Genomic DNA, 57,671 nt, shown 5'->3' on the forward strand with positions numbered 1-57,671 from the left:
ACCTGACCCGTGACCAATATGAATTAATCAGCGACCTGATTCCAGAGCCTAAACCTGGAGGACGCAAGCGTGAAGTCAATACGTGGGAAGTCCTAAACGCGATTTTTTATATCTTGGTAGAAGGAGTGAGATGGAGAGCATGTTAAAGCTTTATTAATCGAAAAGTATTGGTATGAGACATTAACTTAACAGATGGAAGTTCGCTAAACGACCCGGCAATGAACGCGGTACTGAAGAAAAGCAAGGTATGGACAAGTGCTAGATTGTTGGGCATTTTGGCTCTACATTTTGAGAAAAATGTTTGCTAAAAGACTTGTTTTTTAGTAAAAACTATGAAATACTCTTAGAATACTACTAAAAGTTGACCGATAAACCGTAGTTAATGTTGACCTCTGGTATTTTGCCAGTCAAAAGAATATAACTCGTAGAAGAGAAGCAATTTCACTTCTATCTTTGGCTTTGTCATTCAAATTGCAATTTTTGTAATTAGGGGATGTGGAATAAATGTAAAACCTAGACAAATCAAAGGATTGAGGCGAAAAATAGAACAATGAGGTACAAGGTTTTTCAAGATAGGAGTAGCAAAATTGAAAATAGTGAGCGTGAAATAGGGAAAAATTTGTTGCCAACAGATAGCCCAAACTCTTGTCTTTTGCCTGTCTATACGAGAATACTTTTATGGCTTAGGCCACGCTCTGCTATCAGCAAGCCCTAATTAACTAAAAAATCAAACAAATCCCAATCAAGGAAAGGACTAAATGAGTACATTACAACTGTATTTTGCTAAAGCCTCTACTTTTTCCCAAAGAACCCGTGTAGTGTTGCTGGAAAAAGGAATTGATTTTACACCGATTGAAATTGACTTACAGAATAAACCAGAAGCTTTTACCCAAGTTTCTCGCTATGGAAAAGTTCCAGCCATCAAACATGGTGATGTGGAAATATATGAATCCGCAATTATCAATGAATATTTAGAAGAAGTATTTCCCGAACCAGCTTTATTACCTCATGATCCTGCTCAAAAAGCGGTTGCAAGAATTTGGATAGATTACGCTAATACCCGTTTAGTTCCAGCTTTTAATAAATTCCTGCGTGGTAAAGATACCCAAGAACAAGAACAGGGAAAGAGAGAGTTTTTAGAGTCTCTTTTGTATATTGAAGAAGAAGGATTAGGCAAACTTTCTGGTAATGGTCCCTACTTCTTAGGCGAACATTTGAGTTTAGTTGATATCAGCTTCTATCCTTGGTTTGAAAGATTACCAGTTTTAGAAAAATTCCGTAATTTTACATTGCCCACAGAAACATATAAATTACAGGAATGGTGGGAGAATTTACGTCAACGGGAATCTATTCAACAAGTTGCTAATCCTACAGAATTTTATGTAGAAAGATTCGCTAAAATTCTTGGTTTAACGGTAACAACGGCGTAGAATGCGGTTTTTGAGATTACTTTAACATTCCTGTTAATTAAAGTAATTTCACTAAGTAATGAAGATTTTGATGAAATAGAAATAAAGGTGAAAATGATGTTTAAAAGTTTTTATTTAAAGAATTTGAAAAAACCTAAGTTATTTGCTCTGGTGACAGTGTTTTTTGCATTTTTAGTAAGTATTCCCTTATTACCTTTGCCAGTATTATCAGCTAATTCTCGCGCCAATATTCAGTTTGTTTCGCCAAATTGGGTAGCTGAAAACGCCAAAGATCCTAACCTTAGAATTTTAGATGTACGTAATTTTCCTCTCGACTATATAGAAGGACATCTTCCTAATGCTGTCAACATTGCTGATACAGCTTTTAGGGGTCCAAAAGAAGGATTACCGGTACAATATTGGGAAAATCAAAAATTAGGAGAAATATTTGCTAATTCTGGTGTAACAAATAATAGTCGTGTTCTTGTATATTCAGATGGTAGAGATGTTTTAGGTGCAACAATGGTTGCTTATTTACTAGAACGTTCTGGATTGAAAGATATTGCTGTATTAGATGGTGGTTATGCTGGTTATAAAACCGATCAAGCTGTCACAAAAGAATTTCCTAAATACTCAGTCGGTAAATTCACAGTTAAAGATAACCCTTCAGTGCGTGTGAATTTAAGTGATGTGAAAAAACTGATTGGTAAATCAGGAGTTGTTTTTATTGATCCTAGACCAGAAAAATTGTTCCGGGGTGAGGAAAATATTTGGATACGCAATGGACATATTCCTGGTGCGCGGAATATTCCTTGGGTAACGTTTACAGATGCTCAAAATCCTCACAAATTAAAGTCATTAGATGAGATTAAGAAAATTCTGGCAGATAAAAAGATTACTCCTGAAAATGACATTATTGTTTCTTGTAGTACAGGACGAGAAGCTACATTACAATATGTGGTTTTAAAGCATCTACTTAATTATCCCAAAGTTAGAATTTATGAAGGTTCTTGGACAGAATATAGCACTCACAAAGATTTACCAGTGGCTACTGGAGAGGAGAAACTAACTTAGAAAAGAGAAGAGGTGAAAAATAAATCCATGAAATATGCAATTTTGTTAATTACTGCTGCAATTTTCATCTTGATTCCAGTATATGTATTGACTGCCAATAATCTCAATCAAGATAACTTGGTCAGTTGCAGAAGTGGTAAAGAAGAACCTCCCAGTGATTCTACAAGCGATCGCTCAGGAGCTTAATACAACGTAAAATGCGGTTTTTAATATTGCTACTCATTCAAGTAGTTGCACTGATATCGCTATTTACTAATTCACCAGCATTTGCCGTTAACCCCTGTCCTCCAGGAATGGTAATGATTTCTGGAGGTACATTCAAAATGGGAGCAGATGATTCTGGTTTTGTGGAAGAGCAAACAGCAGAAAATGTCACAGTTACATCCTTTTGCATAGATAAATACGAAGTGACAAACGCTCAGTTCGCTGAATTTGTCAAAGCCACCAACTATGTAACAGTTGCAGAACGACCTTTATCAAAAGAACAGTTTCCCGACTTACTAGATGAGCAGAGATTACCAGGATCAATGGTCTTTCAAATGCCAAAACAAGGTGTGAAGGAAGTTCAAATTCTCAGTTGGTGGCATTGGACACCCAGTGCTAATTGGCAGCATCCCTTTGGTAGTGATAGCACTATTGTAGGGAAAGAAAACTACCCAGTTGTTCATATTGCATATCAAGACGCTGTAGCCTACGCCCAATGGTCAGGAAAATCATTACCAACAGAAGCACAGTGGGAATATGCTGCTCGCGGTGGGTTGGATGGAGCAACTTATACCTGGGGGAATCAATATTCAGTGAAAAAAGCCAACACCTGGCAGGGAATCTTCCCCTTTTTCAATACTAAAACTGATGGTTATGTAGGAACAGCAAAAGTAGGCTCTTTCCCCGCCAATGGTTATGGACTATACGACATGACCGGCAATGTGTGGGAATGGACTTCCGACTTATTCAACGATAGATCCCCGACTTCTTTGAGAAGTGGGGGATCTGTTAACCAAAGTTTTGATCCTAAAAAACCTACAGAAACTGACCTTCATGTCATCAAAGGTGGTTCTTACCTATGTGCGCCAAACTATTGTAGCCGTTATCGTCCAGCCGCACGGGAATCAGAATCTACTGATACGGGAACAACCCATATCGGGTTTCGTTTGGTGAAGAATTTACAAGACTAACGCAAAATCTCTCTCTAACATTCTTAATCTTCGTGTCCTTTGTGTCCTTCGTGGTTCGTTAAAAGATTAAGCCTCACGCAAAGACGCAAAGACGCAAAGTTGCAGATTTATTATACAAGGATATTGTATGTTACATTCAATTTTGCGGGTGCTGTCTCTATCTTTTCTCATCACATTGTTGATGGTAACAAGCCCCGCCTTAGCTGCGACATCAAAGGTTTTACCAGTACGTCCACCGTCTTTTGATGGTGAAATTGGCTTAACTTACAAAGATTCAAAACCAGATTTTCCCGCACCCATTAAAGCCCCGGAAAAAGCCCCGAATGTATTATTAGTATTATTGGATGATGTGGGTTTTGGGCAAGCGAGTACATTTGGTGGACTCGTAGATACCCCGAATTTAACTCGTTTAGCTGAAAAAGGATTACGTTACAACCAATTCCACACTACAGCCCTTTGTTCACCTACCAGAGCAGCTTTATTAACTGGGCGCAATCATCATTCAGTGGGTACAGGAGTAGTTGCAGAATTAGCATCTGGCTATCCAGGTTACACGACAATTTTACCCAAGAGTGCGGCTACTGTAGCGGAAGTATTACGGCAGAACGGTTATAATACTGCTGCTTTCGGTAAATGGCACAACACACCAGATTATGAAACCAGTGCGGCTGGACCCTTTGATCGCTGGCCGACAGGATTAGGATTTGAGTATTTTTACGGTTTTTTGGGTGGTGATACTAACCAATGGAGTCCGGCTTTGGTAGAAAATACTAAGCGAGTTGCACCACCAACCAATAACCCTGATTACCATTTGACTCCTGATTTAGTAGATCATGCCATTAACTGGATTCATTCTCAACAGTCTATAGCCCCTGACAAGCCCTTTTTTACCTATTTGGCTACCGGTGCTACCCATGCACCTCATCACGCCCCCAAAGCCTGGATAGACAAGTATAAGGGCAAGTTTGATCAAGGCTGGGATAAATTACGAGAAGAAACCTTTGCTCGTCAAAAACAACTGGGTGTAATTCCTGCTAATGCCGAACTTACCCCCCGTCCGGTAGAATTGCCAGCATGGGATTCCTTATCTCCAGATGATCAAAAAATCTATGCCCATGAAATGGAAGTATTTGCCGGATTTTTGGCACATACGGACTATGAAGTGGGAAGATTAATTGATGCCATTGACCAAATTGGTGAATTAGACAACACCTTAGTTTTCTACATCGTTGGTGATAATGGTGCTAGTGCCGAAGGTGGTTTAGCAGGTAGCGTCAATGAATTAAAAGTTTTCAATAAAGTACCGGAAAGTCGAGAACAACTCCTAGCTTCTTTGAATGACTTAGGTAGTCCCAAAACCTTTAATCATTATCATGCAGCTTGGGCATGGGCTGGTACAACACCCTTTCAATGGACAAAACAAATAGCGTCTCACTTTGGTGGAACTCGTAACCCCTTGATTATTGCTTGGGGCGATCGCATCAAAGATCAAGGCGGACTTCGTAGCCAATTTCATCATGTTATTGATATTACGCCAACTATTTTTGAAGCTGCGGGAATTACTGCACCTACTCAAGTTAACGGGGTAAAACAACAGAAAATCGAAGGTACTAGCTTAGTTTACACTTTTGATGATCCTGAAGCTGCTTCTAAACATGAAACTCAGTATTTTGAGATGTTTGGCAACCGGGCGATTTATGATGATGGATGGATAGCTGCGGCGCGTCATCCCCGATTACCTTGGCAGGGTACAATTAATGCAGACTTCGAGAAAGATCCTTGGGAACTATACAACATTGAGAAAGATTTTAGCGAAGCTAATAACCTAGCATCTGAAAATCCAGAGAAATTAGAAAAACTGCAAAAGTTGTTTTTATCAGAAGCTCGTAAACACAAAGTTTTACCATTAGATGATCGCGTTTCTGAAAGATTTGATGTCAAAAGTCGTCCTTCCCCTGCCGCAGGACGCACAACTTTTACTTACTATTCTGGTGGAGTTAGCATTCCTGAAGGTAGCGCCCCAAGTTTAAAAAATAGATCCTTTAGTATTACTGTTGATGTAGACATTCCTGAAAATGGTGCAGAAGGTGTTTTATTAACTCAAGGTGGACGTTTTGCGGGTTGGGGATTTTTCCTAGAAGATAGTAAACCAACCTACGTTTACAACTTTGCTAATGCCGAACGGTACACTATTCAATCTCCTGCAAAATTAGCACCTGGTAAATCAACAATTAAATTTAATTTTGATTATGACGGTGGTGGAGTTGGTGCAGGTGGAATTGGCAAGTTATTCATTAATGATCAACAGGTAGCTGAGGGTAGAATTGAAAAAACTTTACCCTACCGTTTGGCATTAAATGAAACTTTTGATGTCGGTCAAGATACAGGTACTCCTATTGTGGAAACCTATCAAGTACCCTTTGCATTCACAGGTAATTTACAGAAGGTTACTTTAAATTTGAATTAAAAATGTAGCAAATATAGGTTGGATTAAATAACGAAACCCAATAGGCTAAGAGATTATACAGCAGTTTCCGTTATTATGAAGTACAGATATTAATGATAAAACCCTTGTGGGACAGGCATACTTCGACATAGTTCGACTCCGCACTTCGACTTAGCTCAGTATAAGCTCACTAACCGCTCAGTACAAGTCTTGCCTGTTCATAGTGTACCTCATGTACATGGAATATGCTGTATATGTTGGGTTTCACTTTGTTCAACCCAACCTACAGATTTGTTGAAAGTGAAATAAGTGAAATAAGAAATTTATGAATGAAGTTATCCCCATTCTTGACAAAATAGCATTCCTTTGTTTTGTTGTTGCTACTATGTTTGGTACAGGTTTAAAGTTAACTGTACAACAAATTTGGCAGCCTCTTCGTAATATCCGTTTAGTTGTTTTATCGCTACTAGTAAATTTTGTTTTAGTGCCAGTTTTTGTCTATTTACTGCTGCTAGTAATACCTGTTAATGAACCTGTGAAAGATGGGTTTATCATTATGGCATTAGCATCAGGTCCGCCAGCTTTACCTAAACTTGCGCAAATAGTGAAGGGGAATTTAGCTTTTTCTACAGGGTTGATGATGATGTTAATGTTAGGTACTGTTTTTTATATGCCGATTGTATTACCTTTGGTTTTGCAAGGTGTACAAGTCAACTCTTGGGATATTGCTAAACCTTTAATATTGATGATGATAATACCGTTAGGAATTGGGTTATTAATTAAGTCCAAATCTGAAAATATATCCCTTAGCTTACAAGCAATTACCGCCAAATTATCTAGTTTTGGATTGCTTTTAGGTTTAGTGGTCAGATTGATAGTTCACTTTAGTGAAATTACTGTTTTATTGACAAATGGTGTGATATTTGTATGTGCTATTTTTATTGTATTTTCTTTTACTGTAGGTTATTTATTGGGAGGACCTGGTATTGATACTCAAAGAGTTTTAGGAGTAGGAACTGCACAACGCAATTTTGCTGCTGCTTTGTTAATAGGTACAAGCAATTTTGATGATCCGAATGTGATCAGCGTGATTATGGTAACGAGTTTATTAATGATGGTTTCAGTTTTGATTTTAGGGAAAAATTTACCAGAATTAGATCAAGAACAGAATGCGGAAGTAAAGCAGTTGGAAGTTTTACGATAACATTAAATAGATTGTAATAGCCAGCAATACCACTGCTCTTACTGCTGCTGGAGCGAAGATAGTTTTTAATGATAGATATGCGGCAGCTTTTTCAACTACTTTAGCTATTGGAAAGCAAAAATTATGGGAAAGCATTTCACCAATTCCATTTTCACCTGCCGCTATATATACATAGCAAAGTAATCATTGTATATTTCTGTATTTGCCATAACGGTTAGTTCTATTTGTTCTTGTTCTTCTTTTGCTAAAGTTGTGGACTGATTTAAGCTATCTTGGAGAATGAAATCACCACAGTATTCATTTGCCGGTACTGCTGCATTCATCTTTTGGGGATAACTCAATTTGAGATTATTCATAATGGTGATGAATTGACTACGGGTACGGCCACTAAATCTGGGGTTGAGACGTTTTTCTTCCCCAATGGTGGAAACTGTACGCCCTTTGTAGTCATGGGCAGGATATACTAAGGTATCATCTGGTAAGGTAAATAGGCGTTGTGTCACCACATCATAGAGAGTTCCCGCATCACCACCCTGAAAATCTGTACGTCCACAACCACGAATAAATAAAGCATCACCGGTTAACAAGTGAGTTTTATTCACCAAATAGGTTATGTGACTGGCAGTATGTCCAGGTGTAGAAATTGCTTCAATAGTTACTGAACCCAGTTCTATAATTTCCCCACCTACAAAAGAGCGATCTGCTTTTGTTACCGCAGGATTTTCAGGAACGATGATCTGACAGCCTGTTTGTTGTCTGAGTTTTCCTGCTCCTGTAATATGGTCAGCGTGGAGATGGGTTTCCAAGCAATAGCGTAGTTTTAATCCTAGTTCTTCTAATGATTGCAAATCCCGGTCAACTTGTTCTAATACAGGATCAACTAAAATCCCATCTCCTAACTGTTGATCCGCAATAAGGTAGGTATAGCTACTGGTTTCAGGGTCGAAAAATTGGCGAAATAGAAAGGTTGGCTGTGGTATTCCTGTACTGGTATTGCTCAAAGCTATGGCAGGAAGGGGACGCACACGCAATGGTAGAGACTGCAACAACTCCTGGGATAATGCCTGTGCTTGTCCTCGTAGCTCTGGAACAGCTATAGTTTCCCACAGATCGCCTTTGCGGGGTGTTCCCAAGGTATAAAGTAGGGAAGAAATTGTACCATCTGCTTGATATAAAGCACCCTGGGAGTTAGTATCTAGTCCTAAACCCAGGACATTCGGACGAATTAATCCTTGGCTTCGCAAATTAGTAACCAGAGGATGATTTGAATGCCGATAATCTCCTGCTACTCCGGTACAATTCACTATTCGACGCACTGGCAAAATCTGATTAGTCTGGGTTTTGCGTTCAGATATGGTGACAGCTACACCACCAGGAACAGCTTGATATTCTCTAATTCTGCCAGCAGAAATAGTTAGTTGACCAGAATTGAGTATTTCTGTGATTACATCTCCCACTTGTGGGGCAATGCGGTGACGATGGATGTCCCAATAAGGTGTTAAATGACGTAGAAATCGCCGTTGTTCCTCTTTTGGTAGTTTTTGCCAAATTTTCTGAGTGTGGGGACGTAGAGAGTCAATGAGCGATCGCCAACCATAACCTTGAGATGTGGCAACTTCTACCTCAGTCCGCAACCAATGTAACCAACCCCGTACTGTTGTGGGGAAAGTATCTGGAGTTAAAGAATTAGCATAAGGTTGAGCCGGTTGATGTTTTTGGGGAGACAGTCCCCGACGAGACACAGCATAAATTTTACCCCGGTGTTGGCGACTGTGCAGAGATAACACCATATCTACCATTGTTAATCCCGTACCAATCAGTAGTATAGGGGCATCAGGATCAAGATCATCTAGGGCATCGGCTGACCAAGCATTGCGGAGATAATTACTATCTGTATTCTCAATTTCTGAAGGTGTAGAAAGGGAATTTCCCAAAGCCAAGACAACTTTATCGGCATTAAAATAGCGGCCACTACGGAGAGCAATAGCTGCCCTTTTTGCTTCCGGTTGTATCCCCACCACCTCATCAGTCACCCTTTCCAGACGCACATCACTGGGTGCTGTGGCTTCTGCTTCTGCTAAAACTGACTGAATGTACAAACCATAAACTTTGCGGGGAATGAAGGTACTAGCATTGACTTCTTCGGAAAAAAATGATTCTAACTCGCTGCGGTTGTACTGAAGCCAACGTAACAGATGTCCCGGGTCATGAGGAAACGCGCTCATGTTACCTGCTGAGACATTGAGTAAATGACAGTTAGTCTCCGTACTATAAGCAATTCCCTTGCCAATTTGACGACTGCGCTCAATCAACTTAATGATCAGGGGTTGACTAGCAGTTTTTAATAGATGGGTAGCCACTAGAGTACCACTAAAGCCTCCGCCAACTATAGTGATCGTAGTTGGAGTGTGAGTAGTCAAAAAACTAGAAGTCATGGCATTGTCAGTTAAAATCACTAGTAACGCTGATTTAATCAACAGAACTTACCCATAGGCTAGGAAAATTCAGAGTTTTGATTCATAGATGCCTTTAGTTGCTATATGCTAATTCTTTAACATCAGGGTGAAATTTATTAACAGCTTGCACAAATTCTATTAAAACTTCTTGCAGACGTTGATCAATTTCTTCATCCAACTGCAAACTTCCATCAGCTTGAATTTGAATTTGCTTATCTACTGCGTAAACTGTACTTAAAATATGCCTTGCACCTAATTCACCTAAAACTGGTTTTAAGGCATATTCTATTGATAATAAATGGGCAATTGTACCACCGGTGGCTAAAGGTAATATAACCTTATCTTTTAAGGCTTTTTGTGGTAATAAATCTAAGAAAGATTTGAGTACCCCAGTATAAGCGGCTTTGTAAATTGGAGTGGCAATAATTACGCCACTTGCTTTTTCTAACAATGCTTTTGGTTTTTCTAAAGCAGGGCTATTATAACGTCCAAAAACTAAATCTTCCGCAGGTAAATCTCGCACAGAAATAATATCTGTTTCTAAGCCTTGTTGGGAAACAATTTGAGTCGCATATTCTAAAATTCCGTAGGTTCTGGAAGGATGAGAAGGACTACCAGCGATCGCTAAAATATTAGTCATGTGATCTAAACCTCTTGATTTAATTAATTTTTAACTAATCTACAGTTGCTACTGTTGTTTCTCTAAGTTGTTCTTGAAGCTGCTGGGGAAATTCCCGGTTAGCAACAATCTCACCAAAAGGACTCAATAACTGCGGTTCTACTGTTGGTAAATTATTCAAAGGTAAACGAGGAAAAAGTAATTCTGCTACCCGATAAGCTTCTTCTAAATGGGGATAACCAGAGAAGATAAAAGTATCAATTCCTAAATCTGCATACTCTTGCATTCTTAGAGCAACAGTATCAGGATCGCCTACTAATGCAGTTCCAGCACCACCACGCACTAAACCAATTCCTGCCCATAAATTGGGGCTAATTTCTAATGCTTCCCGACTACCATTATGTAATTCCTTCATCAACTGTTGTCCAACTGAATCCATGCGAGAGTAGGCTTGTTGGGCTTTGTTAATAGCCTCATCATCTACATAACGAATCAAATCATTAGCCGCATCCCAAGCCTGACTTTCAGTTTCTCTAACAATGACATGAAGACGAATCCCAAACTGTAAGGTTCTACCTTGTGCTTCTGCTAAACGTTTTACAGAAGCGATTTTTTCTGCTACTTTTTCAGGTGGTTCACCCCAAGTTAAATATACATCAACGTGCTTGGCAGCAATTTCTTGGGCAATCGCAGAAGAACCACCAAACCACAAAGGTGGATAAGGTTTCTGCACATTAGGAAATAGTATTTTCCCTTCTTTAATATTGAGATAATCACCTTCAAAGTTAGAAGTTTCACCACCTGCTATTTGTCGCCAAACTGTTAAAAATTCATCTGTCAGTTTATAGCGATCATCATGACTAAGATGCAAACCATCACCAGCTAATTCAACAGGATCACCACCAGTAACGACATTAATTAATAGTCGTCCGCCAGAAATTCTATCAAAAGTTGCTGCCATTCTTGCCGCTACCCCTGGTGACATCAATCCTGGACGGATTGCTACTAAAAATCGCATTTTTTTAGTGTGACTTACCAAAGTTGAAGCTAAAATCCAGGCATCTTCACAGGAACGACCTGTAGGTAATAAAGCTCCTGTAAATCCTAATTGATCAACTGCTTGGGCAATTTGTCGCCAATAATCAAAGTTGACTGAACGACCACCTATAGCAGTTCCTAGATAGCGTCCATCGCCATGTGTGGGAATAAACCAAAGAACTTGCATGATGTTTAAGTGTAAAACTTTGTAATCAAAAACTCAATCAATAACTACGGTAATTCTATCGATGAACCGTACTATTGAGGTAATGTTTAAGAGTATTGCACAAATGAATCAAGAAAAGCAATACTTTTACAAAAAAACACTGTAACTTTATCGAGTATTAGTAGATTAACCCTTTAAATAACTGGGATTCCACTGCAACCAGTAGTTTTCCAAAGCTTTAGCAACTATATCAGCCAGCTTGCCGAACAAGGCATAGATTAGAATGCTTAACACAACAACATCCGTTTGCATAAATTCTCTAGCATTTGTTGCCATATATCCAATTCCAGAATCAGCAGCAATTGTTTCTGCCACAATAAGTGTTAACCACATAATCCCCAAAGAAAACCGCACACCAACTAAAATTGAAGACATTGCTCCTGGGAGAATAATTCGCCAAAATAAACCCCAAGTATTTAAACCATAAATTTTACCCATTTCAATCAATCCATGATCAACACTACGAATCCCATGAAAAGTGTTTAAATAAATGGGAAACATTACACCCAAAGATACTAGAAATAATCTCGCTTCATCACCAATGCCAAACCATAAAATTACTAGAGGAATTAATGCTAAATTAGGAATATTCCGCAACATTTGCAGTGATGTATCTAGTAATTTTTCCGCAATCCGAGAAACACCATTAAGTAAACCTAAACTAAATCCAATACTTCCCCCAATTAAAAACCCGGATATCGCTCGTAAGGCACTAATACCAATATTTCTGAAAAGTTCACCTGTCTGAGCTAATTTAATAGCAGCAATAAGAACTGCCAAAGGTGCGGGTAATATTCTTGTAGGAATAACACCAATAGAGGATAACAACTGCCACACTACAATTATTGTAATTGGTACAACCCAGGGTATAAATGATTGAAAATAGCGGTTTTTCAGAAATTTAAAATAGAACTTATTTTTTCTTGTTGAATACTTTGATGAAAAATCAGTAGAAGAAAGTTTCATGACCATTTATTTATTAAGTGATGATGAGAATGATTACAAGCAGAGTTTATTTGTTCCTAGACACAAATATTCACACAAATATTCTGACTCCTGAATTCTTACCAACCAATTATGATTTGTTCTCAGAAATCAGGAATCTCAATTAGTAGTTATTTTCTACTAATTCTTCGCGGTGTAATAGCTGCATACTGCTGAGAAGTGAGAACTGAATCTTTGATAGCAATTCGCCTAGGAATCACTTTTTCGTTGTAGAATAGATCCGCAATGCGTTGTTGCTCGGCAATCAGAGATGAGTTAATTGGACGTAAACGAAATGTACGTCTACGAACTACCACAGATAAAAGCGCTGGATCAAGTTTCAATTCAGGAGCAAGAATTTTCACAACTTCATTAGGATTAGATTCTGCCCATTCCCCTAACTTATCCACTTCTTCTAAAACTATACGCACAACTTCTGGATTTTCAACGGCAAAACTACGTCTAGCCATATAAAAACCACCTTGGTTAGCAATTCCTGAAGCATTTCTCAAAACACGAGCATTAGCATTTTTCTGGACAAAAGCAATAAAAGGATCCCAAGCTACCCAAGCATCAATCTTTTTTTGAATAAAGGCATCACGGGCTTCAGCAGGAGTTAAACTCACTGCTTGAATATCACTAATTTTTAACCCGACTTCACCTAATGCTCTAAGCAGTAAATAATGTGCAGCAGATCCTTTTTGAAAAACAACTTTTTTACCTTTAAGATCCTTAACTGTTTTAATAGGAGAATTTTGTTGAACAACAATAGCACTACCTTCACCCTTACTGGGTTTACGTCCAGCAATATAGGCAAGTTGAGCGCCAGCAGCTTGAGCAAATATAGGTGGTGTTTCTCCCACAGAACCAATATCAACTCTGTTAGCATTCATCGCTTCCATAAGTTGGGGTCCAGCAGGAAATGGAGACCATTCTACTTTGATACCCAAAGGTTCAAGACGTTTATCTACTACTCCTTTGATCTTTACAATATCGCCAGAAGTTTGATAAGCCAGTCGGACTACTTTGGTGTTAATGCCTGTTTTATTAGTTGTATTTTGGGCTTCGACTATTTTACTGGAAATTGGTACAGAAAGAGTAACTAAAGCTAATGCTGATATTGAGTATTGAAGGAATTTCTGTAAAAATATGCGTCGTGGTAAGTTAAGCTTCATGCTTCTGTCTCCTCAATAAATTTCAATTCAAATTTTTTTATGACTGTTTTTATTACAAAACCTAAAATGGGCGACTACCCGCTAAACTAATCCGTTTCAAAACTCGACGTTCATTAGGATCAAAAGCTTGACGATAATGTAATGTAGATTGATTATCCCAATAAACAATATCGCCCACAGACCATTTATGTTGATAATAAAATTGACGTTGATGCAGATGATATCGCAACTGTGCAATTAATTCTTGACCCTCTTGGGGATCTAAACCAACGACTTCAACTTCTGTGGCGTAGTCTAAATATAAAATCTTCTTGCCACTTTCTGGATGTGTTCTGACTAATGGATGGGGAAATACAGGACTAATGAGAGGAATACTTTTATCCTCACGATATTTTCTTCTGGGTTCTCCTGGTTTATTTAAAAACGGATTATAAGTAATCAACTGTAAATTAGCAATTCGTTTTTTTGTTGATTCATCCAAAGTTTCATAAGCTAAATTTAGATTTAACCAGGAAGTATCCCCCCCTTGGGATGGAACTTCTAAAGCATAAAGCAAAGAACCACTGGAAGGAAAAGGAGTCCATTTATGGTCAGAATGAAAAGGTATCTCACCTGTTCCTGTATAACCGTTATCGACATTAGAAACAGGAATTATCAATGGTGTTACTCCGGGCTGAGAAGCTAAAACTGGAATATTATCTGGAGGAACAAAAAGAGAACCAAAGTAAAAACTAAAGTTTAAAAATTGCTCATCAGTCAAATTTTGATTTTTGAAGATGAGAATATGATAATCCCGCAATGCTTGTTTTAATTGTAAAATGACTTCAGGTGCAATGGTTTGACTAGCATCTAGTCCAGTAACTACTGCTCCCAAGGGTGCATCAAGAGGAGTAATTTGAAATTTGGTTAAAGTTAGAGTCGTCATAGTTGAGATTTCCAGATTAATAAATTACAAATTTTTATTTACTTGCTAACACTTCTTTGGGAGTAATTTCCGCATATTGTTCCGGTGTTAAAAACCCGTCTTTAACATTAACTTTCTTGGGTATTAGTCCCAGGCTGTACCATTTATCTGCAACTTCTTGTTGCTTGTTGATCACTGCATCGGTAATAGGCACTAATGCAAAATCATATTTACTGTGCATTTTTTCTAATGTTGGTGCATCAAGTTGAGTTACAGGAGCCAACAATTGAGCAATTTCTTTGGGATTGTTCTTAGACCAAACCTGTGCTTTTTGTAATTCTTCCAAAAATATTTTAATCACTTGAGGATTTTCTTGATAGAATTTACGGTTTGTAGAAATAAAATTATTAGTATCTCTTAAACCATTACCACCATCTATCAACACACGACCAACTTTGTTCTGCACATTTCTGGTAACGAATGGCTCCCAAATAAACCAAGCATCAACTTTACCTTGACTAAAGGCTGCATTAGCATCTGGAGGTGCTAGGAAAACAGACTCAACATCAGTTAGTTTTAAACCCTCTTTTTCTACGGCTCTAACTGTTAGATAATGCCCTATCGAGGCTTTTTGGAAAGCAATTTTTTTACTTTTTAAATCCTGGACACTTTTAACAGGTGAATTAGCTGGAACTAAAAGAGAAACTGCTTGACCATCAGAAGAATTAGCAGCTAAATAAACCAGGGGAGCGCCAGCAGCTTGGGAGAAAATAGGAGGTGATTCAGCAGTGGAAGCAATATCAAGTCCACCTGCATTTAAAGCTTCTAACTGTTGTGGACCTGCGGCAAATTCAGGCCATTCCACTTTATAACCTAGAGGTTCTAAGCGTTTTTCCAGAGTGCCTTGTTTCTCCAGAACTGCTAAGGCTGTAAGTTGTTTAGAACGGACTATCCTCACTACTTTTTGAGTAGAGGTAGAACTGTTCCCAGAGGTAGATGTATTAGTTGTATTAGATGCTGTATTGTTTATCTCTGAATTACTTTGTTTTTGTTGCGGACTGTTGCAACTAAATAGTGTAGTTGACAAAACTACACTATAACCAAAAGCAAATAAGGCATGACGACGAGTAATACGTAGGCCTTTCCATGATTCAATTTTATTTTTCCAATTTGGCATTATTAAATTACCTTTTATGATTGAGTAAGTAAAAAATTTTTCAGCTATTTAATTTAAGTTAATTTAAGAAAGTGAGGTGGGAAAGGAACACCCACCCCATTAAGGTGTGAGAAAAACTAACTGCCACTGACTGAGAAGAAAACTGAGTAATACTAGATGACAAGTCCTAAATTTATGGCTGTACAGAGTTGTGTAGAGTAAAGTTGTGGAAATTTAGGCGATCGCAGAACTAGAACTAAAAACGTATTCCACTTCTGACTTTTGATATTCTGGTTGACCCATGACTCGGTTTAAAATCTTCTCCACAGTCTTAGCAAACTTTGCATCTCCTCTAGCTCTTGGACGTGGGAGATCAATTTTCACATCCATACTAATTTGACCATCTTCAATCAAAACTATTCGGTCTGCTAAAACTACGGCTTCTTCTACATCATGAGTAATTAACAATGCTGTAAATCCTTGTTCTGTCCACAAACGTTCTAATAATTGTTGCATTTCAATTCTAGTTAGGGCATCCAACGCTCCCAAAGGCTCATCTAGCAACAGTAAAGACGGTTTACTTACCAATGCCCTGGCTAAAGCCACCCGTTGTCTTTGTCCACCGGAAAGAACGGAAGGCCATTCGTGGGCGCGGTCTTCTAACCCCACATCACGAAGCACTTGTAAAGCTGTTTGTCGAGCATAAACTTTAGAATTAGCACCTATTAAACCTAATTCTACGTTTGCCAATACTCGCTGCCAAGGTAACAGACGAGAATCCTGAAACATCATCCGAACGGCTGGATTAATAGGTTTATCAGAATATTTACCGTTTAACAAAACATTGCCATCACTGGGCGCATCTAGCCCAGCCACTAGACGCAACATTGTACTTTTACCACAGCCACTCCGACCAACAATAGCTACAAATTCTCCCGGCTGAATCTCTAAATCAATTCCTTGTAAAACAGTTTTGTTGCCAAAGGACTTTCTCAGTCCTTCAAGATTTAATTGCATTCCTTTATTAGTCATGTTCAAAACCTCTTACTTTTGGATTGTTTACTTGTCATGGGAGTAAAGCTGTCAAATAAAAATAGGCAATGCTTATGTAACAGTTTTCTGAGCCGAAATCCTTAGAAAATCAACATATTTATGCTCAGGCTTTAAGAGATATGTAAGATTGACAGCAATTCATCTCTTTTATTAGGTTGAGTATCACATTTCTGGACAACAAGCTTTAGTAAAGAAGCATCTGGTATTAATACCAGTATGCTTGTTTCCGTGCCATTGAGTAAAATCTCCGATAACTTTGTAGGAATACCGTAGTTTTATCTTAGTATTTCACAATTATCTAAAAATTGCAAGCATCTTTGAGAAAAAAATATTAAAAATAGACATAAAAAAATCCCCACTTACTTATGAGGATTTATTCCATACAAAAATTTTGCAATTAATCTATTAATTGCCTACATCAAACAATAACAAAAATTTATTTTTGAGTATTTTTTAACAAATTATTGTGATTTATACCCTGATTACAAAACTTAATTATCCTAATTCAAACCCCAAATTATTCAGAATTTCTTTTAACCTATGCCGACCAGATAAAGATTCAGCCGATGCTACCCTTTTACTAGAATGTTCCGACCAATCACCAGGAATATTCATATGTTGTGAATTGTAGAAATTTTCCATGATTTGGTTATATTCTAATATTCCTTGCTCTTGTTCTGCAAGGTTATATATTTCTCGATGTAAAACTACAGATTGCGGTAAACGTGGTTTAATTGCTACTTTAACAACGGGATCTGCATAGCCCACACACAAACCAAAAACAGCAACTACATGAGGAGGTAAATTCAAAATTTGGGCTACCTCTTGTGGTTTATTTCGCAATGCACCGATATACACAGTTCCTAATCCCAGAGATTCAGCTGCTACTACAGCATTTTGCGCTGCTAAAGCTGCATCTATAGCCGCCATCAAAAACATTTCTAAATAATCTAAACCTTCGTGAGGTAGTCCACGACTTTCAGCAATATTTGTTAGTCTAGCTAAATCTGCTAACCATACTAAAAAGAGAGGACTTTGGCGAATGTGCGCTTGATTATTAGCTAGTTTTGATAATTCTTCTTTACGATTTCCATCTTCAACTGCTACCACACTCCAAGTTTGAAGATTAGAGGAAGTAGAGGCAGATTGGGCAGCAGCGATTAAAACTTCTAAAGTTCCTGGGGGTAAAGCATCAGGTAAATAAGCGCGAATTGAACGATGAGATAGCAAAGTTGCTAATGTGTCACTCCAGGGAATATCTGGATTAAATTTGTCATTACCATACCTATAATTTAGTAATTCAGTTAGGTTAGTCATAACTTTTAACTTTCGGAAAAATAATGATAGCAAAGAATGAAAATGTCTGAATCAGGATGTCCAGGATTAAAGGATTAACAGGATTAAAGAATTTTAATAAATACGAAACCCTGCAAATCCTCGAATTATGTAAATCTTGATATGGCTTGCGCTATATTATCAGAGGTACTTTACTAGGTTAAAACCTGAAAGTTGTACGCAGCCAACCGACTACACTAGCAGGATTACTAGCATCTGAGTCTGGTGCTGTTACCCAAATAAATCCAGGTGTAATCTCAATATTATCAGTGAGTTTATATTTATACCATCCCTCAATGTGCAGTGAAGTATCTTTGTCTGCTTGACCCTTACCTGCTCCTAAATCTACATTTGAACTTAAACGAGTCAGTGTTGGTGCTTGACCCACAAAGAGAGCGCCTAAGCTACCTTTTTTACCTAAATCGGGAAATGTTATTCCTGCTCCCCAATTCCAGACTTGACCATCTCCATGCCCTAAATAACGATGGGCTGAATACCCCACAAAACCATTGACTGTTAATTTTGGATTTAGTCTATATAATGCCCCAATTCCATAAAGGTTTCCCACGGTTCCCGCACCAGGTACGGTACTATTTGCTAAGTTACTACCAGCAGCAGGTCCAAAGTTTGTTCCTCCTTGACCAATTGCACCTGGTGGACTGTAGGTATTAGCGTAACTTAAACCAAGGCGAAAATTCTTTTTGGGGCTAAAGTAAGTTAATTGTCCAAAAGCCACATATCTGCCTGTAAACAAACCATTATTAGGCGAGGGGTCATTGCCATTAGGGGCGCTATAGGATGCTCCTAATTGCCACTGCTCACTTAGATTATGAAGAATAGCAATTCCCGGTCCGGTATCTCCATAGTTGTACACCATATTCCGTCGGGAAAATCGTGTTATCCCATTAGTGAAAGAACCTTCAAAGGGGTTAGTTGGTCCACTTAAACCTATTTCATTAGCTCCATCTGACTGAGCAAAAATATTAAATTGGGTCTTTTCACCAATAGGAAAACGATAACGAATACCACTAACAAAAACCTGATTGGGTTGAGCAGGATTAGGTCTACGATTATCGGCCGTTCTGCCATCAAATGTTCCCAAAAGTCCAGTCCTAGTTTGTCCCAAAGATTCAATATTTCCACCTGAAAGGACTAATCGCAGTTGATCTTTACCAGTAAAACTTGTGTTTAGTGCTAATTGAACTGCATTTTGAAATGTGATGATATTAGGTGCTGGTTTTTTGGTGATCACGTTATTGCCCGCTAAAACACCTCCCAGTACGAACTGAGCCTGACCGCTCAGTATAGTTGTTGTCGAAAACTGATTAGCCTCTATTTCTGCTGTTCTTGCTTCTAACTTATCTAGTCTCCCGCGTAATTGAGCAAGTTCGGTACTAAATTCTTCAGTTAGACGTTGTATGCCTTCCAAATCTTCTTTTACAGCTAAATCTGATGTGGATGATGCAATAAGTTTATTTACTTGATCTAAGCAAGCGTTTAATCCTGCGGCAAATTCATAGCGACTCAAGGCACGATTACCTTTAAATGTACTATCTGGATAACCAGCAATACAACCATAACGTTCTACTAAAGATTGCAAAGCTTGAAAAGCCCAATCTGTTGGTTGGACATCTGAAAGTTGGGATACAGATGTAAGTTGTGACTCACTATCTTGAAACTCATTAGATGAAAAGAAAAGTTCTGAGTTAGTTTCTTTTTGGGTAATTATTTGATTAACGTTGTCAGAGTCAGGGATATTTATACTGACGGTTGATAAGGTCTCTTTACCTGTCGTTTCCTTTTCTTGCCCTCTTTCACTAGCAAAAGATTTTGTACTAGCTGCTAAGACCAAGAGGAATATAGACATTGGTAAAGTAAGCAATAAATTCCAAGCAGTTTTTTTCATTTTGGTTGATAACCCCACACACACACAGAATTAGAGCCGACACGAAATTACATAGAATTTCACACTGAATCACAGGAGAAAATCGAACTTCTCAGATAGAACTTTCTTGTAGGTCTATCTGGGTTAGTTTTGTATTATTAATGACATAAAAGCCTAGAGTAATGACACAATTACCTTATGTATAAAAACAATATACGGTAATTCTATCAAGATACTGTAGTTAATGATTGATAAGTAGCACTATTTCATAAAAAAACTAAAATGTGAGTATTCATGGATACATTTTTTAGAATTTTAAATTAATTTTTACAAAGGCTTGTCCATCTAGTTTGGGTATGATAGTATAGTTGTCAAGCTATTAACTCCGATAAATCGGTAGATTTAGTGTATGTTTAAAAGATAGCGATATTATTAGTTTTTGTAACAAAATGGAATTAAGGAGCATTATTCAAACATTATGAAATACAACCAACTTCCTGGAAGCGACCTCAAGGTTTCAGAAATTTGCTTGGGAACGATGACCTATGGGCATCAAAATACTATTGAGGAGGCGCATCAACAACTTGACTATGGTGTTGCCCAAGGGATAAATTTCTTAGATACTGCGGAAATGTACCCTGTACCTCCTCGCGGCGAAACCCAAGGAAAAACTGAGGCTTATATTGGGGAATGGTTAAAGAAACAGCAACGAGATAAACTCATAGTTGCGACTAAAATAGCTGGTCCCGGTCGTCCTTTTTCCTGGTTGAGAGGTGGAAATAATAAAGTTGACCGTGAGAATATTACACAGGCTGTAAATGATAGTTTGCAGAGATTACAAACTGATTATATAGACTTGTATCAAATTCATTGGCCTGATCGTTATGTTCCTACATTTGGACAGACAAGTTATAATCCAGAATTAGAAAGGGAAACTGTGCCTATTGCGGAACAGTTACAGGCGTTTGCTGATGTGATTAAAGCTGGAAAGATTCGTTATTTGGGTTTAAGCAATGAAACACCTTGGGGAGTAAGTGAGTTTGTTCGCATTGCTAATGATTTGGGATTACCTAAAGTTCTGACAACTCAAAATGCTTACAATTTACTCAATCGTAATTTTGAATCAGGTTTAGCTGAAGTTTATCGTTATACAGATGTGGGTTTATTGGCTTATAGTCCTCTTGGGTTTGGGTTTTTAACTGGTAAATACATAGAAAATCAACAGTTAGAAAATACAAGAATATCTCTGTTTCCTGGTTTTGGGCAACGTTATTTGAAACCCAATGTACAAGAAGCGGTTAAGGCTTATGTGGAGATTGCTAAAAAGTATAATCTTTCAGCGACTCAGTTAGCGATCGCATTTGTCAAAAGTCGCTGGTTTGTGAAAAGTACAATTATTGGGGCAACAACTTTGGCACAATTGCAGGAAAATATAGATAGTGTCAATGTGGTTTTGGATAAAGAGATTTTCGCAGAAATAGATGCAATTCATACTCGTTATCCTAATCCAGCACCTTAACCGAGTTTTGTAAAAAAATACAAAGCAAAATTCTCACCTCACTTAATATTAGTGGTGGTGAGAGTTACTTTATGAAAAAATAATGTTATTATCTGATTTTGTTACTATTACTGATGTAAAAGCCGCACAAAAACGGCTTGTGGGTATTGCTCATCAAACACCAGTAATTACCTCTGGTACTGTCAATGAACTGACTCAAAGCCAAGTATTTTTTAAATGCGAAAATTTCCAACGGACGGGAGCATTTAAGTTTCGTGGTGCTTATAATGCCCTAGTCCAATTATCAGTAGAACAGAAAATAAAAGGCGTTATTACCTATTCTTCAGGAAATCATGCCCAAGCGATCGCTTTAGCCGGGAAATTACTCAATATTCCCACCATTGTAGTTATGCCTGATGATGCACCAATAGTCAAACAAACTGCAACTCGCAGCTATGGTGCAGAAGTCATTTTGTACAACCGTGACACAACTAACCGGGAAGAATTAACCAAAAATCTCGCAGCAGAACGCCAATTAACTTTAATTCCACCTTATGATTATCCTCATGTCATTGCTGGACAAGGTACAACTGCATTAGAACTAATTCAAGAAGTGGGACAACTAGACTACTTATTGGTATGTTGCGGTGGTGGTGGATTAATTTCTGGTTGTGCGATCGCAACAAAAGCACTTTTACCTAATTGTAAAATAATTGGTGTAGAACCAGAATTAGCTGATGATGCTACTCGCTCTTTTTACAGCAAAACCCTGCAAACTGTCTATAATCCCCAGACCATTGCTGATGGTGTCAGGACTCCCAGTTTAGGTAAAATCACCTTTCCCCTAGTCTTAGAATACGTAGATGATATGGTGACTGTATCGGAAGCAGCCATCATTCGCACCATGTTCTTTATTTGGGAACGCTTAAAAATCGTTGTTGAACCCACTGGAGTCATAGCCGCAGCCGCATTATTAGAAGGTAGCGTTAAAGCACCAGCAGCGAGAATTGGCGTAATTATCAGTGGTGGAAATGTAGACTTAGCGCAAGTTAGTCAATTATTACAAACCACTTAATCATTTTTCGTATTACTAGCTAGAGAGCTAATTATTTAACTACTTGATTTTCTGTAAATTGATATGTTAATCTGTATTTATCCTTAAACTACTAATTCTCGATAGGTTTACCGTATATTAAAATTGGAGTGATAAAAAACACACTCCAAAATCTAAGTTTTTAGCAATCGGGGAATCTTTTTTATGCCAAAAGATTGGTTAGAATGGCACGATCTTTACAACACTGAACCCAAATTACAGCAGCGTTTAGAAATCGTGCAGGAATATATTTCCTATAGTTTAGATCACTCCCCAATAGGAGCTATTCGGGTAGTTAGTGTTTGCGCTGGTGATGGACGAGATTTATTAGGAACATTAGCAAATCATCCCCGTACTAAAGATGTATATGCAAGATTAGTAGAAATCAATCCTGGGTTAGTTGAACGGGGACGTGCGACTATAGAATCATTGGGTCTAACAAAACAAATTGAGTTTATCAATGGTGATGCAACTGCTGCTGATAACTATGTAGGAGCAGTACCAGCAGATATTGTCATTGTCTGTGGTATTTTTGGCAATTTAGCTGATGAAAATGAACTCAATCGTTTATTAGGAAATCTCAGTTTTCTGAGTAAAAAAGGCACATTTGTGCTTTGGACTCGTGGACATTCTAACGGTATTGCTTATTCAGAAACCGTGCGTAAATACTTCCGTGATTTTGGATTTGAGGAAGTTAACTTTAAACTCACAGCAACAGGAGATATGGGAGTAGGAATTCATCGTTATTTAGGTGAACATCTACCTACACCAAAAGAAGAAGAATTATTTGTATTTTCCGGCGTTCCAAATAAAGCGAGATAAGAAATGGCCATTGCAAGCACTACCATATCCAGTTGGGAACAATTATTAGAAAAAGCTCGACAAAATACCCCCGCCCGTCGAGTTAAAAGACCAGGACAAGCACCTTCTACTACTCCTATTCCTAGTAGTCTGTATAAACTTCCCCCTGAGAGAAAACCACCAGTATTGTTATATAGAGATAGTAACTCTTGGTGTCCTTTCTGCGAAAGAGTTTGGTTTGCGTTAGAAGAAAAACAAATTCCCTTTGAAACAGAATTTATTGATCTGAGTAATAAGCCGAAATGGTACACAGATTTAGTGCCAACAACTCTTGTACCTGCTGCTAAAATTGAGGGTAAGTTAGTTTATGAATCTAAAGATATTCTTTTAGAATTGGAAGAGCATTTTGGGGAAACGTTATTACCAGAAGATCCAGAAGAAAATGCGATCGCCAGACAATGGGTTGAAGATGCAGAAACCAATGGTTTTCGGGATATTGCCTATAAATTCTTGAGACAACCTCCAGAAGATGCCAAAGAATTAGCAAATTTACAAGCAGAATTTGAAGCTAAATTAGATGAAATTGAAAAGACTTTAGGGAGATATCCAAAACCCTATTTTTTATCAACATTTAGCCTGGTAGATATTATGTATAGTCCCCATTTAGATAGATTGGCGGCTAATTTACCAGTATATAGAGGATATCACATCAAAGGAAATCCTCGTTTTCCTCTCATCAATGTTTGGTTTGCAGCACTTAAAAAACGTCCTGCTTACAACAGAGTTAAATCAGACAACATTACTAATAATTTACTTTTAAGGCGGAGATTTGGCATAGAACCTATTGGTAATCCCTTACCTTTAGATTTAGCTGAGGCTGAATTTATTGAATATCGTGCAGAAGCGGCTGAAAGATTAAGTGATAATCGAGAAGTTGCTATTAGCGATATTCTCAAAAATTCTGGAGTTCAATCTTTAGGTGATATCTCAATCATTAAAGACGCTGTGGATTTTCACCTACGATTATTAGCTGATTATCTCCTGAATGGTAATAACGAATTATTACCAGGCGGTAGAACTGGAGGTAAAGAAAGTATAGATCCAATTATCGCTGCTACAGGGACTATTACGCTGGCTTATATCAGAAATAGAATTTGTGCGCCACGAGATATGAGTGCTGGCGCTGCTACTGCATTACGAGCAGCAGCAGATAAAGTTTTTGCATCTATTTATTGATTTGATAACAAGAGGAATTAAAATGACTGATTTTAAAAAGGTGAGCAATGATTTGAGTATTGCCGGACAAATTTCATCCGATGAATTAAAACAATTGTCAATAGAAGGTTTCAAATCAGTTTTAAATTTACGTTCTCCTGATGAAAATGGTTTTGTTCACGATGAAAAGCAGGAAGCACAAATTGTAGGACTGGAATATACAAACATTCCCTTAAATTCTCAAGCGGCAAATCAAAAATTAACAGCAGAAGCAATTCAAGCTATTGAGAAATTGCCGAAACCAATTTTAATTCACTGTGCTGGTGGTGCAAGAGCCGGAGGAATAGCCTTAATAGCAGAAGCAATTCAAGCAGATTTAACCTATGAACAAATTGCTCAAAAAGCTAATGAATTAGGAATTAATTTAGAACAGCCACATCTCAAGCAATTTTTATTAGAAAAATTTGCAGCCAGACAAAATTAAATTTTCATCTCAGGAGCAAATAAAAATTCAAAATCTAAAACTTAAAATCTAAAACTTTGTGTCTTTGCTCCTTTACCTCTTGGCGCGAAATACATTAACGAATCCACTGGGTAAATTTATCGGGTACAACTGTTATGAGTTTAGAACTAAATCTATCAGGTAAAACAGCAATTGTTACAGGTGGTAGTGCCGGAATTGGATTAGCTACCGCCAAAGGTTTATATAGTGAAGGTGTGAATGTCGTTATTGCTGCTCGCAACCAAAAAAGACTTGATCAAGCAGTAATTGATATTCAATCCTTAGATGATACAAATGCTAAAGTTATTGGTGTGAGTGCCGATTTAACTAAAGCAGAAGATATTGAAAAAGTTGTTTCTAAAACATTAGAACAATTTGGAAAAATTGATATCTTGATTAATAATGCTGGTTCAGCCCGTGCAGGGTCATTTTTAGAATTAAGTGATGAAGCATTTTTAGATGCTTGGAATTTAAAACTTTTGGGTTATATTCGCTTTGTGAGAGCCGTTGTACCTCATCTAAAAAAACAGGGTGATGGACGTATTGTTAACATTATCGGTGGTGCTGGACGTACACCCCGTCCTAATTTCCTACCAGGAGGAACGACAAATGCAGCATTGCTCAACTTTACACGAGGCATTTCTAAAGAATTAGCCCTAGATAATATTAAAATTAATGCCATTTCTCCTGGTTTAACAGACACAGAAAGAGCGAAAACTTTAGCAGTGCAAAATGCAGAGAGTTTGAGTATTACTGTGGATGAATATCAAGCCCAAGCAGTAAAATCAATACCTTTAGGAAAAATAGTTCAACCTGAAGAAATTGCTGCACTAGCTTTATTTTTAGTTTCTGATTTAGCTAGTTCTATTACTGGTGCAGAAATTCAAGTTGATGGTGGAACTACACCGGGAGTCTAAGTTATTACGTAGGTTGGGTTAAGCGACAGCGCAACCCAACATTTTCAGAATTTTGTTGGGTTTCCTTACGTCAAACGCCACTCGTTTCCAGCCGGGAAACCCGTCCACAACGGTGGCTTCCCAACCTACGGTTTTTCAATCAATTAATGTTACAAAAAAGAGGAAGTTCCATGACTCAAAAACAACTATTTTCGCAAGATAGCGATTTTGATCAAACCTTATTAGCTGATGTGTTAGTAATTGGTGGTGGTCCTGCTGGTACTTGGTCGGCTTGGAGTGCTGCTAATACTGGTGCAAAAGTGGTTTTAGTAGATAAAGGCTATTGTGGTACAAGTGGCTGTGCTGCTGCATCAGGTAACGGTGTGTGGTATGTCCCACCAGAACCCGACAGTAGAGAAGCAGCAATGGCTTCCAGGGAGGCTTTAGGAGGTTTTTTATCTAGCCGTGATTGGATGCAACGGGTACTAGATCAAACTTATGCGAACGTCAACCAACTAGCTGAATGGGGTTATCCCTTTCCTAGAGATGAAGACGGTAGACTCTATCGGCGCAGTCTCCAAGGTCCAGAATATATGCGTTTGATGCGGCAACAAATAAAACGGGCAGGGGTGAAAATTTTAGATCACAGTCCGGCTTTGCAGTTGTTGGTAGATGCAGAAGGGGCTGTAGCTGGGGCGACAGGGGTTAACCGTCAGACTGGTGAAAAGTGGGTTGTGCGATCGCATTCAGTGATCATTGCTACCGGAGGCTGTGCTTTCTTGAGTAAAGCCTTGGGTTGCAATGTGCTAACAGGGGATGGATACCTGATGGCAGCCGAAGCGGGTGCAGATATGTCAGGAATGGAATTTTCCAACGCCTATGGCATCGCACCTGCTTTTTCTTCTGTAACTAAAACCCTATTCTATAATTGGGCAACTTTCACCTACGAGGATGGTATACCTATCCCCGGCGCTGGTTCGCAAAAAGGGCGTTCTGTCATTGCCGAAACTTTGCTAACTCAGCCTGTTTACGCCATCATTGACAAAGCATCAGAAGAAATGCGGGTGACAATGCGTTTATCTCAACCCAATTTCTTCCTACCTTTTGATCGTGCAGGTATTGATCCCTTTACTCAACGTTTCCCTGTCACCTTGCGTTTAGAGGGGACTGTTCGAGGCACAGGTGGCATTAGAATTACTGATTATACTTGTGGTAGTTCTGTACGTGGACTCTATGCCGCCGGTGATGCCGCAACCAGAGAATTAATTTGTGGTGGCTTTACCGGTGGTGGTAGTCATAACGCAGCTTGGGCACTATCTTCAGGATATTGGGCAGGACAGTCTGCGGCTAGATACTCCCATAATTTAGGTATGCAAGCCAACCAAAGACCAGTTCAAGCTGTAGGTGGTGTAGGATTTATCTCTGGTAGTGAGAAGCAAATTCACACTGAAGACATCATTAAAGCTACTCAAGCGGAAGTTTTCCCATACAATCACAATTATTTCCGTAATGAAAAAACTTTAAGGGAATCATTGCAAAGATTACATTTCCTTTGGCATAAAATTCGTCATAGTGAAGTTGCAGATAATAGTAATATTGTCCGCACAAGGGAAGCTGCGGGAATGGTAGCCACAGCTAGATGGATGTATAGCAGTGCCTTGGAACGGAAAGAAACTCGCGGAATGCACAAACATTTAGATTATTCACAACAGGATGCTAACCAACATCATTATTTAATTAGTGGTGGTTTGGATCAAGTATGGGTAAAAGCTGCACCTATCCAGGAAACAAAAGCGAAAGAACTCGTAACTGTTTAATTGTAGGTTGGAGAGCCATCGCCTTGGACGGGTTTCCCGTCTTGTGGCGAATGGCGTTTGACGCCAGGAAACCCAACATGATTACAACTTAAATTGAACGCAGATGAACGCAGATAAAGATGGATTAATTAAGGGATTTCAGGATTATGTGCAGCCTCACATAAAATTGGCTTAACCCAACCTACATCAATATTAATTTTGGTTTTTTATTATGATTGAATTAGTTAGTGAATCCCGGTGCATTCAATGTAATCTCTGTGTGAAAGTTTGCCCAACAAATGTTTTTGATAAAGTACCAGATGCACCTCCAAAAATTGCCAGACAAAGCGATTGTCAAACCTGCTTTATGTGTGAATTATATTGTCCAGTTGATGCGCTGTATGTTGCCCCAGACGTAGAACCATTAACAGGGATCAACGAAGAATCATTAGCAGAATCTCAACTTTTAGGCAGTTATCGTAAAAATATTGGTTGGGGAAAATCTGTTACAACCACAGCTAAAGAAGACTCAACATATAAATTGTTGGAGAAGATGAAATAGAATATCAAAAATAATCGAAGTTATCAATTATGAAACGGGAGCATCCCAATTTTGAAAAAATAATTGCAGCAACACTAAAAAATCTCTTAAACTCTCTTAGCTTTGAGTCCTTTGTGTCCTTTGCGGTTCAATCATATCAAGTCTTTAGAACATTTTGACCTTAGATAAAAATAAATTTACACATTTGGGAGACTCCCTATGAAACTGATTTTACCAGTAGAAATTGCCCATGAGATTGAGCCGCATTTACCTAAAAATACTATTGTATTGCGTGTAGATAGTGAGGGTAATATAGATGGTGATGCCACAGATGCAGAAGTTTATTTTAGTTGGTTTTATCTCAAACCAACTACTTTACATCGAGTATTATATGCAGCGCCTTCATTACGTTGGCATCATGCCCCAAATGCGGGTGTCAATCATATTTTGACACCAAAATATTTAGAAAGAGATTTAATTTTAACTAATGGTGCAGGGGTTCATGGTATCCCTATTGCTGAATTTGTGATTACTTATCTACTGGCTTATTCTAAACGATTACCAAGTTTATATAAACTACAAAATGAGCATGATTGGCAAAGAGGTTTACCAATTCAAGAATTATTCGAGAAAACTTTATTAATTATCGGCGCAGGTGGAATTGGTCAAGAAATTGCGGTTCGTGCTAAAGCTTTTGGAATGCGTATTTTTGGCAGTTCTCGTCATCCAAAACCATTACCAAACTTTGATAAAGTAGTTGGTGCTAATGATTGGAAAGAACTACTTCCAGAAGCAGAATTTGTGGTGATTGCTACACCTTTAACGCCGGAAACAAAGGGAATAATTGATGTGGAAACCCTGCGTTTATTCCGCCCAGATTCCTATTTAATTAATATTGCACGAGGGGCAATTGTTGATGAATCAGCACTTATACAGGCTTTACAGGAAGGTTGGATTGCTGGGGCGGCTTTAGATACAGTATTTATAGAACCATTACCAGCAGAAAGTCCTTTGTGGACATTGCCAAATGTGTTTATTACACCCCATTGTTCTGGAAATTCTCCTAGAGTTAAAGAGCGAACGCTTGCTTTATTTCTTGATAATTTCACTCGCTATCGTCAAGGTAAGCCTTTACGCAATGTGGTAGATAAAACTGCTGGTTATTAGGAATTTTTATTCGTCAAAATAGGAAAACCAGATTTTTTTTGATATAATCTACGGTAAGCCTATCGAGTTGCTGTGCTTTAGTTTTTTATTGACAAGAGAATTTATCATGACATTAGGCCAAGACATTAATATTCAGATCCATCAAAAAGCATATCCTCATTTTTTAGGGAAGGTATCAGAACTAGGAGTATCCTTATTTAAGGGGACATGGTGGTATATTTATCCTTATATAATAGTTTTCAAAATCATGCTGCTTGCTTTTGCTAGTCTCAGTTTTTTATATATTCATTACTCTAGGCAAAAGCTAATTAAAATGTTCCAAAATAGCAGTGTTTAAAAAAAAGAATGACTAAGATTACAAAATTACAGGCTGTATCTTATTTAGCTCCTAATTATTTTGGATTATATCAGGAGATTACAGCTTATTTAGGTCGTGTTTTACAAGTAGAAATTGCACTACATCAAAGTAAATACGACCCCTTAAAAGACACTCTATTATTTAAAGACCAAATAGACTTGGCTTTTATTTGTGGATTACCACTAATTCGTTATAGTCAAATAGCACCAAATCAATTACAGACATTAGTTGCGCCTGTGATGCAATCATCTCGATATGGTGATTGTCCTATATACTATGCAGATGTGATTGTTAAGACTGATAGCAATATTCAGAAGTTTGCTGATTTATCAGGGAAAACTTTTTGCTATAACGACTCTGGTTCTAATAGTGGTTATCATTTACTTTGGCGGTGGTTGAGTCAAGAAAAATATTCACCCAATTTCTGGGGAAAATCTTTAGAATCAGGTTCTCATCAACGTTCTATTCGTTGGGTAGTTGAAGGACTGGCTGATTGTGCAGCCATTGATAGTGTTGTATTAGAACAAGAATTACGGGATTTTCCTGAATTATCACACCATTTACGTGTGGTGCAAATAATCGGACCCTCTCCTATGCCACCATTGGTAACAGCGCGGCGTTTAGGTATCTCTTTGATTCAGCAAATGCAATTGGCTCTACTCCAACCAGATGCTCAGTTGCAAGAAATTATGAAACAATTTAGTGTTAAGCGTTTTGATGCAGTGAAGTTAGAGAATTATCGGGTACTTAATCAGTGCCAATAATATAGGGACGGGCAAGACTTGTACTGAGCAGTTCGACAAGCTCACTGTAACACTTGCCGTTAGCGTGGCGTGGCGTTAGCCATAGTATGCCCATCCCATAAGATTTTAAGCACTAATAGGATAAATTCGATGCTGCTTTTGTTCGCGCAAGAGAGCATCTTGATAAATTTCTGCAAATAATACTCGCTGTGCATGACTTCCCCCAATCTCATGCAACCGCGATAATACAAATTTGAGTTCGTTAACAGTTGTCTGGAAATCACCTTGAGCATGAGCTACCATGCCCTTAGCCGCGGGAATTGCTATCTTTACCCAACTCCTGCGGAGAAAGGGATTAATACTCAAGGCGTGATGTTCCATACTTTGAAGCATTTCTTTTACCCAGTTATTGTGTCCAGCTTTGGTAAGGGCATAGACATAATGCAAATCCTGGAATGGTAATGCGTGTTCATCAATGCGACTGTAAAGATAAGGACTGATATCTTGCCAACGGTTGCCTACATCTACCCCACGTAATTCTAGCCGTAATAACATGGAAATTGCCCCTACTTGGTCTTTGGGAGATTGTTTGTTAGCACGTTGCCAAATATGCTCATCGTAGATTTTCAGAACCTTTTCGTAGTTTTCTAATTGCCAATAATACAGTGCTATATGCCACCAGTTGTGGGTATAAAGCATAGAGTTACAGTTGTCCCAGGTGTATGCAAAATTCTCCATCCAAATTATTCCCTCCTGGGTTCTTCCTTGGGTTTCCATTACATGAGCAATAGCATGATGCGCCCAAGGATCATATATATTTAACGCTATCGCCTCAAGTGCCATTTTTTCTGCTGCTGGTAATTGGTGACATTGTTCTAAGCCAAAAGCCACCATCCCATATAGATAATCTTGTTGGGGATTGTTAGGTAAAACTTTTTGGGCAATTTCTAGTAATTTTTCTTTATTACCTGTATAAAAATAGTGATATTGCCCCTGCTGCACGGAAATTAAATCAGTGGGAAATTGATTGGTAATCTCTTCATGAAGGGCTATTGCTACATCAATCTCTTGATTTGCCCAAGCTAAAATTGCTTCTACGTATAACTGTTCTCTGGCAGTAATTTTGCCTAAATTTCTTTGTGCGACTTGCAAATATGGTTGTGCCTGTTGCCAATCTTTTGTACTTTCTTGACTCAGATGATAAGCGGCTGCATAAGCATTAGCTAAAGCACAATTTGGATCAGCGTCAACTGCTTCTAAAATCGCTGTTTTTGCATCTTTACCATAAGCAAGGGATTGATCAATAAAACGGTTAATAGCAGCGATCGCTTCGGCTGAATCTGTTGTCACTAACAGCCCTTGTCCATCTTTAAGCATCATAAATTCCTTGCAGCAAGATTTATAAAGTAAATTTTTAACTACGGTAACTCGGTCGGAATACTGTACTTAACAGCTAGATTATGCCACAACCTCTCCCAAACCGCAAGCAAAAACTACGGTAAGTTGATAAAGTTACCGGAGAATATATCTTTGCAAAGCTTTATTTCCGAGAACTACCTCGATGAATGAATGCTGTCGATTGGGTTTAATCTAAATAAATACAAAATTACGGTATAATAGTTAAGTCACTTGAATTGGGTGTTATTAATGCAGCCACTACATTTTTAATTAATATTGCGCGAGGGGCAATTGTTGATGAATCAGCACTTACTCAGGTGGATTTCTGGGGCAGCTTTAGACACTGTATTTACAGAACCATTACCAGCAGAAGGTCCTTTGTGGACATTGCCAAATGTGTTTATTACACCCCATTGTTCTGGAAATTCTCCTAGAGTCAAAGAGAGAACACTTGCCCTATTTCTTGACAATTTCAACCGCTATTGTCAAGGTAAGTCTTTACGCAATGTGGTAGATAAAACTGCTGGTTATTAAATAATAATAAATATAAAATAAGTAGGGATAAACGTAAGTTTGCTTTTACATTTTTAACGTAGATTACGCAGGCTATGCAGTATAACTTATTTAGTCGGTTGGGTGAAATAGCTACACTATTTTTTAAATTGGGTGTTATTGGCTTTGGTGGACCAGTTGCCCATATTGCCATGATTGAAGATGAAGTAGTGAAGCGTCGTCGGTGGTTGACACAAGACCATTTTCTGGATTTACTAGGTGCAACTAATTTGATTCCTGGTCCCAATTCCACTGAAATGGCAATTCATGTCGGATATATTTATGCAGGATGGCCAGGGTTAATTGTCTCAGGTGTTTGTTTTATATTACCTGCGGTTTTAATAACAGGGATATTTGCCTGGATTTATGTTAATTATGGTAGTTTACCTCAAATTTCACCTTTACTTTATGGTATCAAACCTGCTGTTTTAGCGGTTATTGTAAATTCCCTTTGGGGTTTAGCAAAAAAAGCGGTTAAAAACCGTCAATTACTGATTATTGCTATAGCTGTAGGATTATTGGTATTAATTCGGCAAGTGAATGAAGTAATTGCCTTATTGTTTGGAGGATTACTAGGTATGATTTGGTTACATCCTAGAAATCAAGACAAACCACCAGGAAATAAACCTAACTTATTGATTGCTGTCTTAACTACAGGGGCAACTTTACAGACAACATCTACAATTAGCACTGTGGCAGGTACATCTATTCCTTTATGGCAATTAGGTTGGTTTTTTCTGAAAGTTGGTAGTGTTTTGTTTGGTGGTGGCTATGTGCTAATTGCATTTTTGCAGGGGGGATTAGTTCAAGAATATGGCTGGTTAACACAACAGCAGCTACTAGATGCGATCGCTATTGGTCAATTTACCCCTGGTCCAGTGCTGTCTACTGCCACTTTTATCGGCTATGTCTTAGCTGGTATACCTGGTGCGATAGTAGCTACCATTGGTATTTTTCTACCATCTTTTCTCTTTGTTGCTGCCTTAAATCCGATTATTCCCCGTTTACGCAGTTCTGCTTGGATAAGATCATTTTTAGATGCTGTGAATGCCAGTGCTGTAGCACTGATGGTAGTAGCTACCTTGCAACTGGGAATAGCTACTTTAAAAATAGCAAAACCACCCTATGTAGATATTTTGGGGATAGCGATCGCACTCATCTCCACAGTTTTGATTACTCGTTACCGCATTAATGCTGCTTGGCTAGTTTTAGGTAGTAGTTTAATTGGTTATGGTGCTATGGCTTTAGGCTATATCAAATAAAAAATTGTTGAATATTTTAGCAGAGAAAATTCACGGAAAGGATTTTTCAGCAACCCCTAATTAGAGAAATATTTTTTTTACAGCAGATTGGAGATTATGAAGTACATTAGCCTATTGAACTTCAAGTTTTAAAACTATCTTCTAAAATTGACGTACCTCATTTACTCCAAAAGTGCTGTCATTATTTACTGTTAATCATCATCATCAGCAGGAGCATTTAGCTGTGAAGCAATTGGTTGATTATTTTGACCAATTAAAAATCTAAAAAAACGATTAAGTCGCTTCATACCACTCAAAGTAATTAAAGTCAAAAATCCTCCCAACAATCCCATTTGCCACAAACCACAACCAATAGCTGCTCCTAATCCTGCCGCTGTCCAAACACAGGCCGCTGTAGTCAAACCCCGTACTTTTGGCACTTCAGATTTTCTGGGAGATTCTTGCAAAATTAATCCTGCACCAAGAAAGCCTATACCAGTAGTTACACCTTGAATAGTACGACTCAGAGCATTAGTCGCAGCAAACGAACTTTCACCTTCAGCTTGCAAAGGAATCATCACAAATAATGCTGCTCCCATAGTCACCAGCATAAATGTCCTCATCCCTGCTGCTCTACCACCTTTCTGGCGATTCAATCCAATTATGCAACCGACTAAAAGTGCCAGTATTAGTCTAAAACCTATATGTATCCAATCATCGGCAGCCAAAAACATTACACTCATGGATTGATTCCTCTGAAAGATGGAACGGAGTTTTGCACCTATTACCCACAGGAGAAAAGATTACCTATTGATGATTGCAGCAAATATAACTCCAGTAAGTTGATAGGTTTAAAGTAGTTGGTTTTTACTTTAACAGAAAATTAACAATAAGTAAAATAACTTAGGTACTGCCCAATAGCTACAGCAGTTGAGAAAGCTGCCGCATATCATTAAAAACTATCTTTGTATAATTGGTGCGCTATCTACTAACACTCCATCCCAATCAAAAATTACAAGTTTGAACTGAGTTTTGTCCATATTGTTATCTATATCATTAGATATATCCAGCAGAAATTAAATATACGTTTCCCCTGACCTTTGTAAGGACAATTTATGAATTGTCCCTACGATAATTGTAACTACTAAGTCTAATGAGTCTACTTCAGTCGTTTAGGTGTAATAGCTTCAGCTAATTGAGCAGGTAAAGTTGCATCCTTAACATTTATCTTGCGGGGAATAACTTTTTCTTCAAAATAGAAATCTGCCACTCGCTGTTGTTCAGAAATAATAGCAGGTGTGAGTTTTCTTAACCGATATGTACGTCGCCGTGCTACAACTTCTAAAACTGATACATCTATTTTCAATTCCGGTGCAAAAGCTTTGGCGACTTCCTTAGGGTTTTTATCAGCCCATTCTCCTACCTTGTCTGCTTCTTCTAAAAATACTTTTGTTAATTCGGGATTTTTAGTAACAAATTCCCGTCTACCGATATAAAATCCGCCGAGAGTATTAATCCCTGATGCATTTCTCAAATTACGAATAGGAATAGTTTTCTCTACAAGAGCTAAAAAGGGATCACCACCTACCCAAACTTCAACTTTATTTTGAATGAAAGCATCACGGGCTTCAGATGGAGTTAATCCCACAACTTGAACATCACTAATCTTTAAACCCACTTCTTTTAAAGCTTTAGCTAATAAATAATGGGCGTTTGATCCACGTTGAAAGGCAACTTTCTTACCCTTAATATCCGCTAATTTCTTAATCGGAGAATCGGCTCTGACTATAATACCTTGTCCTAGTCCTCTACTGGGTACACGCCCAGCAATATAAATGACTTCTGTGACACCTGCCGCTTGGGAAAATATTGGGGGTGTTTCTCCCACAGTACCGATATCAACTTTACCTGCATTCATTGCTTCTATTAATTGTGGACCGGCTGGAAATGGTCCCACCCAATTCACCTTTACACCTAAGGCTTGAAAACGTGGTTCAACAACTTTTCTGATTTTGACAATATCACCAGAAGTTTGATAAGCTAAGTTGATTACTTTAGAAGTAAATCCAGGTTTTGTCTGAGCTTGGCTTGTTTCCAATAAACTACTTGTTATGGGTATAGATAGAAAAAACAATCCCAATAACAACCGTGTTAAAACTATAGGACGTTGTGCTAAAAATTGTGTTTTCATAGATGAAATATTCAGAGTGTATTTGAAGTTGAATAAAATTTTAGAAAAACTACTGTATGTCTACCGTAATTAAGTAGTTGCAGATATTAATATTGCATGAATAAATCCTAAAATCAAGTATTTTCTAATACATTTTTCTCTAAAAATTTGAATTTGGTTTAAGCATTCGACTAATCGCTGAGGTTTAATCGCTGAGGTTTAAATAATTGCAAGTATTTATTTATAACATTAATTTATACCCAGATCCTGAATCATTTGATTTATTGTGTTAACCAATCATCAATTGATGTCAGAAGTCGGGGATCTTATTTTATCTATATGTTTATAAATAATCATTAAAAAAGTAAGCCCATTTCTTCATATATTGGGTTTACCACTTTTCTGATAGTCGATATTTTTGTGGCAAAAGAATAAGTTACAAAAATACAACAAACACCGCTAAATAATAAAGCATTAGCAACACCAATATAATTTGCTAATCCTCCGAAAAATAAATTACCAAGAGGCAATATTCCCAAAAAAGTAGTCATAAATATACTAGTTACTCGTCCTCTTTTATCTTCTTCCACTAAAATTACTTGCATAAAATTACTAATTGAAGCTAAAGTTAGTGTGTTAGTTAATCCCACAATAAAGATCAATACTAAACAAACTTCTAGCTGTGTTGAGCGAGAAAATAATATTAAGGATACTCCCAGCACTAAAGTAGAAATTGCCATAACTTTTTCTAGTCCTATGACTTGCTTGCGCTGCATTAGATAAATACCAGAAAAAATAGAACCAAAAGCTGTAGAAGTCATCAAAAAACCCATTGTTCCTGCATTTCCTTTCAGCACTTCTTTAGCAAATATCGGTATAAGATTTACATGAGTCATTGCCATAAAGCAAACTATCATTTGCAATATTAAAATAGCTTTAATAGGCACAAAATTATAAACAAAAATAAATCCTTCTTTCAAGTTATACCAGATTTTTGGAGGTTTTGATATGGATGAAATATTGATATTTGTTTTTATCTGCATAGTGAAGATAACTAATATAAAAGGCAAATAACTAATAGCATCTACTAAAAAACATAAACCTGCTGCATTTCTAACAAGTATCAAACCCCCAATCATCGGACTAACAAATTTAGCTGTATTCATTAAAAATGAATGCACAGCCATCACAGTATAAGTATCACTTCTATTTTCTAGTAATCTAGGAAGAGTTACTTGACGTGCTGGTAAATCAAAAGCTTTTACTGTGCCTTGAAGAATACCAATAATAATAATATATGTAAAATTAATCTGATTACTAAAAGTTAAAAAGGTTAATAGTGAAGATAGGAAAATAGATACTATCTGGGTAGTTAATAGAACATACCTTAAATTCCATCTATCTAATAATACTCCTACCAATGGTGTAATCACTAAACCCATAGCTTGATTGCTAAATCCAGCTATACCAACTAACATGGCTGAATCTGTCAATTGATAAACCAGCCATACCAAGGTAATTTGTGTCATCCAAGAGCCGAAAAAAGACACGCTTTCCCCAATCAAAAAAGCAGATACTTTGTTATTTTTATTTAATGATTTTACATTTTCTTCTAACATTAATATTACCTATTTTTTCGGTATAATTGTGAATAGCTGTCAGTATCATCTGAGAGGATGTTTTAAAAGTGGTATACCGTAATTTTAATCACATTGCTACCCCCCTTCTTGTAAAAGGGGGAAACAATAAAAATACAGTTCCCTCCCCTTTATAAGGGGGGGTTAGGGAGGGGTAAAAATATGTGATACACCATGACAGAATTTTCAAACAACCTCTGAGTATCATCGATCTTGCAAAGTTGGGCGAATTAAGATTTCATTCACATTTACGTGCTGTGGTTGGGTAATAGCATAAACTATTGCTGCTGCTATATCTTCACTTTGTAATGGTGTAATTGCTTTGCGTCTGGCTTCAATTTCCTGTTTAGCTACCACATCAGTAATATGCTGATCAATTTCTGTTTCAACTAAACCAGGCTCAATAATAGTAACACGGATATTATCTTGATAAACTTCCTGTCTTAATGCTTCCGAAAAGGCATTTACACCCCATTTAGTGACATTATAACCAGCCATTCCTGCACGAGCGATGCGGCCTGCTACGGATGAAATATTAACGATATGTCCTGATTTTTGCGTTTTGAATATAGGTAAGACTGTACGAGTTGCATACATTAACCCCAAGACATTAATATCAATCATTTTTCGCCAATTTGCGGGATCTGCATTTTCAATCCTGCCAGGAAATGATATACCTGCATTGTTTACTAAAATATCTACGCGACCAAATTTTGCATTAGCTTTTTGGATCAAATTTTGAACCTGTGCTTCATCGGTAATATCTGCAACAACAGATAATCCTTGTCCACCATTTTCAGTAATATACTTTATTATCGCTTCTAAACGGTCTCTCCTTCTAGCTGCAATTACTACTTTTGCTCCTTCTGCTGCTAATGAAATAGCCGTAGCTTTACCAATTCCCGAAGATGCTCCCGTAATAATAGCCACCTTACCATCTAATTTACCTGCCATAGTAAACACCCATTGATTAATTTTAAAGTACGGTATCTTGATAAAATTACTGTAGATTTAAAATTAACGATATCACAGATCATTAGAAAAAGCAAAAAAAGTAGCTTCTAATGCCGTAGCAATGTGTATAAATATTTGACTTGTAATTGTGCTAGAGTCAGCAAGAGTAAGAGGTTGTCCAGTATCACCACCATTACAAATACGCGGATCGAGGGGAATTTTACCTAAAAGCGGTGCTTGGAGTTCATTAGACAGTTTTTCACCGCCACCACTACCAAAAATCGGAGTTTCTTCGCCATTTACGCCCATAAAATAGCTCATATTTTCGATAATACCGAGAACAGGAACACCCACTTGACGAAACATATAGATACTGCGACGCACATCAGAAATCGCCACTTCTTGAGGTGTTGTTACTAATATGACTCCACAAATCGGGCTTTCTTGCACAATCGTGATTTGAGCATCACCAGTACCGGGAGGTAAATCTATTAACAAATAGTCCAATTCTCCCCATTCAACATCATGTATAAATTGAGTAATGATTTTATGTAATACTGGTCCACGCCATGCTAGAGGATGATCTGGTTCTGCCAACAATCCTACAGACATGACTTTGATACCATGAGCTTGTAACGGTAAAAATTTCTGACCATTAACAGTATCAATAACTGTAACTTCCGATTGTCCTAACCCTAACATCTGAGGAACATTAGGACCATAAACATCAGCATCTAATAACCCAACTTTTGCTCCTTTTAACCTCAAAGCTGCTGCTAAATTAACTGCGGTTGTGGATTTACCTACACCTCCTTTACCGCTAGATATGGCTAATGTCGTTTTCACTCCTGGAATTGTACAAATTTGAATATAGATTTTTTTACACCAAGATAATGATGATAATACCGCTTTAATCTCTGCTTCTAAATGCTGTTGACGAGAACCTATATACAAGCGCAAATAAATATATTGATCAACTATCCGTAGATTTCGCACCATTCCCAAACTAACGATATCGTTTTTCAGACTGGGTTCAATTACTTGTTTGAGGAGTTGGATAACTTCTTCTTGTGGGAGATGGGAAGAATCTCTTTGTAGTTCTTCTTGCAAAAGGCCATTGTTCAAATCTGATTTTTTCAACATTTTACGGTTATCTGGTATAGAAAATTACAAAACTAATAACTAGGTAACAGGATAATTACTTTTTTTAAAGAAAAGCTTGCATTTCAATTACCTTTATGTGATATTTTAAAAAATACGGTAACTTGATTGGTATACTGTATTTTATCATAAATTGACCTAAAATCTGAATAATATATTGACCTTTAGCACTAGAGTTATGTTGAGTAAATTCTCTCTATTCCGATTATTTGAAGTTGGAATCACTTTTCTGAAAAAATCTAATATTCGCAATTTTTCCTTATTGTTTGCAGTTGGACTAAGCCTAACTTTAGCTATTTCTGCTTGTTCTCCCAACGCCAGCGAAAACACGGGAACAACTCAGACACCTAATTCAAGTCCAACTTCTCAAGCAACAAATAGCAGTGTCGTAGTTCGCATTGGCTACCAAAAAGCTGCAACCGTTCTTTACGCATTAAAGGCAAAACGGGAATTAGAAGAAGCGTTAAAAGGCTCTGGTAATTCTGTGACATGGACTGAATTTCCCGCAGGTCCTCCAATGTTAGAAGCTTTAAATGCTGGTAGTATTGATTTTGGTTATACGGGAGAAGCGCCACCAATTTTTGCCCAAGCGGCAGGTACACCTTTTGTTTATGTTGCCTATGATCCTTGGACTCCCAAAGCAGAAGCGATTATTGTTCATAAGGATTCACCTATTAAAAACGTAGCTGATCTTAAAGGTAAAAAAGTTGCTTTTGTAAAAGGATCAAATACCAATTATTTAGTAATCAAAGCCCTAGAAAAAGCCGGATTAAAATACACCGACATCAAGCCAATTTTCCTGAATCCTTCTGATGGACGTGCTGCTTTTGAAGGAAAAAATGTTGATGCTTGGGCAATTTGGGATCCATTTTTAGCTGCGGCAGAAAAAGCTACTGGCGCACGCACTCTCACTGATGCAACTGGACTAGCACCCAATTTAGGTTATTATTTAGCTGCTCAATCTTTTGTAGAGAAAAATCCAGAAGTGTTAAAAACTGTTTTAGATGGAGTGAATAAAGTCAGCGATTGGGCAAAAAATAATCCTACTGAAGTTGCTAAATTACTCTCACCTGTTTTGGGTATAGATGCGGCCGTTCTAGAAACAGCAGAAAAGCGGCGTGATTATGGTGTATTACCTCTGACAGAGGAAGTAATTACCAAACAGCAAGAAATTGCAGATGCTTTCTACAAAATTCAATTGATTCCTAAAGAGATCAAGGTTAAAGAAGTAGTTTGGCAAGGCAATAAATAGGTTAGTAATTGGTAATTGGTGATTGGTGATAAGAAAATTGCTAATCATCAATTATTTCTAAAAATCTTCCTTGACTTTCTCTGGGTGAGAAAAAATTTTAAATTATTGCAAGAGTTGTATATGGTAACAAACATTAATACACAGTGGCTAAAAACCGATGTTTTAGTAATTGGTGGCGGTACAGCAGGGACAATGGCAGGGATTAAAGCCAAACAGGCAAATCCTAATGCGGAGGTATTGATTTTAGAGAAAGCGAATATTCGCCGCAGTGGGGCGATCGCTATGGGTATGGATGGAGTAAATACAGCCGTTATTCCTGGCAATTCTACCCCAGAACAATACACCCGTGAAGTCACCATTGCTAACGATGGTATTCTACACCAAAAAGCCGTTTATCAAACAGGTAAATTAGGTTTTGAAACCATTCAAGAATTAGAAAATTGGGGTGTTAAATTCCAAAAAGATCCTCAAGGAAATTACGACGTTAAACAAGTGCATCGAGTAGGAAAATATGTCTTACCCATGCCAGAAGGCAAAGATTTAAAAACCATTCTTACTCGTCAAGTTAAACGCCATAAAGTGAAAGTTACAAATCGCGTTATGGCAACTAGAATACTAGTAAAAAATAGTAGAGCGATTGGTGCAGTTGGATTTGATGTGCGTGGTGGTGATTTTGTAGTTATTCAAGCTAAAGCCGTGATACTTTGTACAGGTGCTTGTGGCAGATTAGGACTACCTGCATCTGGTTATCTTTATGGAACTTATGAAAACCCCACAAATGCCGGAGATGGTTATTCAATGGCTTATCATGCAGGAGCAGAATTAAGCAATATTGAATGTTTCCAAATCAACCCATTAATTAAAGATTATAATGGTCCAGCCTGTGCGTATGTTGCTGGTCCCTATGGAGCATATACCGCCAACGCTGAAGGAAACCGCTTCATTAATTGTGATTATTGGAGTGGGCAAATGATGCTAGAGATTTGGAAAGAATTAAACTCTGGTAAAGGACCAATTCAAATGAAAATGACTCATTTGGATGAGGATACAATTTCGGAAATTGAGTCTGTTTTATGGGCAAATGAACGACCGAGTAGAGAACGTTTTCATGAAGGTAGAGGCGAAAACTACCGGACTCATGGGGTTGAGATGAATATCTCAGAAATAGGATTATGTAGTGGACATAGTGCGTCTGGTGTGTGGGTGAATGAAAAAGCAGAAACTACAGTACCAGGATTATATGCAGCCGGAGATATGGCCAGTGTTCCTCATAATTATATGATTGGTGCATTTGTATTTGGTCGGTTAGCAGGAGAAAATGCGATAAATTATATTCAAAATTTAGAATATTTAGAACCAGATGTTGATTTTTTAGAAGCTGAAAAAGCGAGAATTTACGCACCATTAAATCAACCTAATGCTATTCCCCATACTCAAGTTGAATATAAATTACGCCGACTGGTGAATGATTATTTACAACCACCAAAATCCGGGAATAAAATGGAAATTGGACTAAATAATTTTCTTCGCTATCATGAAGTATTAGACCAAATGGGAGCGCGTGATCCCCATGAATTGATGCGATGTATGGAAGTACATTTTATTCGTGATTGTGCAGAAATGGCAGCACGATCATCTTTATATCGTCGGGAAAGTCGTTGGGGTTTATATCATTATCGCTTGGATTTTCCAGATAAGAATAATGAAGAGTGGTTTTGTCATGTGAATTTGAAAAAAGACGAATCAGAAGAAATGATTTTGTTTAAACGTCCCGTTGAGCCTTATGTTGTAGAGGTGGATTTACAGCAAGAAGTTTATAATGTTGCAGTTAGATAACTAGATAATTAGTAAATCAAAAACTAATTAAAAACCTCCTTATTTTTTGATAGTCAGTCTACTTGAATAACTACAACTACCTATGTCAGAAAATTATCGTTTTGAAACCCTACAAGTCCATGCTGGACAAGAACCTGCACCTGGTACTAACGCCCGCGCTGTACCAATTTATCAAACTACTTCCTACGTTTTTGATGATGCTGAACATGGAGCGCGGTTATTTGCTCTCCAGGAATTTGGCAATATTTATACTCGCATCATGAATCCGACAACGGATGTATTTGAAAAAAGGATTGCCGCATTAGAAGGTGGTGTAGCAGCTTTAGCTACTGCAAGCGGTCAAGCAGCACAATTTTTAGCAATAAGTACGATCGCTCAAGCAGGAGATAATATTGTTTCCACCAGTTTCCTCTATGGAGGAACTTATAACCAATTCAAAGTTACTCTTCCACGATTAGGGATCAATGTCAAATTTGTGGAAGGAGATGATCCAGAAAACTTCCGTCAAGCAATTGATCAAAATACCAAAGCTTTGTATGTTGAAACAATTGGTAATCCCCAATTTAACATTCCTGATTTGGCAGCTTTAGCCCACATTGCCCATGAAAATGGTATTCCTTTAATTGTAGATAATACCTTCGGTGCAGGTGGATATTTAGCACGACCAATAGAACATGGTGCTGATATTGTTGTCGAGTCTGCAACTAAATGGATTGGAGGACATGGTACATCCATTGGCGGCGTAGTAGTTGATTCTGGTAAATTTGATTGGGGTAACGGCAAATTTCCCCTCTTTACTGAACCTTCCCCCGCTTATCATGGATTGAATTTTCAAGAAGTATTTGGCAAAGGTAGTCAATTTGGTAATATTGCTTTTATTATTCGCGCCAGAGTGGAAGGATTACGAGATTTAGGAGCAGCATTAAGTCCATTTAATGCTTTTCTATTACTACAAGGATTAGAAACTCTTTCCCTGCGTGTAGATCGTCATGTAAATAATGCTTTAGAATTGGCTAAATGGTTAGAACAACAAGAGCAGGTAGCATGGGTTAATTATCCAGGACTTCCCAATCATCCCTATCATGAACGAGCTAAAAAATATCTTCGACATGGCTTTGGAGGAGTTCTTAATTTTGGTATCAAAGGCGGTTTAGAAGCTGGTAAAGCCTTTATTAGTAATGTTAAATTAGCCAGTCATTTAGCAAATGTTGGTGATGCAAAAACCCTTGTTATTCATCCCGCTTCTACAACCCATCAACAGCTAAGTGAGAGTGAACAAATTTCGGCTGGTGTAACACCAGATTTAGTACGGGTATCTGTGGGAATTGAACATATTGACGATATTAAGGAGGACTTTGAACAGGCATTTAGGAAGGTGACAGGTGACAAGTGACAGAAAGAAGAATACAGGAGTTGCAGGAGTTACAGGAGTTACAGAATAATCTATCTACACCTAATACTCCTCAATTACTAAACACCTGTGTTCTATTCCCTATTCCCTATTCCCTACTATATGAAATACCTAGACTTCATTTCACCAAAAACTCAGTTTTATCAACTTTCAAAACCATTTTCATTAGAATCTGGTGAAGTATTAATTGGTGTTCAGGTTGCTTATCGTACCTGGGGAAAATTAAACGCCAACGGTGATAATGGAGTCTTAATTTGTCATGCTTTAACTGGCTCTGCTGACGCTGACGACTGGTGGAAACCTTTATTTGGTGCTGGGAAATCCTTTGATCCTGATCAGGATTTTCTTGTATGCAGCAACATTTTAGGAAGTTGTTACGGTACAACTGGAGCAACTTCTATTAACCCAAATACAGCAAGAATTTATGGTGCATCTTTTCCTAGAATTACAATTAGGGATATGGTGAATTTGCAAGCCGCACTATTAGAATATCTGGATGTTAAATTTCTGCGATTGGTAATAGGTGGTTCACTGGGTGGGATGCAAGTTTTAGAATGGGCATTATTATATCCAGAAAAGGTGAGAGCGATCGCACCAATAGCCGCACCTGGAAGACATTCAGCATGGTCTATTGGTTTAAGTGAAGCACAAAGACAGGCAATTTATACAGATCCAAATTGGCAAGGGGGAAACTATACAAGTGATGCACCTCCGAACCAAGGGTTAGCCGTAGCGCGGATGATGGCAATGATTACTTATCGTTATTGGGAGAGTTTTACAAATCGTTTTGGAAGGGAGAAGGATGAATTTAATCAATTTGCCATATCTAGTTATTTACAATATCAAGGTCAAAAACTCATAGAACGTTTTGATGCTAATACTTATATTACATTAACTCATGCAATGGATAGTCATGATGTTAGTTGGCATAGGAAAAATTATCAATCTGTTTTGCAAAGTATCAAACAACCAACTTTAGTTATAGAGATTGATTCTGATGTTCTTTATCCCCCAGTAGAACAACAAGAATTAGTAGATTTAATTCCTAATGCTCAATTAGGATTAATCAAATCACCTCATGGACATGATGCTTTTTTAATTGATATGGAGGAATTGAATGAAATAGTAGTTTCTTTTAGGAAAGGATTAAAATTTTGTGTTTAATTTGTTTAATTTTCAATCAAATTAGGGAGTTAAAAAATTATGGCTTTAATTAATCAAAGAGTAGATGTTCCTGTAATTGTGGATGAATCTAAATGTTTAGAAAAATGTGTTGCTTGTATTGAAGTTTGTCCTCTGGATGTATTAGCAAAAAATCCAGAGACGGGAAAAGCCTATATGAAATATGATGAATGTTGGTTCTGTCTACCCTGTGAAAAAGAATGTCCAACAAATGCGATTACAGTCCAAATTCCTTTCTTGTTGCGGTAGAGGTGCAGAAATGTTTACAAATACAGATTCAGAATTAAATCAATGGTTGGAAATGTTGCGATCGCCTGATGTGAGCGATCGCCTAGTTGCGGTAAAATCTCTACAGCATCTCGGAGAAGATGCAGCACTTGATGCTTTAATTATCGCACTGGAAGACGAAAGCACCCCAGTCCAAAAAATAGCTGTATCCGCACTTTGGGAAATTGCCAATCCTCAAGCAGTTCCAGCTTTATTAAAAACCCTCGCTTCCCCAGATGAAGACGTTCGCACCGAAGCATTATCAGCTTTAGGTGAATTAATAAATGCAGATGATTTACTGTTATTGTTAGATGCACTAAATCAAGAAAATATCAACCTGCAAATTAATATTTTAATCTTATTGCGGAAGATACATGATGTTCAATCTTTACCTGCGGTGTTATCTTTCTTTGATTCCAAATATCCAGAACTACGAGAAGCTGCTATTACAACTTTGCGCTATTTAAACCAAGTCCAAATCTGTCCACCAGCTTTATCATTAATCAATGATCCTGATGATAATGTCCGTCGTGCAACAGCATTAACTTTAGGACATTTAGCAGATCAAGAAATTGTAGATTTATTAACTAAAGCACTAATTTCTGATTTTGATTGGCAAGTACGACGCAATGCAGCTAAATCTCTAGCAATTCATGCTAATTCAGCAGCAATTCCCGCTTTAAAAATTGCGCTAAAAGATGAACATTGGCAGGTGCGAAAATTCACGCTTCAAGTATTACAAAAAACGCCAGATCAAAATTTATTACCTGATTTGATTAAAGCATTAATAGACGAATATTCTGATGTGAGAAAAGAAGCAGCCATAGCACTTGGTAATTTAGAAAATGCTGATGCTTTAAATGCACTACAACAAGCACTAGATGATCCTGATCGAGATGTTTGTATTTACGCAGAAAGAGCAATTAAAACAATAATAGGGGCGAAGGATTCGGAAAATAAATTTTGACAAGAACCGATAATTAATAGACCGAATGCTTCGCCCTTACAACTTCGCTAAATATGTACAAATTTGCTCCTGCTTGGGAACAAGAAACAATAGTATTTGGTGCTTCTCAACCTGGATATACTGATAATCAGGTATATGATTGGATTGAGTTTATGAAATCCCAAAATATCAAGCGAGTTTGCTGTTTACTTAGTGATAAACAACTAGCTAATTATGCTCATCTTTTAGATACATATCGGCAAGAATTTGGTAATCAACAAGTTTGTTGGACACCAATTGAAGATTTTCATTTATCTGATTTACAAACACTCACACAAAAAATACTGCCTTTTTTAATCACAGCAAATCAACAAAATGAAAAAGTAGTTGTGCATTGTGCTGGTGGAATTGGCCGGACTGGACATATATTAGCGGCTTGGTTAGTGAGTGTGCGGGGATTTTCTAATCAAGATGCAATTTCTGCTGTAAAGAAAACAGCAAGAAATCCTCATGAAGCTGTAATTGCTGCTCCAATATTAGGGAAAAATCCGTTTAAAGTTGCAGAAGAATTGAATATGTTACTGAATAGTTGTCGTCTAGCATTCTTAACCAATTGATGGATATTGCTAAATTTGTCTGAAAAATCAGCAATCTATAAACACTTTACCATTGATAAAATAGGTGATAATCAAAACTATTGTAAAACTGAAATCTAGCAGTTCCTACAACTAAATTATTTGCCTTTTCATCGGAGGAAATAACATGAACTCGAAATATATAAATACCTTCGCTGGTAGGATTATAAAAAGGTTTTAAAACGATAATAATTGTTTGATTTGCAGAAACTGGTTTATCAAAAGTAGCAATGATAGTTTGTGGTTGAGTTGAACTCTTAGTTAGGTTAATACCTACCTTTTCTTTTTGTCCACTTGCTTCTACAAAAGCAAAACTGTTTTTCTGATCAAATTCAATATTTTCTACACCTTCTATTTGTGTTAAAACAACCTGTTGCAGTTGCCAATTAGCTAGAGATTCTGGTAATTTTATGGTAAAATAGTAGGTTGCATTTAAAGAACCTGTTTGATTATAAGTTGTTTTGGCAGTTAACAAGGGTTTTGGTGGTATCCCGTAGGTAGTAGGTACAGATAATAAAAAGATTCCTGTACTAATAGCTAGGGTTTTACAAAGAGTTTTACCAAGAGTTTTAAAGTTGTTCATGTTTTGAGGATTTGATATTTTAAATAGGTTTTTCTATTGAATTACACCCTTTTAGTTTAGCAAGTAGAAGTTACCAATAATTACACATATTAGTTAATTTTAATCGTCCTAATTCCTATCTGATTAGGTGGATTAAATGAGAGGTTATATTGCAATACTGCTAAGTTAACTGATCGCTACACTTGCCCAAAGCACCGTACAATCAAAAAAAATAAAATTGTCAAGCCAACCTACAGAGCGATACAATAATTCTATCAAAGGAAATGTCAATAAATTGGAGACAATGCAAATGCGAAATCCGTTTCCTGGGATGAATCCGTATTTAGAACAACCTGAATTGTGGCATCAAGTACATAACCGTTTGATTGTCGCTATAGCTGATGATTTAACTCCTCAAATTGCCCCTAAATACAGGGTTTCTATTGAGGAGCGAGTTTACACAAGTGTGGATGATATTTCCCTTGTAGGAATTGCCGATGTAGCTGTTGCCAAAAGAAATAATAATGTAGAAACTGGGACAACTTTAACTACTACAAAACTGGCAGAACCTAGTAAAGTTAAAGTTCCCATGTATGAAGAGGTAATTGAGCGATTTTTAGAAGTGAAAGCAACAAAAAGCCGGGAAGTAGTAACTGTAATTAAAATACTTTCACCCAAAAATAAACGCTCTAAGGAAGGTAGAACAGTTTACGAAAACAAGCGACAGAAAATTTTAGCATCTGCAACTAATTTAGTGGAAATTGATTTATTGAGATTAGGTGAATCTTTGCCAATTTTAGGAGCAACTAAAAGCGATTATAACATTTTAGTTAGTCGTAGCCATCAACGACCAGATGCAGACCTTTACAGTTTTGATTTACAAGATTCTATTCCTATTTTTCCTGTTCCTTTACGGTTAGGAGAAAATGAGCCTGTGATTGATTTAAACAGGCTACTTAATGAAATCTATGAACGGGCTAGATTTGATTTAGCAATTGATTATTCACAAGTTCTAAAACCTGGTTTATCTTCTGATCAAGAAGTTTGGGTAAGGGAGATTTTGGAGAAAAATAGCATATAAATTCTCAATTATCAACATTTCAAGATTGTTATGCGACAACACTACTTACTCAACAGTTGACCATCTACATAATTCACCAGCCATCTACTCCAGTGATCCATAAATAACAACCAGCGTTCGCACTCGGTCGGCATAAAATTATTAGGAATTTTTCCATCTAGTATTTGTTCTACCCATTTGCGTATCTGAATGATTTGTTTTTGTAAATCAACCCGATAACATTCCTACACAAAATCAGTAGTTGTAGGGGCTAAAATCTATCCACAATATATACTATAGCGATCGCCTACATCAATCCTGAAAGCGATCGCTCCATGAACGAGTAGACGCTGAAAGTACAATAAAATTATCCTTCATTTAAACTTCATCATGGTTATCCCAGAACTCGAACAACAACTCCTTCAGCTTTCCCATAACGATAAACTGTATATTATTCAACTCCTTGCCCAAAGCCTAACTACAAGCAATACCAACTCAGAACAACCTACTAAAATCTCAGAATTTTTCCGTCAATCCCCCCTAGCTGAACTCACTGAAGAAATCGACTTGAACCGCGATCGCAGTCTACCCCGCGATACCTTCAACCCATGACCTACCTTCTTGATACTTGTCTAATTTCTGAACTTGTTGCCAAACAACCAAATCAAAAAGTTTTAGATTGGGTAGATGCCCAAATTCCAGAAACACTTTACCTCAGTGTAATTACTATTGGCGAAATCGCTAGAGGCATCTGTAAACTTACTCCATCTAAGAGAAAAGAATCTCTCACAACTTGGCTAAATGAAACCCTACCCAATCGCTTTGAACACAGAATCTTAACTCTAGATGTCTCCACAATGGTGTTATGGGGAAATTTAATCTGTCAACTAGAACAGAATGGCCGACCTCTACCCGCTATGGATTCTTTAATTGCCGCTATCGCACTTCAACACTCTCTATCACTTGTTACTCGTAACGAAAAAGATTTTGCTGGGACTGGGGTTGTGATCATTAATCCTTGGTCTTGACTTTTAGAAAAAATATGCCACACTAATATTTAGATAAACTAAACATTTGAAAAAGGAAGTGTCTCCCCATCGTGACTAGACTAACGGGAAACATAGACTCTTCGGTAACATCTGCGCGAGTCCCGCAATCCGTAATATTGCAAACCTTGGAACTGACGCGCCGCTTTGAAAAATTTACAGCCGTTGATAATTTGAATATCTCCGTTGCATCGGGAGAAGTTTTTGGTTTACTCGGTCCCAACGGTGCTGGTAAAAGTACGGTAATTAAAATGCTAACTACTTTACTGCCCCTCAGTAGTGGTAAAGCATACTTAGGTGGTTATGATGTGACTCGTCAACCCGATGCAGTCAGAAGGGTGATAGGTTACGTACCCCAAGCTTTATCAGCAGATGGTAGCCTGACAGGTTATGAAAATCTTTTAATATTCGCTAAATTATACGATATACCCGCTAGAAGACGACAACAGCAGATTAAAGATGTGTTGGAATTTATGGGTTTAGAGGATGCAGCACATCGCTTAGTCAGAAATTATTCTGGGGGAATGATTCGTAAATTAGAAATTGCCCAGGCTATTTTACATCAACCGCAGATTTTATTTCTCGATGAGCCGACAGTGGGATTAGATCCCGTAGCGCGATCGCAAGTTTGGCAGCTAATGGAACAACTGCGTATAGAATTTGGCACAACCATCTTTTTAACTACCCACTTTTTAGAAGAAGCAGATACTCTGTGTCACCGAGTAGTAATCATGAATCAAGGTAAAGAAATTATCACTGGTTCACCCACAGAGTTAAAAGCAGCCATCGGCAAACCAGATGCAACCTTAGATGATGTCTTCATCCAATACGCAGGTAATCAATTAATATCAGGAGTGAGCTACAGTGAAACTGCAAGAACCAGACGTAACTCTCAACGGTTGGCTTGAAACCAGGCATTCTCGACCAAAAGGTATTTTGTCTGCGATCAAAAACTTATTTACTAAAACCCTGATAATTACTGAGTTAGAGGTAAGAAAACTGCGTCATGATCCCAGTGATTTAGTAATCAGGGCTGTACAACCGGCTTTATGGTTGATCATTTTTGGGCAAGTATTTACTCGGACTCGCGCTATACCCACAGGTGATATACCTTACCTAGATTTTATGACTCCCGGTATTTTAGCTCAAAGTGCGTTGTTTGTCGCTATTTTTACTGGGGGAATGACATTAATTTGGGAACGGGATTTAGGAGTTGTGCATAAATTTCTGGCTGCACCGATACCCCGCGCTGCCATTGTTTTGGGTAAAGGAATTGGTTCTGGTGTACGTTGCTTTTCCCAGGTGGTATTTATTTACCTGTTGGCTTTTTTGTTAGGTGTAAACCTAAATCACCATCCTTTGGCTTTCTTGCAGGTAGTTTTGATTGTGTTTTTGGGTGCTGGTTGTTTTTGCACTTTTTCATTAATCATTGGCTGTTTAGTGAAATCACGGGAGAGGTTTACGGGAATTGGGCAATTAATCACCATGCCGTTATTTTTTGCCAGCAATGCGATCTATCCTATTTCATTGATGCCAAGTTGGTTAAAGCTCATTTCTCACTTGAATCCTTTGACTTATGAAGTGGATGCTCTACGGGGTGCAATGCTGGCGCAGGGTTCAAGTATTTATGGGTTCGGGTTAGATTGTACAATTCTCTTGCTAACATTAATAGGTTTAACCTACATCTGTGGACGACTTTATCCACGGGTGGCGATGTAATCTGGAGAAAAACGGTCTTATGAGTTTGGATAAACCCTCTAAAGAATGTGCCGCTAGGGTGATGGAAACTGTTCCCTTATTGATGCGGTTTATCCGAGACGAAATGCGATCGCACAGTGCAGACTCTTTATCTATACCACAGTTGCGATCGCTCGCTTTTCTCAATCGCAATCCCGGTGCTTCTTTATCTGAGGTAGCAGATCATTTAGGTGTCACCTGTGCTACAGCATCAACAACTATTGAAAGACTTGTACAACGTCATCTGGTGCAACGCACTGATAACCCGCAAGAAAGACGGCGAGTAGTTTTGAATATCACCAGAGAAGGCAAGTCTTTATTAGAACAATCTCAGGAAAAAACTCGCGCTCATATTGCCGAAATTATCGAGGGTTTGACACCGGAACAATTATCACAAATTGAAGCAGGTTTGACTTTATTAAAAAATGTCTTCGAGCAAACAGAAACAAATCCACCCTAAAGATCAGGCTGCACACGATCCTTTTGCAGCCATGAGATTTCGAGATTATCGGTTATTTACTATTGGGCGTGTTCTCTTGTTTACAGGGGGACAAATGCAGACTGTCGCCATTGGTTGGGAACTTTATGAACGGACAAATTCCCCGATGGCCTTAGGTGGGGTAGGACTGGCACAGGTTCTACCGATGATTTTACTGACATTCATAGCAGGTCATGTGGCAGATAAGTATAACCGCCAGCGTACTACCTTACTGGCAATTTTCATGCTGGCACTTTGTTCACTGGGTTTAGGAGTTATTTCTTACAGCAAAGGGGCAATTTTCCTAGTTTATGCCTGTTTAGCGTTTATGGGTGTAGCGAGGGCATTTTTGAAGCCTGCCAGTGATGCGCTGATGTGGCAGTTGATACCGACTCATGTGTTTGCGAATGCAGCAACTTGGGTAAGTAGTAGTTTTCAGTTAGCGTCAGTGATTGGACCTGCTTTGGGAGGATTTGCGATCGCACTTTTCAAGAGTGCTACCCCGGTTTATATAGTAGCAGCGATCGCCTGTCTATTATGTTTCGCCTCTGTTGCAGCTATTAAACCTCAAAAAACCGACTTTGCCAAAGAACCAATATCTTTAAAATCCCTAGCTGCGGGGGCGGAGTTTGTTTGGAATAATCAAATTATTCTCGCTGCTATTACCTTAGATTTATTTGCGGTTTTGTTGGGTGGTGCAGTGGCATTATTACCCGTCTATGCCAAAGATATTTTACAAGTTGGTCCAGTGGAATTAGGCTATTTACAAGCAGCACCATCCATAGGTGCATTGATCATGGCCGCATTGTTGGTATATTTGCCACCTATCCGCAAAGCCGGACTTGCGTTACTGTGGTCAGTTGCCGGGTTTGGGGTGGTAACAATTATCTTTGGTTTATCCCGTTGGGTGTGGTTGTCGTTGTTAATGTTGGCGTTAACTGGGGCTTTAGATAGTATTAGTGTGGTAATTCGTCATACTTTAGTACAAATTAAAACCCCTGATCATTTACGGGGAAGAGTTGCGGCTATCAATAGTGTATTTATTAGTGCGTCTAATGAGTTGGGGGGTTTTGAATCTGGCGCGGTTGCGGCTTTATTTGGACCTGTTTTCTCTGTGGTTAGTGGGGGAATAGGTACGATTTTGGTGGTGGTTGTGACGGCGATGATTTGGCCGGAGATTAGGAAGTTGGGCGCGTTGCATGAGGATTTATAGTCAGAATCAGGATTTATAGGATTTACAGGATTTGATTATCTTAGGACTTGTGGACAAGTCACGAAATAATGAACCACGAAGATACGAAGGACACGAAGTTAAGAGGGTTTTAAAGAGATTTTGGGTAAGTCCTGTAGCTGTATTTTTTTCATCCTGTTAATCCTTTAATCCTGGGTATCCTGATATGGCTTGCGCCACGCTATCAGACATTTTCATCTATCTAATTTTCCAACCAGTTCTACAATTGTAAGTTAGGAATATTACAGCAGTTTTCATGTCTTTAGACCACAGTAAGGGCGAAGCATTCGGATGATAGTCTTAGGTAAAAACCGATAATTAATTATCCGAATGCTTCGCCCCTACTAAATTTTAAAAAAAGCAAATTATATTTAAGAAAAGGCAAGAGATGATCCTCTCCTGCCTTCCGCATATTCTTGCTGTATCAAATGCCACTTATTATTGATTGATTACCCAACCGCTACAGGAACTTTATAATAAACCGGCTCATTCCCTGCTTTCCATTTAATATTACAACCAATACTCGGCTTTTGTTCCCAAATAATTTCCTGATCAGCTAAAACATAATTAATTGCTTTCCGTAAATCTTGTCCAGTTACAGGTAAACCATTTTTCGGACGACTATCATCTAATTGTCCCCGATAAGCCAGCTTTCTATTAGCATTAAATACAAAAAAGTCTGGAGTACAAGCTGCAAAAAAATCTTTAGCTGCTTTTTGACTTTCATCATAAAGCAAAGGATAGGATAAATCTATTTCTTGGGCAAAATCTTTAAGTAATTCTGGTGCATCATCAGGATGAGTGTTAATATCATTAGAACTAATGGCGACAATACCCACATTTTTATTTTTGTAATCTTGTCCTAACTTTGCTAGTTCAAATTTGATATGTTGCACAAAAGGACAATGACGACTAACAAAGATAACTACCAATACTTTCTTATCAGCAAAATTCGCCAATGAAATCGTTTTACCTGTTACTATATCTGGGAGATTAAATTTAGGTGCTAAAGTTCCCAAAGGTAACATTGTTGAAGGTGTTAAAGGCATAAAATCCAATTCCTTTAATTTTCCAATTACAATTATTTAATGCTTTTAAACCTAAAACCTCTCTCCTTGTAAGAGAGAGGCTTTGATTTCCCGCCTTCCCTAAAAGGAAAGGGGGTTAGGTCAAGCTGCTACAAGATTGGGAATATATGCGGAAGAATCTCCTTTAATGGCTTGACTATATTTACCATCAATTCCTAAAGGAAGATCACCAGCAATGGTTACACGCTGCACACGACGGGGTTGATCTCCATAATCGGCGATCGCATAATGTTGAGTAGCTCGGTTATCCCAAAATGCTACATCTCCAACTTGCCAACGCCAACGCACTGTATTCTCAGGTCGTGTAATATAAGATTGCAATAAGCGCAGAATATCGGCTGATTCAGTGGGAGATAAACCGCGAATTTGCCGCACAAAACCACCAATAAATAGACCTTTTTCCCCAGATTCAGGGTGAATTCTCACCACTGGATGCAGTGTTTCATACACCGTAGAAGTAAACACATCCCGGTAAGATTTCACTTCTTCCGGTATATCAAAGGCTGTGGCATAATCATAGGCATTACTATGTACTGCCCAAAGTTGATCCGCTAAATTCCGCAAATGCTCCGGTAAATCTTGGTATGCAGTCACTGAATTTGCCCAAATAGTATCCCCTCCCGCTGGCGGAATTACCAATGCCCGCAAGACTGAGCCAAGGGGCGGACGATCTACAAATGTAACATCGGTGTGCCAGTTATTCGCACGGGCAACGGTACGGCTGTAATCTAAGTCCAATACTTCTGGATATCCAGGAAGTGATGGAACTGTGGGATGTGCAGTAGTTATTTTACCAAAACGACGGGCAAAATTTACTTGTCCATTAGCATCTAGTTCTTGTCCACGGAAGAAAATGACTTTATATTGAACCAAGGCTTTTCTAATTTCGCTGATGATTTCATCACTAAGATTTTCAGCTAAATTAACACCTTTAATTTTTGCACCGATACGTCCAGCAATTGGTTTAACTTCTATGTTTTGATAACTCATAAATCTGTGTTCTCAATTTAGGAATAGTTGAATGCAGCGTTTGACTAAGCAGCTACAGGAACAGGAGCAGCAAATTTAGCATATCGCTCAATATAGAACTCTTTGGAGTGAGCGATCGCCTTTACCGATTCCCTTTCTTTAAGCGCGTGTTTCCACTGTTTCAAACGAGTAAATTCAGCAGGGATACCAAAGCCACGATAATGTTTAAGAGCGCCCCATCTTTCAAACCAGGGGAAAAAGGTAAAGTCAACCAAACTGATAGATTCACCAAACCAGTAGGGACTATCTCCCGAAAGTTTTCCTAAACCTTCATTTTCAATAAATTCTAGATGTTTGTAGAGTTCTTTTTTAGCTTCTTCTTGTTTTTGGAAATCTGGACTGCGTAACAGTGTAGAAAAAGCAGGAACTAATCTAGTATTAGCAAAATCTATCCAAATTCTAGCCTGAGCTTTGGCAATGGGGTTACTAGGTAAAAGCGGGGGGTTAGGAAACACTTCATCCAGATATTCATTAATAACTGCTGATTCCCAAATTCGATTTTCTCCATGAGTAATTGCAGGTACTTTTCCATAGGGAGAAACTTTTGTAAAACCTTCTGGTTTATTCTGTAAATCAATTTCAATCAAATCAAAATCAATCCCCTTTTCTTGAAGTACCAAGCGGGTACGGTGAGCATAAGGACAAACAACCGCACTATAAATTTTAATGTCAGCCATGTTTAAATTCCTTAGTAAATTAGGATTTGTGTTTGGGAAATTTGTTGACATGAAAAACCCAAATCTTAAATAGTCAGTAGTTACTTGCAATACCGAAACTGACGCAGACATAACTATCGCCAGTTATCTGTGCATCACCCTTGAGGGGGTTGAATAATTTATTGATGACTTGAGAGAAATCAGAAACTACAAATTGTTGACCGATTTATCGGGGATTGTGTTAGTAGTATTGCATGACTAAAAAGAAATTTCAAGTGGTTTTACAAAAAATCTGTGTTTGACTAAATTTATGGCTTACGAATGATTAGTATATCTAAATAATGGTTAAGTTATACTTGAGAGCAAGAGGTGAAATCAAGAACAATGAATACAAATACTGAGATTACTGGGTTTCATGCACATATTTATTTTGATACCGTCAGTCGTGAAGCGGCTGCTCGTGTCAGAGAAGGTTTAGGTGCTAAATTTGATGTAAGATTAGGGCGTTGGCATGAACAACCTATAGGACCACACCCGAAATCAATGTATCAAGTGGCTTTTTTACCACATCAGTTTGGTGAAGTTGTGACTTGGTTAATGCTTAACCGTGAAGATTTGGATGTTTTAGTTCACCCAGAAACGGGAGATGATGTCAAAGATCATACCGATAATGCTCTGTGGTTGGGAGAAAAACTACAGTTAAATATTGAGTTTCTGCAAAGGTTGAAAACTATTTAAACTTACCAAAATGCTTTGTCGCACAGTCCTTTTTGACCTAGATGGAACTCTAACTGATCCTAAAACGGGGATTACTCGCTGTATTCAGTATGCTTTATCGGAACTTGGTTATCAACCACCAGATGCTAATGAATTACTTTGGTGTATTGGACCACCTCTAAAAAGCAGTTTTTCCCAGTTATTGCAAACCTCTGATGACACATTACTGGAGGAGGCAATTTCACTATATCGTAGTCGCTTTTCTACAATTGGGTTATGTGAAAACTCTCTTTATCCGCAAATTCCCGAAACCCTAAAAATTATTCGTGCTGCTGGTTATCAGACTTTTGTAGCGACTTCTAAACCTCAAATTTATGCTACACGCATTATTGAATATTTTGATTTAGCACCTTTGTTTGATGGTGTTTATGGTAGTGAATTAGATGGTAATAGAAGTGTAAAAGGTGATTTAATTTCCTACATTATAGAGAGGGAAAGTCTTTTACATTTTTCTGTAGTTATGGTAGGCGATCGCTCTCATGATATTATTGGAGCTAAGAAAAATAATATTGCTTCAATTGGTGTGACTTATGGCTATGGAAGTAGGGAGGAATTGGAAGCTCATAAAGCTGATTTAATTGCTGATTATCCAGATGAGATTCCTACATTAGTAAGC

At 37.9% G+C, this 57,671-nt stretch carries 55 protein-coding genes and 1 pseudogene (1 of these 56 running past the window's edge); 36 read left to right on the top strand and 20 right to left on the bottom strand.

Annotated elements, in window-relative coordinates; all coding sequences use genetic code 11:
• Nucleotides 1-2 precede the first annotated feature (2 nt).
• From PN497_RS01220 to PN497_RS01250, 7 genes are all read left to right on the top strand, one after another.
• Nucleotides 3-146, top strand: coding sequence for a transposase (locus PN497_RS01220; RefSeq protein ID WP_409349310.1), 144 nt, complete (start codon nt 3-5; stop codon nt 144-146).
• Nucleotides 147-758: 612 nt separating this feature from the next.
• Nucleotides 759-1,430, top strand: coding sequence for a glutathione S-transferase family protein (locus tag PN497_RS01225; RefSeq protein ID WP_096572499.1), 672 nt, complete (start codon nt 759-761; stop codon nt 1,428-1,430).
• 93 nt (nt 1,431-1,523) lie between these two features.
• Nucleotides 1,524-2,483 carry a sulfurtransferase gene (locus tag PN497_RS01230; RefSeq protein WP_236104158.1) on the top strand — a complete coding sequence of 320 codons (960 nt, stop codon included), beginning with the start codon at nt 1,524-1,526 and terminating at the stop codon, nt 2,481-2,483.
• Nucleotides 2,484-2,510: 27 nt separating this feature from the next.
• Nucleotides 2,511-2,669, top strand: a complete 159-nt coding sequence (locus PN497_RS01235; RefSeq protein ID WP_272109344.1) for a hypothetical protein — start codon at nt 2,511-2,513, stop codon at nt 2,667-2,669.
• Nucleotides 2,670-2,680: 11 nt separating this feature from the next.
• Nucleotides 2,681-3,658 (top strand): formylglycine-generating enzyme family protein, encoded by a 978-nt coding sequence (locus PN497_RS01240; protein ID WP_096572497.1) that lies wholly within the window; start codon nt 2,681-2,683, stop codon nt 3,656-3,658.
• A gap of 127 nt (nt 3,659-3,785) precedes the next feature.
• The gene (locus PN497_RS01245) at nt 3,786-6,125 is read left to right on the top strand and encodes an arylsulfatase (protein WP_096572496.1); all 2,340 of its coding nucleotides are present in this window, start codon (nt 3,786-3,788) and stop codon (nt 6,123-6,125) included.
• Between the two features lie 304 nt (nt 6,126-6,429).
• Nucleotides 6,430-7,308, top strand: a complete 879-nt coding sequence (locus PN497_RS01250; protein ID WP_096572495.1) for a bile acid:sodium symporter family protein — start codon at nt 6,430-6,432, stop codon at nt 7,306-7,308.
• Nucleotides 7,309-7,469: 161 nt separating this feature from the next.
• Here the strand turns inward: PN497_RS01250 and PN497_RS01255 are convergent, their stop codons facing one another.
• The 10 genes from PN497_RS01255 to PN497_RS01300 all read right to left on the bottom strand — a co-directional run bounded on the left by PN497_RS01255 (nt 7,470) and on the right by PN497_RS01300 (nt 20,160).
• The gene (locus PN497_RS01255; RefSeq protein WP_096572494.1) at nt 7,470-9,743 is read right to left on the bottom strand and encodes an FAD/NAD(P)-binding protein; all 2,274 of its coding nucleotides are present in this window, start codon (nt 9,741-9,743) and stop codon (nt 7,470-7,472) included.
• A gap of 94 nt (nt 9,744-9,837) precedes the next feature.
• On the bottom strand, nt 9,838-10,404 hold the full coding sequence (ssuE, locus tag PN497_RS01260) for an NADPH-dependent FMN reductase (RefSeq protein WP_096572493.1): 567 nt from the start codon (nt 10,402-10,404) through the stop codon (nt 9,838-9,840).
• 34 nt (nt 10,405-10,438) lie between these two features.
• Entirely contained in the window at nt 10,439-11,608 is a 1,170-nt protein-coding gene (ssuD, locus tag PN497_RS01265) for an FMNH2-dependent alkanesulfonate monooxygenase (protein ID WP_096572492.1), read from the bottom strand.
• 165 nt (nt 11,609-11,773) lie between these two features.
• Nucleotides 11,774-12,613, bottom strand: coding sequence for an aliphatic sulfonate ABC transporter permease SsuC (ssuC, locus tag PN497_RS01270; RefSeq protein ID WP_096572905.1), 840 nt, complete (start codon nt 12,611-12,613; stop codon nt 11,774-11,776).
• 149 nt (nt 12,614-12,762) lie between these two features.
• Complete coding sequence (locus tag PN497_RS01275; protein WP_096572491.1) at nt 12,763-13,806, bottom strand: sulfonate ABC transporter substrate-binding protein; 1,044 nt, start codon at nt 13,804-13,806, stop codon at nt 12,763-12,765.
• Between the two features lie 61 nt (nt 13,807-13,867).
• Nucleotides 13,868-14,731: a TauD/TfdA dioxygenase family protein gene (locus PN497_RS01280; protein WP_096572490.1), complete on the bottom strand. Its 864-nt coding sequence runs from the start codon at nt 14,729-14,731 to the stop codon at nt 13,868-13,870.
• Between the two features lie 34 nt (nt 14,732-14,765).
• Nucleotides 14,766-15,887: an aliphatic sulfonate ABC transporter substrate-binding protein gene (locus PN497_RS01285; RefSeq protein WP_096572489.1), complete on the bottom strand. Its 1,122-nt coding sequence runs from the start codon at nt 15,885-15,887 to the stop codon at nt 14,766-14,768.
• A gap of 213 nt (nt 15,888-16,100) precedes the next feature.
• Nucleotides 16,101-16,898: an ATP-binding cassette domain-containing protein gene (locus PN497_RS01290; RefSeq protein WP_096572488.1), complete on the bottom strand. Its 798-nt coding sequence runs from the start codon at nt 16,896-16,898 to the stop codon at nt 16,101-16,103.
• A 516-nt stretch (nt 16,899-17,414) separates the two neighbouring features.
• Entirely contained in the window at nt 17,415-18,236 is an 822-nt protein-coding gene (locus PN497_RS01295; protein ID WP_096572487.1) for an NADPH-dependent oxidoreductase, read from the bottom strand.
• Between the two features lie 178 nt (nt 18,237-18,414).
• Nucleotides 18,415-20,160: an iron uptake porin gene (locus tag PN497_RS01300; RefSeq protein WP_096572486.1), complete on the bottom strand. Its 1,746-nt coding sequence runs from the start codon at nt 20,158-20,160 to the stop codon at nt 18,415-18,417.
• Between the two features lie 457 nt (nt 20,161-20,617).
• Here PN497_RS01300 and PN497_RS01305 point away from each other — a divergent pair, with 457 nt between their 5' ends.
• The 11 genes from PN497_RS01305 to PN497_RS01355 all read left to right on the top strand — a co-directional run bounded on the left by PN497_RS01305 (nt 20,618) and on the right by PN497_RS01355 (nt 30,770).
• A complete protein-coding gene (locus PN497_RS01305; RefSeq protein ID WP_096572485.1) occupies nt 20,618-21,658 on the top strand; it encodes an NADP(H)-dependent aldo-keto reductase in 1,041 nt (346 codons plus the stop codon).
• An 82-nt stretch (nt 21,659-21,740) separates the two neighbouring features.
• Entirely contained in the window at nt 21,741-22,712 is a 972-nt protein-coding gene (locus tag PN497_RS01310; RefSeq protein WP_096572484.1) for a threo-3-hydroxy-L-aspartate ammonia-lyase, read from the top strand.
• Between the two features lie 183 nt (nt 22,713-22,895).
• Nucleotides 22,896-23,552 carry a class I SAM-dependent methyltransferase family protein gene (locus PN497_RS01315; RefSeq protein ID WP_096572483.1) on the top strand — a complete coding sequence of 219 codons (657 nt, stop codon included), beginning with the start codon at nt 22,896-22,898 and terminating at the stop codon, nt 23,550-23,552.
• A 3-nt stretch (nt 23,553-23,555) separates the two neighbouring features.
• Nucleotides 23,556-24,767, top strand: a complete 1,212-nt coding sequence (locus tag PN497_RS01320) for a glutathione S-transferase family protein (RefSeq protein ID WP_096572482.1) — start codon at nt 23,556-23,558, stop codon at nt 24,765-24,767.
• Nucleotides 24,768-24,789: 22 nt separating this feature from the next.
• Nucleotides 24,790-25,230, top strand: a complete 441-nt coding sequence (locus PN497_RS01325; protein ID WP_096572481.1) for a protein tyrosine phosphatase family protein — start codon at nt 24,790-24,792, stop codon at nt 25,228-25,230.
• Nucleotides 25,231-25,364: 134 nt separating this feature from the next.
• Nucleotides 25,365-26,165: an SDR family oxidoreductase gene (locus tag PN497_RS01330; protein ID WP_096572480.1), complete on the top strand. Its 801-nt coding sequence runs from the start codon at nt 25,365-25,367 to the stop codon at nt 26,163-26,165.
• A gap of 170 nt (nt 26,166-26,335) precedes the next feature.
• Nucleotides 26,336-27,961 (top strand): FAD-dependent oxidoreductase, encoded by a 1,626-nt coding sequence (locus PN497_RS01335; protein WP_096572904.1) that lies wholly within the window; start codon nt 26,336-26,338, stop codon nt 27,959-27,961.
• A 211-nt stretch (nt 27,962-28,172) separates the two neighbouring features.
• On the top strand, nt 28,173-28,502 hold the full coding sequence (locus tag PN497_RS01340; protein WP_096572479.1) for a 4Fe-4S binding protein: 330 nt from the start codon (nt 28,173-28,175) through the stop codon (nt 28,500-28,502).
• A 198-nt stretch (nt 28,503-28,700) separates the two neighbouring features.
• Entirely contained in the window at nt 28,701-29,648 is a 948-nt protein-coding gene (locus tag PN497_RS01345) for a D-2-hydroxyacid dehydrogenase (RefSeq protein ID WP_096572478.1), read from the top strand.
• 106 nt (nt 29,649-29,754) lie between these two features.
• Nucleotides 29,755-29,985 carry a hypothetical protein gene (locus PN497_RS01350; protein WP_096572477.1) on the top strand — a complete coding sequence of 77 codons (231 nt, stop codon included), beginning with the start codon at nt 29,755-29,757 and terminating at the stop codon, nt 29,983-29,985.
• Between the two features lie 8 nt (nt 29,986-29,993).
• Nucleotides 29,994-30,770 carry a phosphate/phosphite/phosphonate ABC transporter substrate-binding protein gene (locus PN497_RS01355; RefSeq protein ID WP_096572476.1) on the top strand — a complete coding sequence of 259 codons (777 nt, stop codon included), beginning with the start codon at nt 29,994-29,996 and terminating at the stop codon, nt 30,768-30,770.
• Between the two features lie 105 nt (nt 30,771-30,875).
• Here the strand turns inward: PN497_RS01355 and PN497_RS01360 are convergent, their stop codons facing one another.
• The gene (locus PN497_RS01360; protein WP_096572475.1) at nt 30,876-32,126 is read right to left on the bottom strand and encodes a tetratricopeptide repeat protein; all 1,251 of its coding nucleotides are present in this window, start codon (nt 32,124-32,126) and stop codon (nt 30,876-30,878) included.
• A gap of 278 nt (nt 32,127-32,404) precedes the next feature.
• Between PN497_RS01360 and PN497_RS01365 the strand changes: the two are divergent.
• Together PN497_RS01365 and chrA are read left to right on the top strand one after the other, a co-directional pair.
• Nucleotides 32,405-32,681, top strand: a pseudogene (locus PN497_RS01365) (NAD(P)-dependent oxidoreductase); the annotation flags it as partial.
• Between the two features lie 74 nt (nt 32,682-32,755).
• Nucleotides 32,756-33,961: a chromate efflux transporter gene (gene chrA, locus PN497_RS01370; RefSeq protein WP_096572474.1), complete on the top strand. Its 1,206-nt coding sequence runs from the start codon at nt 32,756-32,758 to the stop codon at nt 33,959-33,961.
• 191 nt (nt 33,962-34,152) lie between these two features.
• Here chrA and PN497_RS01375 read toward each other — a convergent pair whose 3' ends face one another.
• From PN497_RS01375 to PN497_RS01395, 5 genes are all read right to left on the bottom strand, one after another.
• The gene (locus PN497_RS01375; protein ID WP_096572473.1) at nt 34,153-34,683 is read right to left on the bottom strand and encodes an MgtC/SapB family protein; all 531 of its coding nucleotides are present in this window, start codon (nt 34,681-34,683) and stop codon (nt 34,153-34,155) included.
• Between the two features lie 416 nt (nt 34,684-35,099).
• Nucleotides 35,100-36,131, bottom strand: coding sequence for an aliphatic sulfonate ABC transporter substrate-binding protein (locus tag PN497_RS01380; RefSeq protein ID WP_096572472.1), 1,032 nt, complete (start codon nt 36,129-36,131; stop codon nt 35,100-35,102).
• Nucleotides 36,132-36,466: 335 nt separating this feature from the next.
• Nucleotides 36,467-37,729, bottom strand: coding sequence for an MFS transporter (locus tag PN497_RS01385; RefSeq protein WP_096572471.1), 1,263 nt, complete (start codon nt 37,727-37,729; stop codon nt 36,467-36,469).
• 222 nt (nt 37,730-37,951) lie between these two features.
• The gene (locus tag PN497_RS01390; protein WP_096572470.1) at nt 37,952-38,701 is read right to left on the bottom strand and encodes an SDR family NAD(P)-dependent oxidoreductase; all 750 of its coding nucleotides are present in this window, start codon (nt 38,699-38,701) and stop codon (nt 37,952-37,954) included.
• A 72-nt stretch (nt 38,702-38,773) separates the two neighbouring features.
• Complete coding sequence (locus tag PN497_RS01395) at nt 38,774-39,826, bottom strand: Mrp/NBP35 family ATP-binding protein (RefSeq protein ID WP_236103992.1); 1,053 nt, start codon at nt 39,824-39,826, stop codon at nt 38,774-38,776.
• Nucleotides 39,827-40,040: 214 nt separating this feature from the next.
• Here PN497_RS01395 and PN497_RS01400 point away from each other — a divergent pair, with 214 nt between their 5' ends.
• From PN497_RS01400 to PN497_RS01430, 7 genes are all read left to right on the top strand, one after another.
• Nucleotides 40,041-41,114 carry a sulfonate ABC transporter substrate-binding protein gene (locus PN497_RS01400; RefSeq protein WP_096572468.1) on the top strand — a complete coding sequence of 358 codons (1,074 nt, stop codon included), beginning with the start codon at nt 40,041-40,043 and terminating at the stop codon, nt 41,112-41,114.
• A gap of 120 nt (nt 41,115-41,234) precedes the next feature.
• Nucleotides 41,235-42,950 (top strand): fumarate reductase/succinate dehydrogenase flavoprotein subunit, encoded by a 1,716-nt coding sequence (locus PN497_RS01405; protein WP_096572903.1) that lies wholly within the window; start codon nt 41,235-41,237, stop codon nt 42,948-42,950.
• 82 nt (nt 42,951-43,032) lie between these two features.
• Nucleotides 43,033-44,343, top strand: a complete 1,311-nt coding sequence (locus PN497_RS01410; RefSeq protein ID WP_096572467.1) for an O-acetylhomoserine aminocarboxypropyltransferase/cysteine synthase family protein — start codon at nt 43,033-43,035, stop codon at nt 44,341-44,343.
• Between the two features lie 120 nt (nt 44,344-44,463).
• A complete protein-coding gene (gene metX, locus PN497_RS01415) occupies nt 44,464-45,525 on the top strand; it encodes a homoserine O-acetyltransferase MetX (RefSeq protein WP_096572466.1) in 1,062 nt (353 codons plus the stop codon).
• A 39-nt stretch (nt 45,526-45,564) separates the two neighbouring features.
• Nucleotides 45,565-45,792, top strand: coding sequence for a 4Fe-4S dicluster domain-containing protein (locus PN497_RS01420; RefSeq protein ID WP_027401230.1), 228 nt, complete (start codon nt 45,565-45,567; stop codon nt 45,790-45,792).
• A gap of 10 nt (nt 45,793-45,802) precedes the next feature.
• Nucleotides 45,803-46,777, top strand: coding sequence for a HEAT repeat domain-containing protein (locus PN497_RS01425; protein ID WP_096572465.1), 975 nt, complete (start codon nt 45,803-45,805; stop codon nt 46,775-46,777).
• Nucleotides 46,778-46,830: 53 nt separating this feature from the next.
• Nucleotides 46,831-47,373, top strand: coding sequence for a protein-tyrosine phosphatase family protein (locus tag PN497_RS01430; protein ID WP_096572464.1), 543 nt, complete (start codon nt 46,831-46,833; stop codon nt 47,371-47,373).
• A gap of 46 nt (nt 47,374-47,419) precedes the next feature.
• On the opposite strand, the gene PN497_RS01435 is transcribed toward PN497_RS01430, so the two are convergent.
• Entirely contained in the window at nt 47,420-47,974 is a 555-nt protein-coding gene (locus PN497_RS01435) for a DUF2808 domain-containing protein (protein ID WP_096572463.1), read from the bottom strand.
• A gap of 289 nt (nt 47,975-48,263) precedes the next feature.
• On the opposite strand from PN497_RS01435, the gene PN497_RS01440 reads away from it, so the two are divergent.
• The 7 genes from PN497_RS01440 (at nt 48,264) to PN497_RS01470 (ending at nt 53,487) form a co-directional block, all read left to right on the top strand.
• Entirely contained in the window at nt 48,264-49,034 is a 771-nt protein-coding gene (locus PN497_RS01440; protein WP_096572902.1) for a DUF4058 family protein, read from the top strand.
• Between the two features lie 369 nt (nt 49,035-49,403).
• Nucleotides 49,404-49,625, top strand: coding sequence for a hypothetical protein (locus PN497_RS01445; RefSeq protein WP_096572462.1), 222 nt, complete (start codon nt 49,404-49,406; stop codon nt 49,623-49,625).
• Nucleotides 49,622-50,041, top strand: a complete 420-nt coding sequence (locus PN497_RS01450; RefSeq protein ID WP_096572461.1) for a type II toxin-antitoxin system VapC family toxin — start codon at nt 49,622-49,624, stop codon at nt 50,039-50,041. Before PN497_RS01445 ends, PN497_RS01450 begins: the two co-directional genes overlap by 4 nt.
• A 71-nt stretch (nt 50,042-50,112) precedes the next feature.
• A complete protein-coding gene (locus tag PN497_RS01455) occupies nt 50,113-50,967 on the top strand; it encodes an ATP-binding cassette domain-containing protein (RefSeq protein ID WP_096572460.1) in 855 nt (284 codons plus the stop codon).
• Nucleotides 50,924-51,778: an ABC transporter permease gene (locus PN497_RS01460; protein ID WP_096572459.1), complete on the top strand. Its 855-nt coding sequence runs from the start codon at nt 50,924-50,926 to the stop codon at nt 51,776-51,778. Before PN497_RS01455 ends, PN497_RS01460 begins: the two co-directional genes overlap by 44 nt.
• 19 nt (nt 51,779-51,797) lie before the next feature.
• Nucleotides 51,798-52,256 carry a MarR family winged helix-turn-helix transcriptional regulator gene (locus PN497_RS01465; protein ID WP_096572458.1) on the top strand — a complete coding sequence of 153 codons (459 nt, stop codon included), beginning with the start codon at nt 51,798-51,800 and terminating at the stop codon, nt 52,254-52,256.
• Nucleotides 52,222-53,487, top strand: a complete 1,266-nt coding sequence (locus PN497_RS01470) for an MFS transporter (RefSeq protein WP_096572457.1) — start codon at nt 52,222-52,224, stop codon at nt 53,485-53,487. Before PN497_RS01465 ends, PN497_RS01470 begins: the two co-directional genes overlap by 35 nt.
• A gap of 467 nt (nt 53,488-53,954) precedes the next feature.
• Here PN497_RS01470 and PN497_RS01475 read toward each other — a convergent pair whose 3' ends face one another.
• The 3 genes from PN497_RS01475 to PN497_RS01485 form a co-directional block, all read right to left on the bottom strand.
• Nucleotides 53,955-54,554, bottom strand: coding sequence for a thioredoxin family protein (locus tag PN497_RS01475; RefSeq protein ID WP_096572456.1), 600 nt, complete (start codon nt 54,552-54,554; stop codon nt 53,955-53,957).
• A 120-nt stretch (nt 54,555-54,674) separates the two neighbouring features.
• Nucleotides 54,675-55,583 (bottom strand): TauD/TfdA dioxygenase family protein, encoded by a 909-nt coding sequence (locus tag PN497_RS01480; protein WP_096572455.1) that lies wholly within the window; start codon nt 55,581-55,583, stop codon nt 54,675-54,677.
• 44 nt (nt 55,584-55,627) lie between these two features.
• On the bottom strand, nt 55,628-56,299 hold the full coding sequence (locus PN497_RS01485; RefSeq protein ID WP_096572454.1) for a glutathione S-transferase family protein: 672 nt from the start codon (nt 56,297-56,299) through the stop codon (nt 55,628-55,630).
• Nucleotides 56,300-56,662: 363 nt separating this feature from the next.
• Between PN497_RS01485 and PN497_RS01490 the strand changes: the two genes are divergently transcribed.
• Both PN497_RS01490 and PN497_RS01495 read left to right on the top strand, forming a co-directional pair.
• On the top strand, nt 56,663-57,016 hold the full coding sequence (locus PN497_RS01490) for a DOPA 4,5-dioxygenase family protein (protein WP_096572453.1): 354 nt from the start codon (nt 56,663-56,665) through the stop codon (nt 57,014-57,016).
• A 10-nt stretch (nt 57,017-57,026) separates the two neighbouring features.
• A protein-coding gene (locus PN497_RS01495; RefSeq protein WP_096572452.1) for an HAD family hydrolase crosses the window boundary here: on the top strand, nt 57,027-57,671 show its 5' portion. Its footprint extends 42 nt past the window's final position; the window shows 645 of its 687 coding nt (coding positions 1-645); the start codon lies at nt 57,027-57,029; its stop codon lies beyond the right edge, outside the window.

The sequence above is a fragment of the Sphaerospermopsis kisseleviana CS-549 genome, assembly GCF_028329225.1.
GTDB classification, from domain to species: domain Bacteria; phylum Cyanobacteriota; class Cyanobacteriia; order Cyanobacteriales; family Nostocaceae; genus Sphaerospermopsis; species Sphaerospermopsis kisseleviana.

What these genes read in the sequence shown, in the direction of transcription:
- PN497_RS01225 (WP_096572499.1), top strand. Translation starts at nt 759, where the DNA reads ATGAGTACATTACAACTGTATTTTGCTAAAGCCTCTACTTTTTCCCAA.
- PN497_RS01230 (WP_236104158.1), top strand. Translation starts at nt 1,524, where the DNA reads ATGATGTTTAAAAGTTTTTATTTAAAGAATTTGAAAAAACCTAAGTTA.
- PN497_RS01235 (WP_272109344.1), top strand. Translation starts at nt 2,511, where the DNA reads ATGAAATATGCAATTTTGTTAATTACTGCTGCAATTTTCATCTTGATT.
- PN497_RS01240 (WP_096572497.1), top strand. Translation starts at nt 2,681, where the DNA reads ATGCGGTTTTTAATATTGCTACTCATTCAAGTAGTTGCACTGATATCG.
- PN497_RS01245 (WP_096572496.1), top strand. Translation starts at nt 3,786, where the DNA reads ATGTTACATTCAATTTTGCGGGTGCTGTCTCTATCTTTTCTCATCACA.
- PN497_RS01250 (WP_096572495.1), top strand. Translation starts at nt 6,430, where the DNA reads ATGAATGAAGTTATCCCCATTCTTGACAAAATAGCATTCCTTTGTTTT.
- PN497_RS01255 (WP_096572494.1), bottom strand. Translation starts at nt 9,743, where the DNA reads ATGACTTCTAGTTTTTTGACTACTCACACTCCAACTACGATCACTATA.
- ssuE (WP_096572493.1), bottom strand. Translation starts at nt 10,404, where the DNA reads ATGACTAATATTTTAGCGATCGCTGGTAGTCCTTCTCATCCTTCCAGA.
- ssuD (WP_096572492.1), bottom strand. Translation starts at nt 11,608, where the DNA reads ATGCAAGTTCTTTGGTTTATTCCCACACATGGCGATGGACGCTATCTA.
- ssuC (WP_096572905.1), bottom strand. Translation starts at nt 12,613, where the DNA reads ATGAAACTTTCTTCTACTGATTTTTCATCAAAGTATTCAACAAGAAAA.
- PN497_RS01275 (WP_096572491.1), bottom strand. Translation starts at nt 13,806, where the DNA reads ATGAAGCTTAACTTACCACGACGCATATTTTTACAGAAATTCCTTCAA.
- PN497_RS01280 (WP_096572490.1), bottom strand. Translation starts at nt 14,731, where the DNA reads ATGACGACTCTAACTTTAACCAAATTTCAAATTACTCCTCTTGATGCA.
- PN497_RS01285 (WP_096572489.1), bottom strand. Translation starts at nt 15,887, where the DNA reads ATGCCAAATTGGAAAAATAAAATTGAATCATGGAAAGGCCTACGTATT.
- PN497_RS01290 (WP_096572488.1), bottom strand. Translation starts at nt 16,898, where the DNA reads ATGACTAATAAAGGAATGCAATTAAATCTTGAAGGACTGAGAAAGTCC.
- PN497_RS01295 (WP_096572487.1), bottom strand. Translation starts at nt 18,236, where the DNA reads ATGACTAACCTAACTGAATTACTAAATTATAGGTATGGTAATGACAAA.
- PN497_RS01300 (WP_096572486.1), bottom strand. Translation starts at nt 20,160, where the DNA reads ATGAAAAAAACTGCTTGGAATTTATTGCTTACTTTACCAATGTCTATA.
- PN497_RS01305 (WP_096572485.1), top strand. Translation starts at nt 20,618, where the DNA reads ATGAAATACAACCAACTTCCTGGAAGCGACCTCAAGGTTTCAGAAATT.
- PN497_RS01310 (WP_096572484.1), top strand. Translation starts at nt 21,741, where the DNA reads ATGTTATTATCTGATTTTGTTACTATTACTGATGTAAAAGCCGCACAA.
- PN497_RS01315 (WP_096572483.1), top strand. Translation starts at nt 22,896, where the DNA reads ATGCCAAAAGATTGGTTAGAATGGCACGATCTTTACAACACTGAACCC.
- PN497_RS01320 (WP_096572482.1), top strand. Translation starts at nt 23,556, where the DNA reads ATGGCCATTGCAAGCACTACCATATCCAGTTGGGAACAATTATTAGAA.
- PN497_RS01325 (WP_096572481.1), top strand. Translation starts at nt 24,790, where the DNA reads ATGACTGATTTTAAAAAGGTGAGCAATGATTTGAGTATTGCCGGACAA.
- PN497_RS01330 (WP_096572480.1), top strand. Translation starts at nt 25,365, where the DNA reads ATGAGTTTAGAACTAAATCTATCAGGTAAAACAGCAATTGTTACAGGT.
- PN497_RS01335 (WP_096572904.1), top strand. Translation starts at nt 26,336, where the DNA reads ATGACTCAAAAACAACTATTTTCGCAAGATAGCGATTTTGATCAAACC.
- PN497_RS01340 (WP_096572479.1), top strand. Translation starts at nt 28,173, where the DNA reads ATGATTGAATTAGTTAGTGAATCCCGGTGCATTCAATGTAATCTCTGT.
- PN497_RS01345 (WP_096572478.1), top strand. Translation starts at nt 28,701, where the DNA reads ATGAAACTGATTTTACCAGTAGAAATTGCCCATGAGATTGAGCCGCAT.
- PN497_RS01350 (WP_096572477.1), top strand. Translation starts at nt 29,755, where the DNA reads ATGACATTAGGCCAAGACATTAATATTCAGATCCATCAAAAAGCATAT.
- PN497_RS01355 (WP_096572476.1), top strand. Translation starts at nt 29,994, where the DNA reads ATGACTAAGATTACAAAATTACAGGCTGTATCTTATTTAGCTCCTAAT.
- PN497_RS01360 (WP_096572475.1), bottom strand. Translation starts at nt 32,126, where the DNA reads ATGCTTAAAGATGGACAAGGGCTGTTAGTGACAACAGATTCAGCCGAA.
- chrA (WP_096572474.1), top strand. Translation starts at nt 32,756, where the DNA reads ATGCAGTATAACTTATTTAGTCGGTTGGGTGAAATAGCTACACTATTT.
- PN497_RS01375 (WP_096572473.1), bottom strand. Translation starts at nt 34,683, where the DNA reads ATGAGTGTAATGTTTTTGGCTGCCGATGATTGGATACATATAGGTTTT.
- PN497_RS01380 (WP_096572472.1), bottom strand. Translation starts at nt 36,131, where the DNA reads ATGAAAACACAATTTTTAGCACAACGTCCTATAGTTTTAACACGGTTG.
- PN497_RS01385 (WP_096572471.1), bottom strand. Translation starts at nt 37,729, where the DNA reads ATGTTAGAAGAAAATGTAAAATCATTAAATAAAAATAACAAAGTATCT.
- PN497_RS01390 (WP_096572470.1), bottom strand. Translation starts at nt 38,701, where the DNA reads ATGGCAGGTAAATTAGATGGTAAGGTGGCTATTATTACGGGAGCATCT.
- PN497_RS01400 (WP_096572468.1), top strand. Translation starts at nt 40,041, where the DNA reads ATGTTGAGTAAATTCTCTCTATTCCGATTATTTGAAGTTGGAATCACT.
- PN497_RS01405 (WP_096572903.1), top strand. Translation starts at nt 41,235, where the DNA reads ATGGTAACAAACATTAATACACAGTGGCTAAAAACCGATGTTTTAGTA.
- PN497_RS01410 (WP_096572467.1), top strand. Translation starts at nt 43,033, where the DNA reads ATGTCAGAAAATTATCGTTTTGAAACCCTACAAGTCCATGCTGGACAA.
- metX (WP_096572466.1), top strand. Translation starts at nt 44,464, where the DNA reads ATGAAATACCTAGACTTCATTTCACCAAAAACTCAGTTTTATCAACTT.
- PN497_RS01420 (WP_027401230.1), top strand. Translation starts at nt 45,565, where the DNA reads ATGGCTTTAATTAATCAAAGAGTAGATGTTCCTGTAATTGTGGATGAA.
- PN497_RS01425 (WP_096572465.1), top strand. Translation starts at nt 45,803, where the DNA reads ATGTTTACAAATACAGATTCAGAATTAAATCAATGGTTGGAAATGTTG.
- PN497_RS01430 (WP_096572464.1), top strand. Translation starts at nt 46,831, where the DNA reads ATGTACAAATTTGCTCCTGCTTGGGAACAAGAAACAATAGTATTTGGT.
- PN497_RS01435 (WP_096572463.1), bottom strand. Translation starts at nt 47,974, where the DNA reads ATGAACAACTTTAAAACTCTTGGTAAAACTCTTTGTAAAACCCTAGCT.
- PN497_RS01440 (WP_096572902.1), top strand. Translation starts at nt 48,264, where the DNA reads ATGCGAAATCCGTTTCCTGGGATGAATCCGTATTTAGAACAACCTGAA.
- PN497_RS01445 (WP_096572462.1), top strand. Translation starts at nt 49,404, where the DNA reads ATGGTTATCCCAGAACTCGAACAACAACTCCTTCAGCTTTCCCATAAC.
- PN497_RS01450 (WP_096572461.1), top strand. Translation starts at nt 49,622, where the DNA reads ATGACCTACCTTCTTGATACTTGTCTAATTTCTGAACTTGTTGCCAAA.
- PN497_RS01465 (WP_096572458.1), top strand. Translation starts at nt 51,798, where the DNA reads ATGAGTTTGGATAAACCCTCTAAAGAATGTGCCGCTAGGGTGATGGAA.
- PN497_RS01470 (WP_096572457.1), top strand. Translation starts at nt 52,222, where the DNA reads ATGTCTTCGAGCAAACAGAAACAAATCCACCCTAAAGATCAGGCTGCA.
- PN497_RS01475 (WP_096572456.1), bottom strand. Translation starts at nt 54,554, where the DNA reads ATGCCTTTAACACCTTCAACAATGTTACCTTTGGGAACTTTAGCACCT.
- PN497_RS01480 (WP_096572455.1), bottom strand. Translation starts at nt 55,583, where the DNA reads ATGAGTTATCAAAACATAGAAGTTAAACCAATTGCTGGACGTATCGGT.
- PN497_RS01485 (WP_096572454.1), bottom strand. Translation starts at nt 56,299, where the DNA reads ATGGCTGACATTAAAATTTATAGTGCGGTTGTTTGTCCTTATGCTCAC.
- PN497_RS01490 (WP_096572453.1), top strand. Translation starts at nt 56,663, where the DNA reads ATGAATACAAATACTGAGATTACTGGGTTTCATGCACATATTTATTTT.